Raw genomic sequence first — 43824 nt, 5'->3', positions numbered from 1 at the left:
ATGAATCCGCTTACACGTTTTAGGTGGAAATAAATTCCGCCAACAAATGCTTGACTCAAACATGACTTGAAGATCATTGGAGGTTGTCCAAGCCAGATGGTATGATAAAAGAGTAAACCTACTGATTGGAGTGTTTAGTTTGAAATGGAGTCCGCAGGATATTGATATGTATTTAAACGCAAAAGAGTACGTAGATACGGCTGTATTGCCGTTGCTGCCCGTATCATTTGATGAAGACATGAAGCAGGCAGCAGCGATGACAGAATTTATTACATTACTGGCGGTTCAAATTGAAAGGCAGTTCAAAGGGCGCCTCATCCTCCTCCCGGGGTTCGCTTATTTGAAAAGCTCAGAAGAAAGCCGCTTGCTCGCAAATATAAAAGAATGGGAACGGGAACTGAAAGCGAAAGGGTTTCCGCATATTATTTATGTTACATCAGACAGCGCCTGGAAAAGTCGCGAAAACGAAATGGAAGGTTCGTTAATTTGGCTGCCTACCCTTCCGCTCGAGCACATGGATGAATCTAATAAAATAACGATTATTGAGGACCAGGTCAAACAACTATTGCAGCTATTCATCCAAAAATGGCGGGAAAATAGTTAACTGCGATATAAGTCACACACTTGCCATCTTTTCGTAATAGTATTATATTGACCTAACTTTAAGATTGATATATCATGGTTATGTCCTAGTTTTATAATGTGTCTAAATATGTCCGCTGGACTTAACTTTTTCATAGAGGGGGGAAAAGCATGAGTAAGCACCAAGTTTCAAGACGTCAATTCCTGAGCTATACACTTACAGGTGTAGGCGGTTTCATGGCGGCAGGTATGTTAATGCCGATGGTACGCTTTGCAATAGACCCGGTACTAAAAGCGGGTGCAGGCGGAGATTTCATTCCAACAAAACAAAAAGTAGATGATTTAACAACTGAACCGGTTCGCGTCGATTTCCAATACACACAGAAGGATGCCTGGTATGAGTCTGAAGTGACGAATACTGCCTGGGTTTATCTGGATGAAGCGGGAGAAATCGTTGCCCTTTCACCTGTCTGTAAGCATTTAGGCTGTGTTGTTGACTGGAACACGGATGAAGCAAATCCAAACAAATTTTTCTGTCCATGCCATTACGGATTGTATACAAAGGATGGAATGAACGTAGCGGGTACTCCGCCGCTCGGACCGCTTGATCTATACGATTACAAGGTTAAGGACGGCTATTTGCATATCGGCCAAATTAAACCATGGGAGGCGTAATAATTGCTTAATAAAATTTATGATTGGGTCGATGAGCGTTTGGATATTACGCCGTTGTGGCGCGATATTGCCGACCACGAAGTACCGGAGCACGTCAACCCGGCACACCATTTTTCTGCGTTCGTGTATTGCTTTGGCGGTCTGACGTTTTTCATCACCGTGATCCAAATCCTTTCAGGTATGTTTTTAACCATGTATTATGTTCCTGATATTGAAAATGCTTGGAAGTCCGTTTACTATCTCCAAAATGAAGTGGCATTCGGCCAGATTGTCCGCGGGATGCACCATTGGGGCGCAAGTCTGGTTATTGTCATGATGTTTTTACATACGCTGCGCGTCTTCTTTCAGGGAGCCTATAAAAAACCGCGCGAACTGAACTGGGTTGTCGGAGTTCTAATTTTCTTCGTTATGCTCGGTTTAGGTTTTACAGGGTACTTGCTGCCTTGGGATATGAAAGCTTTATTTGCGACAAAGGTAGGTTTGCAGATTGCTGAATCAACGCCGTTAATCGGAACTTACGTTAAAGCTCTGCTTTCCGGGGATTCATCAATTGTCGGTGCGCAAACATTAACGCGTTTCTTTGCGATCCATGTCTTCTTCTTGCCTGGTGCATTGCTCGGCTTAATGGGTGCCCACTTCCTGATGATCCGCAAACAAGGTATTTCAGGGCCGTTGTAAACCGAACGAACTGTTTTTTAAATTGATTAACTTATGAATAAAAGGAGGGGGATTGCTCGATGCATCGTGGAAAAGGGATGAAATTCGTAGGTGACTCAAGGGTTCCTGCTGACAATCGCAAACCGAATATTCCGAAAGATTACTCGGAATACCCTGGGAAAACAGAAGCGTTTTGGCCTAACTTTTTATTAAGGGAATGGCTCGTCGGTGCCGTTTTCCTGATTGGCTATTTATGCTTGACTGCCGCTCACGCGTCTCCGCTTGAGAGAATGGCAGACCCGACCGATACAGCCTATATTCCGCTGCCGGACTGGTATTTCTTGTTTTTATACCAATTGCTAAAATACCGATTTGCTTCGGGACCAGCATATAATATAATTGGTGCATTTATCATTCCTGGCCTGGCATTCGGCGCTTTATTACTTGCGCCATTCATTGACCGCGGACCTGAGCGCCGCCCGTCAAAACGCCCGATTGCAACCGGCTTTATGCTTCTCGCTGTGGCAGCTGTTATCTTTTTGACATGGCAGTCTGCCAGTACTACAGACTGGAAAGCAAGAGCAAAAATGGGTGAAATCGTCGCGGAAGCTGATATCGATACTAAAGATCCTGGTTACGGAGTTTATGAAACGCAAGGCTGTATAAATTGCCATGGCGCTGAACTTACCGGTGGCGCAGGGGCACCGCCTTTAATTGATACAGGCTTAACCCCTGAAGAAATTGCCGACATTGCCAAAAATGGTACAGGTGATATGCCAGCGGGCATGTTTAAAGGAACAGACGAAGAGCTGCAGCAGCTTTCTGAGTTTATTTCTAAGCTTGAAAGTAAATAATATGTTAAAAAGCTGGCGTAAACATTGCGCCAGCTTTTTTAACGAACAGCGATGACTCTAGTAAAAGATTCCTTGCAGTTGTTTTTTCTTATAAACTATAGTTGGCAAAATGATGATGAAAGATTAGTTGAAAAGAGGAAAAAATAATGAAAATGATTTATCCTGTCCTTGCCAGCCGGGCGTTTCTATGGATGCTTCTAATTATAAATATTGCCGGAACGATTTACGGGTATGTCTGGTATCAATGGCAATTAGCGGACACACCACCGATTTTTCTGCCGTTTGTCCCCGACAGCCCGACAGCCAGCTTATTTTTTGTATTTGTGCTCATCGCTTTTTTGTTAAAAAAGAATTGGGGATTGCTTGAAGCGCTCGCGATCGTTACATTATTTAAGTACGGCATCTGGGCAGTCGTGATGAATTTGCTTGTCTACGTTGTAAACGGGCAAATCGATTTGGTCAGCCTAATGCTGATTTTTTCGCACCTTGGCATGGCGGTACAGGGACTGCTGTATGCCCCTTTTTACCGAATTAAACTATGGCATTTTGTCGTTACGGCGATCTGGGTTCTTCACAATGAAATCATCGATTATGTCTTTCTAATGATGCCCCGCTATCAGACATTAAATTTGTACATACAGGAAATCGGTTATTTTACTTTTTGGCTCAGTATTTTTTCACTGGAAATAGCGTATATTCTTTGTTTAAGGAAAGATCGCTTTATACTGAAAATAAAAACATAGAGGCGCTCCTCAGGTTTCTGGTCTAACCTTGTCCATCCCTTCATAACATTTTAATAGTAATTTGGAGGGGGGGACAACCATGAGAGCAAAATTTGTCATATTATTTTTGGCTGTTTTATTGCTTGCGCCGATTTCTACAGTATATTCGGAACAACCGTCGCCTTTAGATAAGCTGGATTTGTTATCTGATCAAGCATTGCAGATGATTAAATTGCAGAGATATGATGATGCAGGAAAATTGCTTGAATATTTTTCAGAGGAATTTCTCGCCTTTACCACTTCAGAGCGGATTTTCTCGATGGATGAACTAAGAATTATCACTGTCGCTCACGATGAAGCGGTCGAGGCTGCGGGAAACGGACAATTGAACCCTGAAGAAAGGTTAAACAGGGTAACAAAGTTTCGTCTTGTCGTTGACGCTGTCACATCCACCCATCAACCCCTGTGGACAGAGATGGAAGACCCGATTATGACGGTATTTCACGATGTGAAGGAAGCCGCCGGCAACGGTGATAACGAGAAGTTCCACCTGACTCTTAACTCTTTCTTATCCCTTTATGAGGTCATTTACCCGAGTATCAAGCTTGATGTTTCCCGGGAACGGGTGCAAAAATTGAATACCCGCGTCCAATACATTGACCACAACCGGCCTCAACTGCTGTCGGGAACGTCCAGCCAGGAGGAGCTAAATGCCCTGCAAACGGATTTAGAGAGCCTTTTTGATGAAATGACTGAGGATGATGCAGACCCATCGTTATGGTGGGTAATCATTTCTACAGGAAGCATCATAATTATCACATTATCTTACGTAGGCTGGAGAAAATATATGGGTGGCCAAAAACCTGAGAGAAACCGGTCAAGAGATCATAAAAATTGACACCTCTTTCAGGCATTTATACAATAAAGATAAAAGCATCACGAGCTGAAATGGAGGTATAATATGTTTTTAATCTATTTTGCGATTATTATTTTGATACCGCTTTGGGCCCAATTCAGGGTAAAGGGAACGTACAAAAAATACTCTAAAGTACCTTCTTCCTCACAAATGGTAGGAGCCGAAGTGGCGAGAAGAATTCTTGATGCGAACGGATTATATAATGTCGGGGTTGAGGAAACAAGGGGTTATTTAAGTGACCACTACGATCCACGCTCCAAGACCGTAAGACTGTCTTCGGCCAACTATCACGGCCATTCTGTTGCTGCTTCTGCGATCGCAGCCCATGAAGTTGGACATGCAATTCAAGACGCACAGGAATATGCCTTTCTCCGTTTTCGCCATGCATTAGTGCCAGTAGCAAGCCTTGGTTCCAATTTTTCATGGATCCTGGTTATGATCGGGATTATTGCCGGGCTAGCTGATTTGCTTCTTTTGGGGATTGTTTTTATGGCTGCAGCGGTCGTTTTCCAGCTCGTAACACTGCCAGTTGAATTCAATGCTTCAAGCAGGGCGATGGACGAAATAGTTTCGCACGGGATTATCCGCAATGATGAAGAACGTGAGACAAAGAGAGTCCTGAATGCTGCTGCGTTAACGTATGTTGCCGCCGCTGCTGTAGCCGTGATGGAACTTGCCCGCTTGGTACTGATTTACACAGGAATGGCAAGAAACGAATAAAAAACCAGCCCTAAATACGGCTGGTTTTTTTATGAGCTAAAATGAAAACATATCATTACTTCTCAAAAGTGGATAATCGATAATAAAGCGTTATTTGTAAGAAACTCACTTACCGCTCAAGTGGCTTCTTATTTTCGTCGAGAGTAAAGCCTTCACCGAGAACATCGTGGACGACACTGACAGATACAAATGCATGCGGATCAACGGAGGTAATCACACTTTTCAGCCTGACGATTTCGTTTCTGGCGACCACACAATAAAGCACATCCCTGTCTTTTTTCGAAAATGGGCCATGACCCCGTAAAATGGTAACACCCCGATCCATTTCCTTCATAATCCGCGCGGAAATTTGCTCATTAAAGTCGGAGATGATCATTGCCCCTCTGGCTGCATAGGCGCCTTCCTGCATAAAATCAATCACTCGTGCCCCGACAAACACAGCGACAAGCGTATACATCGCTTCCTGGTACGTTAAATAGAAGATGAGCGAGAGCGTGATCACCGCTACATCAAATATGAACATTGTTCGTCCCATGCTCCAGCCCACATATTTTTGAACAAGTCTGGCAATGATGTCGACGCCGCCGGTTGTTCCCCCGTAGCGGAAAATGATGCCGAGCCCGACGCCGATAAAAACACCGGCAAACAAAGCGGCTAACGTCAGGTCATCATTAAGCGGCATCTCAATTTGATAACGCTGAAAAATCCACAAAAAAACCGAAACTGCGATTGTCCCAATCACCGTATACAAAAAGACATTGCGGCCGAGCAGCTTCCAGCCAATTATAAAGAGTGGAATGTTGAGAATTAAGTTTGTATAGGAAGGATCCCAATTGAAGAGAAAGAACAGCAGTAAAGTAATTCCGGTAAAGCCGCCCTCGGAAAGGTTATTTTGCATATTAAAATGGACGATTCCAAACGCAAAGATAGCTGCACCAACCAAAATAAATAAGATATTTTTCAATTTAAGGCCGAAAAACATCGTCATTCCCCCTGTTTCATAAATACCGCTTTTAATTATATATAAGTACTATCATAAGAGCAATCGTTGCCCGACACCTTTACCTTCTCCTACAGAAAAACAATCAATTATATTTGTAAATAACCGCAGATTTAGCTAACATGAAAAGATGAAGGCAATGATACATATCGATAATTAGATTTTGGACAAATCGGGGTGAATGATGAGTACGAAGAAATCGTTACAGGACATTCAAGGTGAAGTCGACGGATACATAAGCCAGTTTAAAGAAGGCTACTTCAGTCCGCTTGCTTTAATGGCACGAATGACTGAAGAGCTCGGGGAATTGGCCCGGGAAGTTAACCACTATTACGGAGAAAAGCCGAAAAAAGCAACAGAAAAGGAACAAACCATTGAGGAAGAACTTGGGGATATGTTGTTTGTTCTCATTTGTTTTGCCAATTCGTTAAATATCGATTTGGAAACAGCACACAACACCGTGATGAATAAATTCAATACAAGGGACAAAGACCGATGGACAAGGCTTGAACAAACAGATGAGGAGAATTGAAAATGGAGCAAGTAAGAATCGTTATTGCTGGCCCACGCGGCAGAATGGGCAGGGAAGCTGTACATATGGTAATGAATACCGAGCGCTACACGCTGGCCGCTGTGTTAGACCATAAGTATGAAGGGATCATGCTGAGTGAGCTTGAAGGTTTTCAAGGCTATCAGGTGCCGGTTTATAGTGAAATAGAGAAATGTCTTTCGGAAGCAAACGCGGATGTATTAATTGATCTTACGACACCTGAAGTGGGGATGTACCATACAAAAACGGCTTTACAACACGGTGTCCGCCCGGTTGTCGGAACGACTGGTTTTTCAAAGGAAAACCTCGCAGAATTAGCGGCTATCTGTGAAGAAAAGGAGCTAGGCTGCATCATTGCTCCGAATTTCGCTGTCGGGGCCATTTTAATGATGAAATTTTCACAAATGGCAGCGAAATTTTTTAAGGATGTTGAAATTTTGGAGCTGCACCATGATCAGAAGCTTGATGCGCCGTCAGGGACCGCTGTAAAAACAGCCGAACTGATTGCGGAAGTACGGGAGACTAAGAAGCAGGGCCACCCTAACGAGAAAGAAACAATCCACGGAGCCAGAGGCGCCGACTATGAGGGGATGCATATTCATTCCGTCCGCCTGCCAGGCTTAATTGCCCACCAGCAGGTGATGTTCGGGGCAGACGGGCAGACGTTAACGATCAGGCATGATTCTTACAACAGAGCTTCGTTTATGTCCGGTGTCAAGCTGGCTGTAGATACAATTGTCAACATTGACTCGTTTGTATACGGCCTTGAAAACATTATTGAATAGACGGGGAGTGTTAAGGTGAATATTGCATTAATAGCCCATGATAAGAAAAAAGATGACCTTGTTGGGTTTGTGACCGCATATAAAGTGATTTTTTCGAAGCACAAACTGTTTGCAACTGGTACGACTGGCCTGCGAATTATCGAAGCAACAGGCCTTGAAATTACAAGATGCAAATCGGGGCCTCTCGGCGGCGACCAGGAGATTGGCGCGATGATTGCGAATAATAAAATGGATATCGTCTTCTTTTTCCGCGACCCGCTGACAGCCCAGCCCCACGAACCAGATGTGACGGCATTAGTCCGGTTATGCGATGTGTACTCGGTTCCGCTGGCTACGAATATGGGAACAGCTGAGGTTCTGATAAAAGGGTTGGAACGCGGCGACATCCAGTGGCGTGAGATTGTAAAAGAAACGCGGTGAATGGAATTGTCATTATTTGATATAGATATACTGGCATTTGGTGCCCATGCCGATGATGTTGAAATCGGCATGGGTGGAATAATAGCAAAATATGCTGCGGAAGGAAGAAGAATTGCTATTTGTGACCTGACGGAAGCAGAGCTGTCCTCAAATGGAACAGTCGAAACACGCAAACAGGAAGCAAGCATGGCCGCAGGTATATTGGGCGTGTCAACCAGGGAAACATTAGCATTCCCTGACCGGGGACTCCTTTTTTCGAATGAATACATAAAGAAGATCGTTGAAGTGATTCGCGCACATAAACCGCGCATTGTTTTTGCACCGTATTTTAAAGACCGCCACCCCGACCACGGGCATTGTGCCCGTTTAGTGGATGAAGCCGTTTTTTCGGCAGGGATAAAAAAGTATAAAACAGCGGGTGATTTGCCGCCCCATAAACCGGGCGAAGTTTACTATTACATGATCAATGGCTTCCATCAACCCGATTTTACAGTTGATACATCCCTCTATATGGAACAAAAAATACAAGCACTGAAAGCATATGAAAGCCAATTTTTTCTTCAGCGCGGCGGGGTTGAGACACCGCTCGTAACCGGCTATATTGAAACAGTTGAAGCGCGCGACCGGTTGTTTGGCAAAGAAGTTGGTGTGCAATACGCAGAGGGATTTAAAGTGAGAAGGCCACTACTAATCAATCATGATTTATTAGGGGATTTCCAATGACAAACTTAAAAATCGGCATCACCTGCTACCCGACAGTCGGCGGCTCCGGCGTCGTGGCGACCGAACTCGGCAAGCTCCTTGCAGAAAGAGGGCATGAGATCCACTTTATTTCTTCGAGCATGCCCTTCAGGCTTAAGAAAATGTACCACAACATTTATTACCATCAAGTCGAGGTCAGCCAGTATTCAGTTTTTCAATACCCGCCATACGATATCGCATTGGCCAGTAAAATGGCCGAAGTCGTCAACCGGGAAAATCTTGATATCCTGCACGTGCATTATGCGATTCCGCATGCGGTCTGTGCAATCCTCGCTAAGCAAATGACGAATAAGCAGGTGAAAATTGTCACCACCCTGCACGGAACCGATATTACAGTTCTTGGTTATGATCCGTCACTTGCCGGCGCCATCAAATTTGGGATAGAAAAGTCAGATGCGGTCACGGCTGTTTCCAATGCCCTAATCGAGCAGACTGATGAAGTGATCCAACCGGATAAACCTATCAAGGCAGTCTATAACTTTATCGACAGCCGTGTGTATAAGAAAATGGATGCAGGCCATCTCCGCCACGAGTACGGTATTAGAGACGATGAACAGGTGATTATCCATGTCTCCAATTTCCGACCGGTCAAGCGGGTCCATGATGTCGTCGAAACATTTAAGAATATTGCCGAACAAATTTCGGCTAAACTCCTTCTTGTCGGCGATGGCCCCGAGATAACCAGGATTTGCCAAATGGTTCACGATCTTGGCCTGCGCGACAAGGTTCTGTTCTTAGGGAAGCAGGATAATTTGGAAGAGCTGTATTCGATCAGTGATCTCATGCTATTATTATCGGAAAAAGAAAGCTTTGGGCTCGTAGCATTGGAAGCGATGGCTTGCGGCGTTCCCTGTATCGGTACAAATATCGGCGGAATCCCGGAAGTGATCAGCGATGGGGAAACGGGGTTTGTATGCGAATTGGGGAATATCAAGGAAATTACCGCAAAAGCTCTCGAACTCTTGACAAATCCAGGCTTGCATGAAAATTTTTCGGCAAAATCAGTTGAGCGAGTTAAACACCAGTTTGGCGCCGATTTGATCGTATCGCAATATGAGAACTTATATTTAGAGCTGTTAAACTGAAGGGGATCCTATATGATACAACCATTTGCGAAAGCCAAACAGCTGCTTTTAACAATTGAAAATGCAGGGTATGAGGCCTATTTTGTAGGTGGCTCTGTCCGTGATTTCCTGCTCGGGCGCCCGATTGAGGATGTTGACATTGCCACATCAGCGACCCCGGAAGAGATCAAAACGATCTTTCCTCGTACAGCCGATGTTGGGATCGAACACGGGACTGTGCTTGTTTTCTTCAATGGAGATTCTTATGAGATTACCACCTTTCGGGCCGAGGCCGAATATCGTGATTTTCGCCGGCCTTCTCACGTCGATTACATACGTTCTTTAAAAGAAGATCTCCAGCGCCGTGACTTTACGATGAACGCAATCGCGATGGATCGGCACGGAAAATTGATCGATCCATTTGATGGCAGATCGGCAATTAACCGAAAAAGAATCGAAACGGTCGGGAACGCCAGTGAAAGATTCTCCGAGGATGCCTTGCGGATGATGAGGGCGGTCAGATTCGTCAGCCAGCTTTCTTTTACATTGGCACCGGCAACAAAAGAAGCTTTGCATATATATGGCCATTTGCTCGAAAAAATTGCCACCGAACGAAAGACAGCAGAATTTGAAAAGCTGATTGCCGGACTAAATCGCCAGGAGGCAATCAGCCTAATCATTGATTCAGGGCTGTATCGATTTCTGCCGGGGCTGTCAGGATGCAAAAAAGCGCTTGAGAAAATGAATGAATATGACTATAGCAGCCTGTCTGGAAATGAACTATGGTGCCTGCTTCTGTACTGTTGCGACATTTCAGCAGAGGAGATTGATCCGTTTTTGAGAAAGTGGAAACTGCCTGTCAAAAAAATCAAGGAAATTGAGAAAATTTATCGCTTTCTCAAGTTTCGGCTCGAGCAGGAGTGGACTAGCTTGGCAGCTTATCAAGCCGGGATCGCTGTGATCATCTCAGCTGAAAGAATCTGGCTCACTTTAAAAGGAGTGCAAGATGATTCCAGGCTTGCACAACTGCGTTTGGAATATGAAAGGCTGCCAATTAAAAGCCGGACTGACATAAAAGCATCTGGCAATGATTTAATCGAATGGACAGGGAAACCAGGCGGCCCATGGGTGAAGGAAATATTCACAAAAATTGAAGCAGCAATCGTGGCCGGGGATCTTCATAACGATCAGGAAAATCTTAGAGAGTGGGTGGGCAAATGCAGTCGGAACTGAGAAAACAACTGCTTGATGCCTTTACAAATGCCGGCGGGGAATACCTATCAGGCCAGTCTTTAGCTGACTTGATTGGCTGTTCGCGCACGGCCGTGTGGAAGCATATTGAGGAGCTCAGAAAAGATGGCTTCGAGCTCGAAGCGGTCCGAAGAAAAGGCTACCGCATTATGAAAACGCCGGAAAAGGTTTCAGCGGATGAAGTAAGACTGGGCTTAAAGACCGCTTTTGCCGGCCAAAATATTCATTACGAGGAAACGGTACAATCGACGCAAAAAATTGCCCACAGCCTTGCATTTGACGGGGCTGAAGAAGGAACTGTCATCCTGGCCGAGGAGCAGCTTTCCGGCAGGGGGAGACTTGACCGGAAATGGTATTCTCCAAAATACACGGGTATATGGATGAGCGTTATTCTGCGCCCGAACATCCTGCCTTCGAAAGCTCCGCAGCTCACGCTGTTAACAGCGGTTGCTGTCGTTCAGGCAATTGAAGAAATGACCGGCTTATCCCCGCAAATTAAGTGGCCGAACGACATTTTAATAAATGGCAGGAAGGTGACCGGCATTTTAACCGAGCTGCAAGCTGATGCAGACCGGATTATCTCGATCATTATCGGGATTGGCATTAATGTAAACCAGCAGGAACAAGACTATCCCGAGGATATCCGGACAATCGCTACCTCGCTTTCGATTGAAAAAGGAGACAAGCTGTCTAGAGCTGCTCTGATCAGGATGGTTTTGACCAGGCTGGAAAAACTCTATCTTCTCTATTTGGAAAAAGGCTTTTACCCAATTAAGCTGCTCTGGGAAGGTTATGCCATCAGCATTGGCAAAGAAATTACTGCCCGGACGCTTACAGGCAATATTTCCGGACGCGCTTTAGGGATTACCGATGAAGGTGTTTTGATGATTGAAGACAGCGCCGGAAAAGTGCATCATATCTATTCAGCGGATATTGAGCTGGCTGAATAAAGACATATAGATATTTTTTTTCGCCAGATTGGCATAAATTTGCTATAATCGAGTTGGGCAGTATCATATTGAACTGCACCTGTTTACCGCAAGCAACTTTAATTTTATATCTGCCTAGATCCGACGAGCGGACCGGGACAGAGGGATGAAACGATTATGAAAGCGCCCAAAGAATCCTTCTGACGTAAAGCAGGATTCTTTTTTGCTTCCAAATAGAGTGTTTTATCTCCTCTTTCCAAACAAGGAGGAATGAAGATGAAGCAGACGACAGATTTTTTAAAAATGAAACGGGCAGGCGAGAAAATTGCGATGCTGACGGCCTATGATTTTTCTTCTGCAAAACACGCAGAGAAGGCCGGAGTCGACCTTATTCTCGTCGGTGATTCACTCGGGATGGTCGTACTCGGCTATGACTCAACGGTACCGGTAACGATGGATGATATGATCCATCATGCCAAGGCTGTGAAAAGAGGAGCGAACGACACCTTTATTACGGTTGACCTGCCATTTATGAGCTACCATTTATCCACTAAAGATACGCTGATAAATGGCGCGAGAATTGTTCAGGAAACAGGCGCAAATGCGGTTAAGCTCGAAGGTGCCGGCGATGTTATTGAAAAAATAGCTGCACTTACTGCTGCGGGTATACCGGTTATGGCTCATCTCGGTCTTACTCCGCAGACGGTGGGAGTCCTCGGCGGTTATAAAGTGCAGGGGAAAAACGCAGCGGCAGCAAGGCAGCTGATCGAGGATGCCTTGCGGTGCCAGGAAGCCGGGGCTTTTGCACTTGTTCTTGAATGCGTCCCAAAACAGCTTGGTGAAGAAGTTTCTGCAGCACTGGAGATTCCGACGATCGGAATCGGTGCCGGTGTCCATTGTGATGGCCAGGTTTTAGTTTATCATGACCTTTTAAGCTACGGTGTCGACCGCGTTGCCAAGTTTGTCAAAAAATATGCCAATGTTGATGAAGAGATCGAAGATGGCATCGAAGCGTATGTGTCAGATGTCAAAGCAGGCTTTTTTCCTGAAGAACAGCACAGCTTTACGATGAAAGAGGAAGAACTAAAGAGCCTGTATGGAGGAAAAGAATGAAAGTCATTACAGCCATTTCAAATATGCAAAAACAGATGCTGACCGACAAGGCGCAGTGCAAGTCGATCGGCTTTGTGCCAACAATGGGATTTTTGCATGACGGACATGCTTCCTTGCTTAGAAAAGCCAGGGCCGAGAATGACCTTGTCGTTTTAAGTATTTTTGTGAACCCGCTCCAGTTCGGCCCAAACGAAGACCTTGACGCCTATCCCCGCGATTTCGACAGGGATAATCAGCTCGCCGAACAATTAGGAACAGATTACATTTTTGCACCAAGTGCTGATGAGATGTATCCCGGGCCTCCTTCGGTTGTAGTCAAGACAACAGCCCGTACAGAGGTGCTGTGCGGCAAATCGCGGCCAGGCCATTTTGATGGTGTGGCAACGGTGTTAACCAAATTATTCAACATTGTCAGGCCGGACAGGGTTTATTTTGGGATGAAGGACGCCCAGCAGGTAGCGGTGGTCGAAGGACTGCTCGCTGATTTTCATTTTCCGATCGAGCTTGTTGCCGGTGAAACGGTTCGTGAACCGGACGGGCTGGCGAAAAGCTCAAGGAACGTCTACCTGCTTCCAAATGAAAGAAGTGAGGCCGCCTTTATCTATAAGGCGCTGAGACTCGCCGAACAGATGGCGGCTGCCGGGGAAAAAAGCGCTGCCAAGATTCAGGCGGCTGTAGAAACCGTCATACGGGAGAACACGACCGGTCAAATTGATTACCTCGAAATCCTAACCTATCCCGACTTGGAGCAAGTCGGAGAGTTAAAGGGGAAAATCATTGTTGCGGCTGCTGTGAGATTCCAGAAAGCCCGGTTGATCGACAATATCATTTTAACAATAGAGTAATTTCACAATGTATTAAGCTACACCGAAAAACGAATTAAATCGTCTTAATAAATCAGCATTAAACGAATAATCTGTGTTAATTTTTTGTTCGTTTTGCAAGTAAAAAGATGATTTATTAAATAAAGTAACTTGACAATAAGGAGGAGAAGACATGTTTCGCACCATGATGAATGCGAAAATCCATCGGGCCACTGTGACGGAGGCCAATTTGAACTATGTCGGCAGCATTACGATTGATGAGGATATAATCGATGCGGTCGGGATGCTTCCAAATGAAAAAGTGCAAATCGTCAACAACAATAACGGAGCCCGCTTTGAAACGTATATTATTCCCGGCCAGAGGGGATCAAAGGTCATTTGTGTGAATGGTGCAGCGGCCCGCCTCGTTCAAGAAGGTGACACAGTCATTATCATTTCATATGCATTAATTTCCGAGGAAAAAGTAAACACCCATCAGCCAAAAGTTGCGATTATGGGTGAGGGTAATGCAATAAAAGAATTGCTTCATGCTGAACCGGAAATGACGATTCTTTAAGTCCCGCCATGCGGGGCTTTTTGTATGAACGAAATATACGGTCTCCATATTTGGATCCCTTCATCAGCGCTTGCGCTGTTCTTTGCTTTTGTGATACCGTTTGATTGACGAATGTTTGAGGTGTAAGAAATGAGCAATAAATTTGTGGTCATTGACCTGGAAACAACCGGTAACACTCCAAAAAAAGGGGCTAAAATCATTCAATTTGCGGCTGTTGTCATCGAGGGAGATACAATTGTCGAACAATATTCTTCTTTTATCAATCCGGAGCAGCCAATTCCACCTTTTATCGAAGAATTGACAGGCATTGATGATCATATCGTAAAGGATGCGCCGTTGTTTGCAGAAATTGCTCCAAGGGTGTTGTCTTTGCTTGATGACGCATATTTTGTGGCGCATAATGTTCACTTCGATTTATCTTTTCTGCAAGAGGAATTAATCGAGGCGGGCTATCATGGCTTTTACGGCCCGGTCGTTGATACGGTGGAATTGTCAAGAATCCTTTTTCCTGCCGCGGACAGCTATAAATTATCAGAGCTATCTTCGCGTTTTTTCTTTAGCCATGATCGGCCTCATCAGGCGGACAGTGATGCGTATGTTACGGCGGAGCTTCTTTTGCTGCTTTTAAATAGGCTCGAATCGATTCCGACCAGAACATTAAAACAATTATCAAGGCTCGCGCCAGGCTTGAAAAGCGACATACATATATTGATGGATGAGCTAATCCGCGAAAAAGAAAAATCAATCGAGATTTTGCCTGATTTCATTGACATCTATAGGGGAATCGCCTTGAAACGACCCGATAAGAAAGCAAAAGACAGACCCGGGCTGATCGAAATCCGTTTTCCTCATAGTGATGAAGAGAAGGAGAATCTGATGAAAGGCGCTTTTCCTAATTACGAGAAAAGAACCGGGCAATTTAAAATGATGGATCTCGTATACCAATCATTTGCCGATGGACACCACTCGATGATTGAAGCGGGGACAGGCGTAGGAAAGTCGCTGGGTTATTTAATTCCTGCTGCGTTCTTTTCCATTCAGACTGCGAAAGCGGTTATTGTCAGCACCTATACAACCTTGCTGCAGGAGCAGCTTTTAACAAAAGATATCCCGCTGTTGAACCAAATGCTGCCCTTCCCGGTGAAAACGGTTTTACTAAAGGGCAGAAACCATTTCATCAGCCTGGCTAAATTCGAACAATCTTTAAAAGAAGAAGACGACAACTATGATACAACATTGACAAAAATGCAAATCCTGATATGGCTTCTCGAAACCGAGACTGGCGATGTCGATGAATTAAACCTCTCAAGCGGTGGCAGGCTTTACTGGCATAAAATTAAAAATGACAGCAGTGTGTTTCTGCATGATAAAGCTTGGCGGCATTATGATTTTTACCTGAACGCCCGGAAAAATGCTCAGGTCGCAGATATTGTTATTACCAACCATTCCTTGCTGCTTTCGGATCTAACTTCAGATCATTCTCTGCTTCCCGATTATGATTATGCGATCCTTGATGAGGCCCATCACTTCGAAAAAGCGGCCGGCAAATACTTTGGCTTTTCAATCGATTATTTATCGATCAGGCTGTTGCTCGGCCAGCTTGGATTGTATGAACAAAAACAGCTGTTTTTTAAACTTGAGAAATTACTGAACGAAATCGACCGGTATGATCAATTGGAGCATACGTTTGAAATTAATGCGTTGATCGGCGATCTTCAACTGGAGATGGATGAGTTTTTTAAAACAATCAGTTTGTTCGCCAATGAAAAACTGAAAGATCACCAGAGTGCTTATAAACGAATCCAATATCGGTTAACCGGACAGGAAACAGGTAAAACATGGAAAGTACTCGTCGCAATGGCGGAGCGTTTTTCTTTTCAAATTCATGATCTGGTCAAGCTGTTGGAAAAACGGCTTGATTTTATATTGAAAGCAGACCACGAACTATCAAATGAGGACAAAGCTTTTTTGGATGAACTGGCTTCTTTACTTGGAGATTTCCGTGAAGTGAGAGAGAATGTCAAAAGCCTGTTTTTGCATAGGCAGAACCGATATGTCACATGGATTGAAGTCGATTTGCGGGCCGCACAAAACGCCACCGCTGTCTACGGGCAACCTGTTGATATTTCTAATTATTTACAGGAATATTATTTCTCCGTTAAAAAAAGTGCTGTGCTAACGTCGGCGACCCTGACAGTAAAGCAATCCTTCGATTATATGATGAAGGAGCTTGGCCTGTATGGAACAAATTGCCGCAAGGAAGTGATTTCCTCACCGTTTCAATATAAGGAAAAGGTGAAAATGTTCGTCCCGAACGATTTACCGGAAATAAATGCTGTATCAATCGATGATTATACCGCGGCAATTAGTGAGCATATTATTTCAATTGCCGAAGCGACGAAAGGGCGCATGCTCATTCTGTTTACATCTTATGAAATGTTAAAGAAAACATATGAGCTATTGAAGGAAAGCGGTTTTCTCGAAGATTTTGCCTTAATTGCGCAGGGAATTTCCGGAGGAAGCCGGACAAGGTTAACGAGAAGCTTTCAACGCTTCGACAAATCGATTCTCTTTGGCACAAGCAGCTTTTGGGAGGGAATCGATATCCCCGGGGAGGATTTATCATGTCTTGTGATTGTCAGGCTGCCGTTCTCTCCGCCGGATGAACCGGTCACAGAAGCGAAATGTGAAATAATTGAAGAGAAGAACGGGAATCCATTTTATGATTATTCATTGCCAGAGGCTGTACTCCGCTTTAAGCAGGGGGTTGGACGCCTGATCAGGACAGAGAATGATCGCGGACTTATCGTTGTTTTTGACAGGAGAATTATTTCAACTAAATATGGAAAAGCATTTTTGCAGTCTATTCCAGCGATACCATTGCAAAAAGTCAATATCGACGAAATTGTCGAGCAAATTTATGATTGGCTGTAATTAACTAAAGGATTCTGGCCGCCCGATAAAAAGCAGCGCTATTATTTGCAGCCTATCACCGCTGTGAACTAGAAAGAATTTTGCTTGAAAATGTTATCCTAAACGGTTGACACCTGATATAATGAGTGTTAATCATAAAACGATGTGTCATTATATTATCGGTCCAGCTCCGAACCAATAAATAACAATAATCACCTGAAAAGGAGGAGAAAACGCGGTATGGAAAGCAAAATCGAAATATTGTCGACCGTTAAAGTGCAGCAGAGCCCTGACTTATATAAGATTGTCGATGCCTTAAACCGCACCCTGAAACGAGAAAATTTAATGTTCGGACTGGCCCTCGACCCGGAAGAGCGGGAAAAAGCAGTTTTTACTATATATCGTACATAAAGAAGTGATCTGATATGAAAAAATGGATAATCATTATCTCAATTGCTGTTGTTATTTTAATAGGTCTGGCGGCGAATGTGTATTTAAATGCGCTCAAGCCCGTCAAAGCGGCTGAGCAAAAGGCGGCGGCTATAGCAAATGCAAAAACCGACTTGCAAAGCATAAAGGATTTCAGCATATTCAATGGCGATGAAACCTACTATGTCGTTAAAGGGACGAACAGTAAAAATGAAAAAACGATTGTTTGGATCCCTGAAAAGGGAGGCAAAATTCTTGAACGGAAAGAAGCTGAGGGCATTTCCAGGGAAGAGGCAATCAATAAAGTAAGAGAAGAAAAAAACCCGGAGAAAATTCTGTCGGTCCGGCTCGGAATGGTCGACAATCAACCTGCCTGGGAAATATACTCGCAATCCGAGAGCGGGTTAATAAATTATTATTATCTTGATTTTGATACAGGTGAAGAATGGCTCACCGTAATTGAGAATTTATAGGATAACGGAGGCAGAGGAATGGAAACGTTACTGGCTAAAAGAGTAAAAGCACTAACCCCATCATCAACATTGGCAATTACCGCAAAAGCAAAGGAATTAAAGGCTCAGGGCAAAAATGTGATCGGGCTCGGTGCCGGTGAACCGGACTACAATACCCCGCAAAATATTATTGATGCAGCTGTTGACTCAATGAATCAAGGACATACGAAATATACACCGTCTGCAGGATTGCCGGCCCTAAAAAAAGAGATTGCCGCGAAGTTACAACGCGATCAAGGGCTCAGCTACGACAGCAGCGAAATCATTGTGACAAATGGAGCCAAGCATGGACTGTACACGCTGTTTCAGGTAATTTTAGACGAAGGTGACCAGGTTGTTATCCCGATTCCGTATTGGGTAAGCTATCCGGAGCAAGTGAAATTGGCCGGTGGTGTTCCCGTCTATGTGGAAGGCGAAGAGCGCAATCAATTTAAAATCACTCCTGAGCAGCTGGAGAATTCGTTTTCAGACCGTACAAAAGCGGTTATTATCAATTCCCCAAGCAATCCGACAGGCATTCTTTATACAGAAGAGGAATTGCGAAAACTGGGCGAAGTTTGCCTGGAACACAACGTTTTGATCATCTCCGATGAAATTTACGAGAAGCTCGTCTACGGAGGGTATAAGCATGTCTCTGTTGCTGAATTATCACCGCAGCTAAAAGAGCAAACGATCATCATCAATGGCGTTTCGAAGTCGCATTCAATGACAGGCTGGAGAATTGGCTATGCTGCAGGGAATAAGCAAATTATCAAGGCCATGACCAACCTGGCGAGCCATAGTACATCAAACCCAACCACAACCGCTCAATACGGCGCAATCGCAGCTTATGCCGGATCCCAACAACCGGTTGAAGAAATGCGGCAGGCTTTTGAACAACGTCTTAAAATCATATTTGCCAAGCTTGTCGACATTCCCGGCTTTACATGCGTAAAACCACAAGGTGCTTTCTATCTGTTTCCAAATGCGAAGAAAGCAGCGGAATTAACTGGCTTTAACAATGTTGATGAATTTGCGGAAGCGTTACTTGAAGAAGCAATGGTTGCGGTTATTCCCGGATCCGGTTTCGGTGCCCCGGACAATATCCGGCTGTCCTATGCCGCATCACTGGAACTTTTAGAAGAAGCGATCGACAGAATTCACCGTTTTGTCGAAAGCAAGCTAAAATAAGCTTTTTTATGAACGAACGCAGGTAGCCTGCATAGCCGCCATAGTTGATCTTGAATCTTGCACATGGCGCAGTTTTCCGGGCATGAGGGAGTAATATTGCTTGTCATTCATGCTAACGGTATAATAAACAGCATATATGGCAACCGTTTTTGTTAGGTTTTTTGGAGGGAAATGACAGTGAATAAAACAACAATAGCAGAAGTATACAAATATGTAGACCAGGAAGTGAAGATTGGCGCATGGCTTGCCAATAAACGCTCAAGCGGTAAAATTGCCTTTTTGCAGCTTCGTGATGGAACAGGATTTATCCAGGGAGTCGTTGTCAAGAGTGAGGTTCCCGACGAAGTGTTTCAAACTGCCAAATCGGCGACACAGGAATCCTCTTTATACGTGACCGGAGTAGTCCAAAAAGATGAGCGCTCCCCGTTCGGATACGAATTGTTGGTAAACGGCATCGAAGTGATCCAGCAAGCGGTGGACTATCCGATCACCCCTAAAGAGCACGGCACCGAGTTTTTAATGGATAACCGTCATCTATGGCTTCGCTCGCGGCGCCAGCACGCGGTCATGAAAATCCGCAACGAAATCATCAGGGCGACATACGAGTTTTTTAATGAACAAGGGTTTGTCAAAGTGGACCCGCCGATCCTGACAGGCAGTGCACCCGAAGGGACAAGCGAACTGTTTGCGACAAAGTACTTTGATGAAGATGCCTACCTGTCACAAAGCGGACAGCTTTATATGGAAGCAGCAGCGATGGCACTTGGCAAAGTTTTTTCCTTTGGCCCAACGTTCCGGGCAGAAAAGTCAAAAACACGACGGCATTTAATTGAGTTTTGGATGATTGAGCCGGAAATGGCCTTTTATGAATTTGAAGACAATCTTAAGGTGCAGGAAGAATATGTTTCCCATATCATTCAAGCTGTATTGAAAAATTGCAAGCTTGAATTGCACACGCTTGGAAGGGATACAAGCAAACTCGAACAAATTAAAGCACCATTCCCAAGAATCTCATATGACGATGCCATAAAATTCTTGCATGAAAAAGGCTTTAATGATATCGAATGGGGTGACGACTTTGGCGCGCCGCACGAAACAGCGATTGCAGAAGCATATGATAAGCCTGTATTTATTACTCATTACCCGACAGCAATTAAACCATTTTATATGCAGCCTGCCAAGGATCGGGAAGAGGTTGTCTTATGTGCGGACATGATTGCTCCAGAGGGCTATGGTGAAATTATCGGAGGTTCCCAGCGTATTCATGATCATGGCCTGTTGAAACAGCGCCTTGAAGAACATGGATTAAGCAATGACGCTTACAAATGGTATCTAGAGCTCCGCCAATACGGCTCTGTTCCCCATTCAGGATTTGGCCTTGGATTGGAACGAACAGTAGCCTGGATCAGCGGAGTGGAGCATGTTCGTGAAACAATCCCGTTTCCACGCCTGCTCAACCGCCTCTATCCTTAAGGCTGGCCGATCTATCCGACAGTATCAAACAGTCCGCACCTGCGGACTTTTCTTTACGCAATTTTCGACAAGTATTTATTGCCAGTGGCTATGTTCATCTTACCCCGAAACACGGGTTCATGTTATACTTAAGGGGAGGTGTCACAATGAAAGCAAATATATTATCCTGGCTGGAAGAAGGATCAGTGTCGATTCCCGGCGTATTATTAACACATTATAAGAAGCTGAATATGAATGAACAAGAGCTTGCAACCCTATTGCATATTATCTCTTTCTCAACGAAGGGCAATGAATTTCCTACTCCGGCTGAGCTTGCCGCACGTATGACAATAACAGCTATGGAATGTACTGGCATGCTTCGAAGACTTATTCAAAAAGGCTTTCTCAGTATTAAGGACGCACACTCCCCAGAAGGGATTATCCATGAAAAATATTCATTGCAGCCATTATGGGAAAAGCTTGTTGATCAATTCCTCCTCGATACTAAAGGTAAGCAAGCAGATCAGCATCAAAACGATGAAATGGACTTGTACACATGTTTCGAAAGAGAGTTTGGACGGCCGTTGTCGCCGTTCGAGTGCGAATCATTGGCAATGTGGATGGACGATGATCTGCATGATCCAATCATCATAAAGGCCGCATTGAGAGAAGCTGTCATTTCCGGGAAGCTAAATTTTCGTTACATAGACCGAATTTTATTCGAATGGAAGAAAAACGGTATCCGAACTATTGAACAGGCCAGAAGTCATAGTCGGAAATTCAGGCAGCACCAGAATCACCAGCGGGAAAATCAAGGTGATCTCCCTGAAAACGCAAAAACGATTCCTTTTTATAATTGGCTTGAACAATAGGCGGGATAACGAGAGAAGGTGCTTCTCTCGTTTTTGCCATTTTCTATCATGAAAATAAGGTGGGAACGATGTTAAATAAAAATGAAATTAGATACTGTCTCGACCACATGGGGGAAATGTTCCCGGATGCTCATTGCGAGCTGAACCACAGCAATCCGTTTGAACTGGTTATTGCCGTTGCCTTGTCGGCACAGTGTACAGATGCACTTGTCAATAAAGTTACTAGAAATCTGTTTACGAAATATAAAACTCCGGAAGATTATTTGCGTGTGCCACTGGAAGAGCTCGAGAACGATATCCGTTCGATCGGTTTATTCCGGAATAAAGCGAAAAATATCCAAAAACTGTCGAGAATGCTGATTGATGATTACGGGGGAATTGTCCCGCGCGACCGCGATGAACTAACGAAGCTGCCCGGCGTTGGGCGGAAAACGGCAAATGTAGTTGTATCGGTTGCTTTCGGTGTTCCGGCGATAGCAGTCGATACCCACGTCGAAAGAGTCAGCAAACGGCTCGGTTTTTGCCGCTGGAAGGATTCAGTACTCGAAGTGGAGCAGACGTTAATGAAAAAAGTACCAAAAGACGAGTGGTCGGTTACCCACCATCGGATGATCTTTTTTGGACGATATCATTGCAAAGCGCAAAATCCCCAATGTCAAATTTGCCCGCTTCTCGACATATGCCGGGAAGGGAAAAAGCGCATGAAGAGGAAAACTGGTAATGGACAGTAAACGGGGAGTTCCTGAAGAATTAAACCATCCATTCTTTTTGACAAATGAGGCAGGAATATGGGAAAAACAAAACGGCAAGGAAATGCAAATTTTTCCGCTTTTTTATTATGAGTGGGCTTTTTACTCAAATATTGAGGCGCTCAAGCCGTGGGAAGATCCGGTGAATTATGTTCCTTTATTGTTCGATGAATGGAAAAGTCTGAAGGACAGTCTGGCTCAATTATTCCAAAACCGGAATCAGCGCAGGACTGAAACGCCGATGAAAAAGGGGGTTGGCTTGTTTGTTGAGTGCCTTTTTTGGACAAACGCCGTGCCTGTGGTCCTGTCAAACCTGGATCATGCCGAAAAACTGATGATTAAGCCTGTAAATATGAGGGAGAGGCTCCAGTTTATTATGAATAGGCCGACGCTGTACCATTCCTTTATTCAATTATCCGTGCTTATGACTGAGCTGGAAAAAGCGTTTATGAAACATCTGGCGCTAAGGAAAAAACACTGATTTGAGTAAAAGGTGCTAAGCCCAAAAACGAATTAAATTGTCTTAATAAACCAAGAGGATCCAGTATGAACGAATAACATTGTCTTGATTTCAAAAAATTGTTTGGTTTTCAATTAAAGAAATGCTTTAAGAAATTTATTCATTTAATGAAAAAAGGGGCTGTCTAAAAAGTCCATTTTAGAGTAAAATGCACTCAAATTAAAAACCCAAGAATGTTGATTTAACAGCATTCCTGGGTTTTACTGTTTTAAGGTTTCGGCTGAAATAGCACTTATGGGACAGCCCCTTTTTCATTACAAAATTATGGACTTGGAGGAGTGCCCGGTGGGTTTGGAATTGGCTGGCCGGGTGGCTGTGTTCCTGGATCACCAGGGTTACCGTTACCATTACCATTGCCGTTGCCATTGCCAGGGTTATCTCCTTCGCCCTCGTCTGACTGATCTCCATCGTCATCTTCTTCATGTTCTTCTTCACGATTGCGGCCTTGTTCATCTTCGCCTTCTTCAAACTCTTCTTCTTCAGTGACCGGAGCAGGAACTGACACTGAGACACTTGCCGGCTCACTGCTTTGCTCGCCTTTTATTGCTGTAATGGTAAAGGTGTATGTTCCACCGGCCACAACATTTGCTACTCTCATGGACTTTTCGCCTGTAACGGTAAGCTGCTGCGCAGCACCGCCATTGATTGAGGCGTTTACTTGGAACTGCACGCCATCAGCTTTGCCGTTATAATCCCACGACAGGACGATTTCATTGCTCGCTTGCTCGTATGAAGCATTCGCGTTGGACGGGCTGTCAAGTCGATCATACCGGTCAGACACTTGGTTTGGACGATTGCCTTTGACCGCATATTCATAAATAACCTGGTCCTCAGGAGTAAATTCACTGGCAAGCTTGGCCGGAATGGTGCCCTTTTCAATCGCTACCTTTTCAACCGTTTTCGGTACAGTAAAGTCTGCAGTTTCCTTGCCTTTTGAAACATGGGTCATTAAATTTTTAAAGAGCTGCTGGGCAATTTTTTGGTCCTTGGAATTAATATAATTTTTCTTCTGGTTCTCATAACCGGTCCAGACTGCAGCCGTATAGTTTGTCGTATAGCCTGCAAACCAGGCATCAGGAACAGCGCCATTAGGAATGCCATTTGCCTTCTTCACGTCGGACGAGTAGTTCGTCGTACCGGTTTTGCCTGCAACATGCAGGTTTGGAATGTTGGCTGCCTGGCCGGTTCCATTTGATAAGACGCTTTTCAACATATCGGTAATCATAAAAGCTGTATAGTCCTTCATGACGACCTGCGATTCAGGAGCGGTATCCAGTTTTGTACCATCACGCAGCTCAATCATTTTCACTGTGTGAGGTTTTGTATAAAAACCGTTATTTCCAAACGCACTGTATGCTCCGGCCATCTCAAGCGGCGAGACGCCTTTATCAAGTCCGCCAATTGCATACGACTCATGGATTTCCTCAAGTGGAATTCCGAGCTTGACAGCGAAATCTTTCGCTTTGTTTAAACCAACTGCCTGTAATGCCTGGAGGGCAGGGACGTTGCGTGATTTTGCAAGTGCTTCCCGCATCGACATCGGTCCCATATGTTTATTGTCCCAGTTGTTGATAGGGGTCTTTTTCGGATCGGAATAAGTGTATGGTTTATCATCCAATGTATGATATGTTCCCCATTGTAGATACTCGATCGCCGGGCCATAATCCAATATCGGCTTGATCGTCGATCCCGGCTGCCGTTGTGTATCGACTGCATAGTTAAAACCGCGCTTCGCTTGCTGGTTTCGCCCGCCTCCGAGTGCGCGCACTTCACCTGTCTTCGTATCTAAAAGCGTAATCCCGGCCTGGAATTCATCGTCCGGGAACTGGACGACTTCATTTGAGTTTAGCATGTGCTCTACATGTGTTTGGGCATCCTGGTCTAAAGTGGTATAAATATGGAGCCCGTCAGAGAAAATATCAAAATCGCCTTGTGCCTGGACTTCTTCAATTACGGCATCGACGAAAGCATCGTACTGATCTTCACCTGTTTCGCGATTTTCTGCCTTTACAAGCGATGATTCAACAGGAATCGCCTGTGCTGCTTGCATCTCGTCCTTAGTAATAAAGCCATGCTGATTCATTAACGAAAGCACGATGTTCCTGCGCTTCTCGGCATTGTCCGGATGTTTAAAAGGATTATAATTTTCCGGACTTTGCGGCATGCCGGCAAGCAATGCTGCTTCATGGAGCTGTAATTCGGAAAGTTCTTTATCAAAATAAATCTTTGAAGCAGTTAAAATACCGTGACTTTTTTCGGACATATAAATTTTATTGACATACATCTCAAAGATTTCTTGCTTCGTATATTTGCGCTCCAGCTGGAAGGCAAGCCATGCTTCCTGTGCTTTTCGGCTTAATGTTTTATCAAACTCAAGGAAAGAGTTTTTCACGACCTGCTGGGTAATCGTACTCGCACCTTCAGAGCCAAAGCCGTCCGTAATATTGGCAATGACCGCGCCGCCAAGACGGATTACATCAATCCCGTTGTGGTCATAGAAACGAACATCCTCGGTAGCAAGGATTGCACTTTCGACAAGCTCGGGGATATCTTCATAAGCTACATAATCGCGATTCACTGAGCCAACTTCGGCAAACTCTTTTCCATTTATATCATAAAGCTTTGAAGAAATAGGGTCCCTTAGCTGAGCTTCGTCCAATTTTGGAGTATCTTTTACCATAAATGCAAAAGTGGCAACACCGGTAAGCATTCCGATAATTCCAAGTGCAATAAGAACGAGAAAGATCTTTTTAAATGTCCCGCGCGGACTTTTCTTTCCCTTGCCCTTTTTTGGTTTTTTAGCGGCAAGCTGTTTGCGGCGCTCCTCTCGCGATTGATATTGATCTGCCATATATGTGTGTCATTCCTTTCTATGCAAACGAACGATATTTACAGCGTTACTGAAGCTGTATTCCTTTTTCCCCTGTAAGGTTATAAAGATAATCTATTACTTTAATATAGTCAATTCTGGGCCGGAAACCTAGCTTAATGGGATGGGAGCATTCTGCAATCTCTTGCTTTGTAATCGATTTTCTCCCTCCGCTGTTCATTCGGTTCCAAAAAGCAATCAAATGATTGGCTGGCAGAAGATACACTTCTTCTGTAGCGGAAAACCGGATGATAATAAAACATATGCCGCCATGGAGCAGAACCGTTTCCATATGGTGAATCTGGTGTTCGTGAAAATTTTTTAACGGGAACGAAGTTTTATGCCTCGTTTCCTTTGCTTCAAAATCAATATATTTCCCTTTATAGACACCATTATAATCGGTTGTCGAAGCTTGTTTAAAATAGGCTTCCCTGATTACGGCAGCACTCCGTTTTGGATAATCGACCTGGACAATTTGGACAGGAGTTGGTTTTTTATGGATAACGGCCAGCTTCTGTTCTAAATAAAACAGGTTTGTTTCGTTTAAATCATCCTCAAGCGTCATCCCCCGGTTGCTGTACGACAGTTGTTTGTCAGCCTTCGTCGGCAAGCCCTTGGACTGTTTAGGAATGTAGCGGCGCCCGTTTGGATAATGAAAATTCATTGTAACCACCTCACAAACTACAACTATCATACCAAATCTGCACAGCTTTTGGTTGAATAAAAAGCACCATTCTGTTAAACGCTAAATTTAACACTTGCTGTAAGGGGTACTTTTATGGAAAAAAGTCTGCTGCCTATGGCACGATATGAAAACACAGAGGATCATTCACTGCTCAGGCAATGGATCTCAACCGAAACAAAATTACAAAACAAAGATAATATCTCGCGGACAAATGCTTATTTTCATTATTTTAAGACCCATCCGGAAATCGAATGGGCATTTCTTGCGAGCATGGTTTCCAGGAATGCCGGCTGGAATATGTGTGACCTCGAAGGCCCCATGCTTCCGCATATCATTCCAAAGCAAATAAGGAAACGGCTTTTTCTTGCCTATGAACGGGCAAACTGGCTGATTTTTCATGATGCATTTCCCCAACTGCTCCTCTACCATTATTCGACGAAAATAAACAGTCCAATGTTTCATCTTTTAGCATTTTTTCGTGTTTCTGCTTTTATGGAACAAGAATGGTGCATGTTTTGGCGGGAACGGGATCAAACGAGATTGCTGATCGCGATGATTATTAATGAACAAAATGTCATCCAGCAACCAGTGCTTCTTAGTCCGTTATATCAAAATAAGGTATTTCATTCACTCTTATTCTCTTTCCAGGATTCGTTTCATTTCAGTTCTGTTTTGTTTCCAGATAGAAAGGGTCATTTGTATGGGGCAAGCGTGAATGGGTTTAGATCAGTATCGAAGCGGATCGATCTTGGGAAGCGGCTCAGCAGTATTCTTTTCAGGGATGACTTATTCCCGGCCTTTTATGAGTTTGCCGAAACGACTCCGCATACAGGTTCACGGTCAGACTATGAACAGTATTTTGTAAATGACCGGAAACGGAAAGCGGGGCCGCGTCTGAGAAGGGCCTATCCTCCGATTCATCATCATATTGACTGCGACTATCCTGACTGGTGCAAGAGAACAAAAGTGAAGGAAAAATGGCTTTCACCACATGTCCATCACCTTCATCCACTTCTGATTACAAAATGGTATTTACAAAAGCAACAGCAGCTTTCCACTATCATTTCTGTGTCGAAAACATGCAGGAACATATGCAGAAATCTTCTTTCTTTGCCGAAAATCTTCTAGTTTTGTCAGCCTGGCAGGAAGGGCTGACCGGGTATGGAATTACAAAGGAGAAAGAAATGCAAAGGAGGCATTAAAATGAATGAACAAAGCTTGGAAAAAGAAAAGCTGTTAACGATGTTAACGGAAATATATGATCAGCTTGAAGAATTGGAATCAGGATTGCACAGTTCATTGGCAGATCTCCGTGATGATTGGAATGAAAAACAGGCGGCACGGTTGACAGGCTGCGGAAACCGGCTCTCCGCGTTAGAAATAAAAATGAAGCTTATTAATGAAAATGGAGAGTTGGATAAAAACCAGGGCTTGAAGCTTGAATTGGGCTTTTAAGATACACTAAAATAGATTTAATTCATTAGTAGCTTTGATAACGTCAATGCTACTTTTTATTTTTATGAATTTTTCTGTTCGGAGAGAATGGATTTATGGAGGCAGCAAATGAAAACACAAACCCTATACGAGCTTACGAAGCAGCTCCTTGCTTATGTGGAAGAGTCGTCAGTACGTTTCGAAGAAATAAAGAGCTCTAAAATCGAAGCCGATTTTTACAGTGAAGTCAAGCCGTTTGCTGATAAGGTGAAGGAGCTAAATGATAGGTGGAAAAACGAAGCTATTTTATGGCTGATAGAGACAGCACCAAAAAACCTTCACCGTAATCAAATCGAAACAACCTCTGACCATATCGAAATCATTTCAATTCAAGCTTTTTTTCCGCAGACAAGCCGGAAAAGGTTTATCGACCAATTTCAGTCCGTTAAATACGTGTTGGAAAATATATTGGTTCACCTTGATATGAAGAAATGACAGACTTCTATATGTAAAAAACAACCGTTCAGAGGCAACGGTTGTTTTTATACATTAATTGAATGATTTTGATAAAGCCATTCTTCAATTGAAAAATTAACATAGGTTATTCGTTTCCTACCGCACGGTATACTCCTGTTGAAATAAACAAATTCATTCGTTTTTCGGTTTAGCTTATTACATTGTGAAATTACTCAATTATTAAGCGAGTGTTCTTTAATACTGTCAGCAACAACTGCACCTGAAGCCTCTAATTCACGAACAAGATTACGGTAGTCATTAATAGAAATTTCATTATGGATATATGCTTTTTTGGCAAAATCCAATAGTTCGTTTACATCTTCTGTACGATAATCCCTGATGCTTGAAAATTTCGTTTTAAGCTCCTGAATGTTCATGAATAATCCCCCTCGGCTTTTTTTATATCCTATCATGAAAAAGAAGAAATCCTTATTTTTAAAAAATTTTAACTTCCGACACAGTTAGACATAACAGGAAGGCTTTTCCTTTCGATTCACCTTGGTGGGCCTTTTGCATAATGTGTAATAAGGGAAGCGTTGCTCGGGTCTATGTTAATTTCCATTAATCATACAACAACCAAGAAGTTCATTTATCAGGAGAAAATAAGGAGGATGCTAACATGTTCGGCAATAGAAGATACATGAATCATGACCTATACTTACAGCGGAGAAACGAGGCAAGGATGAAGCCTGTCAATCCAGGCTGGAACCGGCAACAATTTATGCAGCACCCCTATTTTCAGCAAGCGAATATCAATCCGTATTTACAGTACAGTGGGCCGCAAATACCCCCGATGAATGCAAGCGGAAACGGCTATACACCTTATCAAGCGCCATACACCCAAAGCTTCTACCAGGGAAATGGCGGAACCACATACGTCCCGCATCAGCCAAGCTTTTCGCAAATGGTTTTTCAAAACCCGTTGCATCCAATTGAAGAAATGTATACTGCCAATACAAATTACGTTCAGCAACAAAATCCATATCCCGGTGTAAATCCTTATCCTAAAAATATGTTCATGGCGAAGCAGTCTTCCGGGATGAAATCGATTCTGAATTCGTTCAAGGGCCAGGACGGCAGCCTCGATATTAACAAAATGGTGAATACGGCCGGACAGATGATGAACGCTGTAAGTCAGGTTTCATCTATGATAAAAGGGATAGGGGGAACCCTTAAAGTATAGGGTTTCCAATACTTTTATTATGCTTGGCTTATTTAGGGAGGATTTTAGAGAATGGACGAGAAGGGGGGAACAACGAAAAAGGCTATCCCATCGTGGAGACAGCCTTACCCTTTTGTGCCAATTTGCACGCTTTTTCCTTTTAATTTAGGGATGCGAATTTCCAAAAGCCCATTTTCATAGGATGCTTTGACCTTTTTTTCGTTAATTGGATGGGACAGAATAATCGTGCGGCTAGACCGTTGGAAGGTTTGTTTTTTTCGGTAATAGTGATTTTTTTCATCTTCCTCAGTCATTACCTCGCTATTTTTTACCTCGATCGTAATTTGGTTGCCAAGAATATCAATGTGAATTTCCTCTTTTTTAACGCCAGGAAGCTCGGCAGTAATGACATGCTCCTTATCTGTCTCATATACTTCAACGGGAAAAGAGCCATGCGGAAAAGGGTTATTAAAAAATTGATCTACTGTTTGTAAAAATCCTCGTACGGGCTTTTCATGAAAAAAATCATTCATAGATTTCATTATATCAGCGAAAGCTTCCTGTTTATTGTTTTTTGAATCGCGGTGAGGGTTGGATGACATTTTGCTATCTCCTTTCATACACTATTCTCGTCTGAATTCAAATCTGTTTTTTGATATATTATGCAGGAAAACCGCAAAAGTGAGTGTACGAAATATGGTGTGATCACTGTAAGCTGATGGGCCTTTTCAATGGATTGTTATAGTAGTCAGCATTCCCCCAGACAGAAGGAAACGTAAGTAGGGGCTGGCAAATTTATGAACGATTTCTGACAGATCAACTCTTTGTGATTTACATCACTCATTTCAGGTGATTTCGGTAGTATGCTGAGACAGACAAAAAGTTGAAAGAAGGGATCAGCACGATGTTTTGTTACCAATGTGAGCAAACTCCAGCCGGGGGTTGTAATATTATCGGTGTTTGCGGTAAAGATGAAACGATTGCCAGCCTCCAGGATACGATTATTTTTGGGCTGAAAGGAATTGCCGCCTATCGAACCCATGCCAACCAGCTCGGCTACACCGATTCATTTGTTGATGCTACAACACATGAAGCACTCTATATGACGCTGACAAACTCCAATTTTAATGTTCAAGAGCATATTGATATGGCCATGAAAGTCGGCCAGTCGGCAGTCAGGATCATGGAAGTGCTTGACCACGCACATACAGAACGGCTTGGAATCCCTGAGCCCATCCGCGTCTCACAAAATAAAATTGAGGGAAAATCGATTGTCGTTACCGGACATAATTTATTTGCCCTCGAGGAATTACTGCGCCAAACGGAAGGAAAAGGGATCAATATTTATACACATTCAGAAATGCTCCCTGCCCATGGCTATCCAGCTTTGAAAAAGTATTCCCATTTAAAAGGGAATATCGGGAAGGCCTGGTACGATCAGCGCCGCTTATTTGAGAAATTTCCGGGTGCGATTCTCGCTACGACAAACTGTGTGATGCCGATTAAAGGTACATATGCAGACCGGATGTTTACGTATGAAGTCGCAGGGCTCGAGAACGTTGAAAAAATTATCAACGACGATTTCTCGCCATTAATCAACAGGGCGCTCGAATTGCCTGCTGCAAATATTGATTCCGAGGAAACGTTGTTGACCGGGTTTCACCATGAAACGGTGCTAGGATTGGCACCCGAAGTAATCGCGGCTGTCAAGGAAGGGAAAATCAAACGCTTTTTCGTGATTGCCGGCTGTGACGCACCGGGAAAAGGCGGCGAATATTATCGCGAATTAGCGACTTCACTGCCGCCGGAGACGGTGATATTGACAACATCATGCGGGAAGTTCCGCTTTAATGATGTCGACTACGGGACTGTTCCGGGCACGGACATCCCGCGCTACATTGACCTTGGCCAATGCAACAACTCAGGTTCAACGGTTAAAATCGCCAAAGCACTAGCAGATGCGTTTGGATGCCCGATCAACGAGCTGCCTGTCAGCATTGTCCTCTCATGGTTTGAGCAAAAGGCTGTGGCGATCCTGTTAGGTTTATTCAGCCTCGGAATTAAGGACATCCGTATCGGTCCAAAGCCGCCTGAATTTATTTCCGAAGGCGTCATGAACGTTCTCCAGGAAACATTTAATTTGAAATTGATCGGAACAGCACAGGAAGATATCGCTGATATGCTCCAGCTTTCAATCCAATCAAAATAGAAAAAGCGCCGCTGCCTTTTGAAAGGAGCGGCGTTATTTTCGGAAAACAGTTTTTGATCAAAAAAATTCCTCAAGCAGCTTGTCGGGTGCCAGAATGAAATCGCCGTGGCGGTCGACTTCGATTAATCCGTCCTTTTTCATTTTAGTGAGCGTTCTGCTGACGGTTTCCCTTGTCGTTCCAATCATATTCGCAAGGTCTTTATTGGTGAATTCCCCTTTCAGGAGGATGGTGCCATCACTCCGCTCCTGACCATGGTTTTCGCCAAGGCGGACAAGCAGCTTAACTATTTGTTCATATGTATTATTCAATATTTGTTCTTCAAGGCGGTTTTGCAGATCAACAATTTTTTCACCTAGAACTCTGAACACCTTGATTGACAGCTCGGGGTTTTCAATTAATACCTTTTCAAACTGGGTGATCGGCACGACAACCAAAATTGATTTTTCCAGAGCCTCCGCATATGCGGGATAATCGCCCTTGCGAAAGAAGCCTACGTGCGGAAACATTTCTCCTTTCTTTAAAATTGCCACGATTTGCTCTTTTCCGTTTATGTCACTCTTATAAATCTTTATTTTTCCTGCATTAATAAAATATACATTGTCGAGCGGATCACCCTGCATAAATATATGGCTATGTTTTTTCCACTCCCTGGAAATCGAAATATCAGCGATTTTCGCTATTTCCTGTCTGCTCATTTCACGAAAAAGGCCAAATTCGGAAAGTATTGTTATTATTTCCTCTCTGTACATCGCCTTCACCTCATTTTCACGTGCTTACTTAATATTTTAACAAAAAAGCCCTTCGCTCACAGCTTTAATATAAGTATGATTAGTGGAGAAAAGCAGGCTTGTATAAGAAAAGTGGGGTGTCAAGTGTGGAAATGAAATCGAAACATCATTAAATCCTTTTTTTGTTAAAATCTATCTGTAGCCATGCAAACAAATATTCGCTAAACTATATCGTATAAAGAGGTGTAGCGAATGAGAAAGAAAACACTGGCAGAACTGATCGATGAATTAAGGAAAAACGAAAATATCGTAAACTGGCACGAAATCGAACCGCAGGAAGCTCGGACGAAGCCAATACCCGATGCTGTTCACGAAAGAATTAAAGCGGCCTTGTCCAAACGGGGTATCGACGAACTGTACAGCCATCAGTTTACCGCTTTTCAGGCTTTGCAAAAAGGCGAAAATATTGTCGCAGTGACCCCTACTGCTTCGGGTAAAACGCTTTGCTATAACTTGCCAGTACTGCAAGCTATCGCGGAAGACGAAACAAACCGTGCGCTTTATTTATTTCCGACAAAAGCATTGGCGCAGGATCAGAAAAGCGAGCTAAATGAAATCATAAATGAAATGGGCATGGATATAAAAAGCTATACATACGATGGTGATACTTCACCGGCGATAAGGCAGACCGTAAGAAAGGCCGGGCATATCGTGATCACGAATCCGGACATGCTCCATAGCGCTATCCTTCCCCATCATACGAAATGGGTCAGCCTGTTCGAAAATCTTAAGTATATCGTTATTGATGAACTGCACACATACAGGGGCGTGTTTGGCAGTCATGTGGCGAATGTGATAAGGCGCTTAAAAAGAATCTGCAAATTTTACGGAAGCAGCCCAATTTTTATTTGTACATCGGCGACGATTGCGAATCCAAAGGAACTCGCGGAACAGCTTACAGGAAACCCAATGCGCTTAATTGACGACAACGGGGCACCAAGAGGCAGGAAGCACTTTGTTTTCTATAACCCTCCTCTTGTGAATAAGCCTTTGAATATCAGGAAAAGCGCTACGGTAGAAGTACATAGTCTCGCCAAACAATTTTTAAAAAATAGAATACAGACGATCGTCTTTGCAAGAAGCAGGGTGAGGGTTGAAATTATCTTAAGCCATATACAGGAACTGGTTAAAAAAGAAATCGGGATGAAATCGATCAGAGGATACAGGGGCGGTTACTTACCAAAGCAGCGGCGCGAGATAGAAAAGGGCCTTCGGGACGGAGAAATTCTCGGGGTTGTCAGTACGAATGCCTTAGAATTAGGAGTGGATATTGGCCAGCTGCAGGTCTGCGTTATGACAGGATATCCCGGAAGCGTCGCCAGTACATGGCAGCAGGCCGGACGGGCAGGAAGAAGGCATGGGGAAGCCCTGATTTTAATGGTCGCAAGCAGTACGCCCATTGACCAGTATATAGTCCAGAATCCCGGCTATTTTTTCGATAGGTCCCCCGAAGCTGCGAGGATCAATCCGGAAAACCTGATCATTTTAGTCGATCATTTAAAATGCGCCGCCTATGAACTGCCTTTTAAAAAAGGCGAAGAATTTGGCCCATTGGATATAACGGAGATACTGGAATACCTGACGGAAGAACAAGTGTTACACCAGAATGGGGATAAATTTTACTGGGCCAATCAATCCTTTCCGGCATCGAATATCAGCCTGCGGTCCGCTTCACAGGAAAACGTCGTGATTATCGACCAATCGTCGACCGCAGATGTGAAAATCATCGGGGAAATGGATCGCTTTAGCGCAATGACCCTTTTGCACGACGAAGCGATATACTTGCATGAAGGTATACAATACCAGGTTGAAAAACTGGACTGGGATCATAAAAAAGCCTATGTAAGGGAAGTTGATGTAGATTATTATACCGATGCAAACCTTGCCGTTCAGCTTAAGGTGTTAGAAATAGACAGGACGTCAAACAGAAAGGCAACGGCGATTAACTTTGGCGATGTTTCAATCAATATCCTTCCAAGCATATTTAAAAAAATCAAGCTGACAACGTTTGAAAATGTTGGATATGGCCAGATCCATTTGCCAGAAGAAGAATTGCATACGAGCGCTGCCTGGCTTGAGCTGAAAGAACTTGATCTTCAGCTAGGTGAAAAGGCGCTGGAACAGCTGCTGATGGGAATAGCAAACGTCTTTAAGCATATTGTCCCGATCCACGTCATGTGCGATCGAAACGATGTCCATGTAGTATCACAAATAAAAGCAGCCCATACACAATTGCCGACGATCTTTTTATACGATCATTACCCGGGAGGGATCGGTCTGGCAGAAGACGTCTATAAACGCTTTGATGAAATCAAGGCGGCCGCGAAAAATTTAATAGCAAAATGCCTATGCGACGACGGCTGTCCTTCCTGTATAGGAACAGAAATAGAAGGCATTAAAGCGAAGGAAAAAAGCTTGCAACTTCTTGACCAGTTTTAACAAAGGGCAAGCTGTCTTGTCCGGGAATCTCGAGGAAGTGATAGAAATGACGTTGAAAAATAAGCTAAATAGATTGAAGCCGCATTTAGCGTCTTCGGGTGAATCGGCGATGAAACGGGTGCCAATCATTGATTCTTCCAGCCAGTCAGAAATACCCTTCCTGACTGACTGGGTAAAAGAAAATACATCCCCATATTACTTTGATAACAGCTATTGCTTGATAAGGGAAGTCCGCTACCCATTATCACACCGGCATGGCAAATATGTATTTGCCGATTTTTTGGAAGCGGTCGAGCTCTGGAATCACACAAATATTGTCCACCCTCTTTCTGCAGCAGGCTGTAACGCTCAGGACTTGTTCTTTTTTGATACAGAAACGACCGGGCTGGGCGGGGGGACAGGCAATACGATTTTTTTGCTTGGACATGCAAGCTTTAGCGATGATCACATAGTCGTAAAACAGCATATTTTACCCCATCCGGGGGCAGAAATTCCCCTCTATCAAAGCTTTTTGGAAAATGTAAACTATCAGACGCTTGTTACTTACAATGGCAAGTCATTTGATTGGCCGCAGGTCAAAACGAGACACACCTTGATCAGAGAACATGTCCCAAAGCTTCCGCTTTTTGGCCATTTTGATTTATACCATGCGTCGCGAAGGCTCTGGAAGCATAAGCTGGAGCGTTTAAAGCTTTCGATCGTTGAAAAGGAAATTTTGCAGGTCGAGAGGATCGATGATATTCCCGGTTTTCTGGCACCAATCATTTATTTCGATTTTGTTGAAAGAAAAAATCCAGAAGGAATGTTTGGGATCATCAAGCATAATGAAATCGATATCCTATCGCTGATTACCCTCTATACACATCTCTCCTTCCAGCTGCTGCGTAAAGATACACAGCAAACAACGAAGGAAACGTTCGAGGTTGGCAGATGGTATGCATCGGTTGGAAACAACGAGGAAGCCGCCAACAGCTTTTTAGGAATAATTGACGGCACCGGAACGGCTGCGGTTGCAGCAAAGCTGGCGATGGCTTATCAATATAAACAGCAGCACGATTGGAGCCTGGCTCGCAAATTATTCATAGAAATAGCTGCAGAAGGAAATGAACATCAGCAAATTGAAGCATTGGTGGAAGCAGCGAAAATTGTCGAGCATCGCGATAAAAATTATCGAGAGGCGCTGGGGTTTACCGATCGGGCGCTGGAATTTTATGAAAAACAAACGGAAAACGAAAAAAATCTTGGCCGCCTGCTCCATCGCAAAGCGAGGCTGATGCGAAAGATCGCCTTGAAACAGAACGAATCATGAGTTGATAGTTGTACCAAAATTTTAATAAATTCTTATGGGAAACCACTAATTTCCTTGTTGTCTGTTCATGTCGAAACCTGTAAAATAGGTAGTTGGATGGAATGTTCCAGCTAAAAAAACTATGGGGCTGATTACATGTATAAGGCAGTTTTGTTTATGTTCTTTGTGGTTATTTGTCTTACGGTATTTATTTTCACAGCTTTAAAGGACAGTTTTTATACTTTCCTATAAGAGTTTTACAACCATGGCTTTCTATGAAAAATAGGTATTTTCCTTAGTACAAGAACCTTCCTTGCTTCATAGGCTGATAATGTAACCAGACTATTTAGGAAAGGGGATATTTCTATGCATTGCAGACCGAATCATGTTTTGCCGGCAATTGTTCACCCGACAAAGTGCTGTGTGAAACATAATTTTATGAACAATGTAGTACCTCATATTCATCCGACCCATACTACAACAGTCAATCACTTAAACTATCAGCACCAGCACTACTTCCCGCAGACACAATCTTTTGTAAACGACGTTTCGAACCAGCAGTTTTATCATCCACCAGGATCGGTTCCACCTTTCGGTCCAGGAGCGGTAGCAGGAGCTGGCATCGGTCCAGGCCCTATGCCGGGCTTCGGTCCGGGCCCGGGCCCAGGAGCGGTGGCCGGGGCTGAATACATGCCAGGCCAGGCGCAAGTTCCTCCAAACTGGCGAAGACGAAGATAATTTCAACATCACAAGGGCCGTCACAGGTCCTTGTGCTTTTACATAAAATTTTCACGTTCACACATGTTTTGGGATAACCTTCAATATAATAGGGTGTACAGGCGGATATTGCAGAAAAGGGGCATTTGAATTTGGTGAAAGTAGCAGCGATATCTGGCTATAAACCATTTGAGTTAGGAATATTCGAGCAAAACAATCCTGCAGTAGCTTACATAAAAACGGCAATCAAAAAGCAGCTATACCCACTTGTCGAAGCAGGGCTGGAATGGGTGATTATCAGCGGACAGCTCGGGGTTGAATTGTGGGCAGCGGAAGCTGTTTATGAACTTCAGCTTGATTTTCCCGAGCTTAAGCTTGGTGTGATTACACCGTTTCTTAACCAGGAAGCCAAATGGAACGAAAAGAATAAAGAATGGTATGAATCTGTCGTTTCACAAGCTGATTTTGTTGATTCGATTACAAAAAAAAATTATGAGAATCAGTGGCAATTCCGCTTAAAAAATCAGTTTTTTGTGGAAAAGAGTGAGCTGCTTCTGCTTCTCTATGATCACGAAAAGGAAGGAAGTCCAAAATTTTTGTATGAAACGGCTCTTTCCTACCGTGAAAAGCATCCATATGAGATCCGTCTGATTACTTTCTATGATCTTCAACTGGTTGTCGAGCAAGAAGAAGAAGAAAAACGGCAATTTTAGCGAGATCTTTGAAAGAAAAATTGACAAAAGCAGCTATTTTTGAAAAAATATAATGTAATGATTGGCGATACTTGAGGTGAATACGATGTTATCCGATAAAGTGAAGTTAACTGCAAAAGACATTTTAGAAAAAGAGTTCAAATCCGGAATGCGCGGATACAAGCAAGAGGATGTCGACAAGTTTTTAGATTTAATCATAAAAGATTATGAAACGTTCCACCAGGAGATTGAAGACCTTCAGCAAGAAAATTTGCGCCTGAGAAAGCAGCTTGATGAGTCAACAAGGCGCCAGCCTGCTCCAGCGGCGACTGCCGGAACGACGAATTTTGATATTTTAAAGCGTCTTTCCAATCTGGAAAAGCATGTATTTGGCAGCAAATTGTACGATTGACACATTTTTACTCATTTTCATGATGAATGCCATTGATTTTGATCGTCGTCTTGCTTATAATAAGGAATGTAATCCTTTAGTAGCGTTCGGGTAATCGCTGCAGTTGAACAATAGTGACACTGTAGAGGAAAGTCCATGCTCGCACGGGCTGCGATGCCCGTAGTGTTCGTGCCTAGCCAATTCATAAGCTAGGGCAGCTTGAACGAGATTTAAGCTGACGGCCGGAAAAACGCCTAAGTCCTCATGGATAAGGCGTGAATACCTGTAAAAGTGCCACAGTGACGTAGCCTTTTTAGAAATAAAAAGGGTGGAACGAGGTAAACCCCACGAGCGAGAAACCCAAATAATGGTAGGGGCACTTTCTCTTAGGAATTGAACGAGGAGAAGGACAAATTGGCTTGTCAATTTGTAGATAGATGATTACCGCCCTCGTACGAGACAACTGTCGTTTGCAGTACAGGGGCACAGAACATGGCTTACAGAACGTTATTGTTGGGATGCATAACTTATAAAACTAAAAGCTCTCCTCTTATCAGGAGAGCTTTTCTTATCTATTAGCCTCATTTAACGGCTAAATTACCGGCATAAAGGCGATATTAATCATGACATACATAATCGGGACTTCATGTGTTGGATTACGGAAAAAAGGGTGAGAAAATGGCAAAGTTTAATTTAATTGCAACCGCTGCAATGGGACTCGAGGCATTAGTTGCAAAAGAAGTCCGCGCACTGGGCTATGAATGTGAAGTTGAAAACGGCAGGATCAGCTTTGAAGGAGATGAGCTGGCGATTGCCCGTACAAACCTATGGCTGCGCACGGCAGATCGAATCAAAATAAAAGTGGGAGAATTTAAAGCAGAGAGCTTTGATGAGTTATTTGAGAATACGAAAGCTCTTCCATGGGAAATGTATTTGCCGGAGGATGCCGAATTTCCCGTGAGCGGAAAGTCGGTCAAATCGAAGCTTTTTAGCGTTTCAGACTGCCAGGCAATCGTAAAAAAAGCGATTGTCGACCGGCTGCAGCGCCATTACAAAAGAAATACCTGGTTTGAAGAAACTGGTTCGCTCTTCCGCATCGAGGTCGCCCTGCAAAAGGATGTTGCCACCTTGACGATTGACGCGAGCGGTTACGGGCTCCACCGCCGTGGTTACCGGGTAGACCAGGGGGAAGCGCCATTAAAGGAAACATTGGCTGCAGCGCTCGTTATGCTAACCAACTGGACGCCGGACCGGCCTTTTATCGATCCTTTTTGCGGTTCAGGCACAATTCCAATCGAAGCTGCCCTGCTCGGCCAGAACATCGCTCCAGGGTTTAACCGGGAATTTGTCTCGGAAAAGTGGGACTGGATCCCTGAGGCCATTTGGGGGAACGCCAGAACCGAAGCAGAAGATGTTGCAAAATATGAGCAGCCGCTCGATATTCTCGGCACGGATATTGACCATCGGATGGTGAAAATTGCCGAAGAGAACGCCTTTGAAGCAGGACTTGGTGATTTGGTTTCATTTAAACAAAGGCAAGTAAGCGACTTTACGGCGACAAGTGAATACGGCGTGATTGTCGCAAATCCGCCATATGGCGAAAGGCTTGGGGAAAGAGTGGAGGTCGAACAAATGTACCGGGAAATGGGCAAGGCCTTTTCCAGGCACGAGACATGGTCAGTTTATATCCTCACTTCCCATCCTGATTTTGAAAGTTTGTACGGCAAGCCGGCAACGAAAAAAAGAAAGCTGTTCAACGGTTTTATCCGGACTGATTTCTATCAATATTGGGGGAAAAGACCTCCAAAACTATAATTAAAAAAACAGCCGAGCCAGGCTGTTTTTTTAATTTCAAGATAAAAGTAAATTGTTAACAAATTTGTCGAATACAATAAACAATTTTGTGAATACATTCACAAAATTAATGACAGATAAACATGTTTGCGCAATAATAAAGTTGCTTTTCTAATTCTCCAAAGAGGTGAACGAGATGTGTGAAACATGTCATGACACAAAAATGAAAGCAGCAGTAGTTCATGAATTCAGAAAGGATTTAACAGTCGAAAATGTTCCCATTCCAGCTGTTGGGGAAACAGATGTACTTGTGAAAATCCACGCCTGTGGAGTCTGCCACACTGATTTGCATGCAGCGCATGGAGACTGGCCTGTAAAACCAAAATTGCCTTTAATTCCGGGACATGAAGGTGTAGGCGAAGTAATTAAAGTAGGAAACGGCATTAAACATTTAAAACCGGGTGACCGTGTCGGAATCCCATGGTTATATTCCGCTTGCGGCTATTGTGAATACTGTCTCTCCGGCAGGGAAACATTATGCCTTAATCAGCATAATGCCGGCTATTCTATCGACGGGGCATATGCTGAATATTGCGTGGCAGATGGCAGATATACCGTGAAAATTCCTGATAATTTAAGCTATGTTGAAGCAGCGCCGCTCTTTTGTGCCGGTGTAACCACATACAAAGCCTTAAAAGTAGGTGAAGCTAAGCCTGGAGAATGGGTAGCTATCTATGGAATAGGTGGATTAGGCCATGTTGCCGTCCAATATGCGAAAGCGATGGGGAATAAAGTAGTCGCGGTTGATACTTTTGATGATAAATTAGCGCTTGCAAAGGAATTGGGAGCTGATTTGGTTATCAATCCTAAAACAGAAGACTCTGCGGTCTTCATTCAGCGTGAAATTGGCGGAGTCCAGGCTTCTATCTGTACAGCCGTTTCAAAACGCGCATTTGATGAAGCATATCGTGCCGTGAAGCGAGGCGGAAAATGCGTTGCGGTAGGCCTTCCTCCTGAAATGATTGAAGTGCCGATTTTTGACACAGTTCTAAACGGTGTCAGCATTACCGGTTCTATCGTCGGAACACGAAAGGACCTTGAGGAAGCACTGCAATTTGCTGCAGACGGCAAGGTAAAAACGACAATCACAACAGCCAAACTAGAGGACATTAATGAAGTGTTTAAAGACCTTGAAGAAGGTAAAGTTAACGGAAGAATGGTCTTAACTTTCTAAATTTCAAAAGATAATCAATGAGGGAAAACCGGTATAAAACATCTCCTGGCCGAATAAAATATCAGTATCTTTTTGGCCAGGAGGAATACCATGTACGATTCAACCATTGACTTTAATAAAATTTCAAAAGCCCTTGCGGCTACGATTGAAACCATTAAGCAGGAGCATAAACCTGCTGACGGTGCCCTAATGAACCTGGAAGCTGCGAGAGAACAATTGCAGCAAGCATTGTCGTTTTCATTGTCTTCCATTCATAAATAAGCAATCCGGGAGAAACGTCTCTTACAGGGCGTTTCTTTTTCGTATTCTCTACATATAACCAGAAATTTCTTCAGCGATGATTCTTGACTAAGCGGCTCTTTACGATACAATGGTTGTTAGCGTCTCGTTTAAAAGGCACTGATAATTGTAATAATGAGGAGAGCCAAATCTTAAATATAAAGGCTGGCTCCATTTAAGGTGCAAGCGCCCTGCATTAGGGCGCTTGCGTTTTTCATGGCGCTATCGTGCCGGTTCGGAGGGGTATTATGCAAGGGCGCCTGCCATTTGCCATTTCTAAAACAGATTCTTTTTTTAATGTCTTTAATGATTGGATTGGAGACGTTTTTTACGATATTTTGCCTGAAGCAGGTTTCGAGCTTAGGGATGAACAAATCTTTATGGCGTTTCAGCTTGAAAAAGCGTTTAAAGAAAAACAGGTCATGTTCGCGGAAGCCGGCGTCGGGACAGGGAAAACAATCGTCTACCTTTTGTATGCCATTTGTTACGCGCGCTACCAAAATAAGCCGGCAATTATTGCCTGCGCCGATGAAACATTGATTGAACAGCTGGTCAAAAAAGAAGGCGATATTGCCAAGCTTGAAAAAGCTTTAAATTTAAATATCGATGTCCGCCTCGCAAAATCGCGGGATCAGTATTTATGCTTGAATAAGCTTGATGAGGTTATTTTAAGGAATGACAGCGGTCCCTACGGTGCGATTTTTGACGAGCTCCCGGACTTTGTCGGCACTGGATCATCAATGCAAAAGTTCCACAAATATGGTGACCGGAAGGACTATCCCGGTATTTCGGATGAGACTTGGAAACAAGTTGGCTGGGATTCTCTTCAGGATTGCTTCAGTTGCTCAAAACGGCATCGCTGCGGACAAACCCTTCATCGGGAATTCTATCGTGGCTCAAGTGATTTAATTATTTGTTCACATGATTTCTATATGGAGCACATTTGGACACAAGAGTCACGAAAAAGGGAGGGGCAGCTCCCGTTACTTCCGGAATCATCGGCAGTCATCTTTGATGAAGGGCATCTATTGGAATATGCTGCGCAAAAAGCGTTAACCTATCGCTTTGCTGAACAGACGCTGGACAAGCTCCTTACCAGACTTACAGCCAACGATGTCAGGGAAAATACCCTTTATTGCATCGAAGAATCTCTCGTCCAAAACGAACATTTTTTTGCAGTATTACAGGCTGCCTCACAAATAACTGACGGTTCAGAAAAGCAAATGGTTATAAAGACTCCGCTCCTTCTGGAGGAGGGTAAAAGATTGTTTAACCTGCTTATCCAGCTCCAGGAAGAGTTGGTGTTTGACAGTGAGATGTATGTCATTAATGATTATGATTTGAAAATTGTCGAGGAATATTTAGAACAAATAACCTATTCATTATCACTTTTCCTTAAAGAAACAAAAGGGATCAACTGGTTTGAAGAAAACAAGGGAGAAAGAACGCTCGTCATTATGCCGCGGATGGTTGAAGAAATTATGAGGGAAGAGGTTTTTGCACAGAAAAAGCCATTTATCTTCTCTTCGGCGACATTATCAGATAACAAATCATTTGATTATATTGCAACAAGCCTCGGGATTGATACATTTTTATCATTTTCTGTGGAATCGCCTTTTGATTACGGGAAAACATGAAAATCTACATCCCGGGCTTTGCAAAGGATGACCGCCAAAAACGGCTCGAATACACATTAAACCAGCTCCAACAATCGGATGGCAGGGGTCTTGTCCTGTTTACGAATGAAGACGATTTAAACCGTTTCCGGGAATATGCGGCCGAGAAAACGGGCTTTCCCATTTATTTTGAGGGGGATGCAGAGATCAGCGCACTTGTGTCCAAATTCCAAAATAATGAGCAATCCGTTTTATGCTCGGTCCATATGTGGGAGGGGCTTGACATACCGGGCCGCGCCCTCGAAAACGTGATCATATATTCGCTTCCATATCCACCTAATGACCCGGTTTTTTCGGCAAAACGTGAGGAGTCCAAAGATCCGTTTCATGACGTCGATCTGCCGTATATGCTATTAAGGCTAAGACAGGGGATCGGCCGGCTGATCAGGACGCACGAAGATAAAGGAAGTGTCCACATCCTGATCAACAAAGAAGAGCCTGCACACGTCACCGAGTTGATCAAAAACGCTTTGCCGACAAAAGTAACTCAGTGAGAAGGATATCAAAAACAGCGGTCGAATTGACCGCTGTTCAGACTGTAGACAAACTCGACTAATATCGAGTTTGCCTACAGTTTTTTTATTTTTGTCTAATTTTTAAAATGGGACTGTTGATTTCCGTTCCAACCGCTTCGCTTTCCGCGGGCGGCCCGG

The 43824-nt window shown here is 43.7% G+C and carries 44 protein-coding genes, 1 other RNA gene and 1 pseudogene; 40 read left to right on the top strand and 6 right to left on the bottom strand.

Annotated elements, in window-relative coordinates; genetic code table 11:
* The first annotated feature begins 139 nt into the window (after positions 1-139).
* The 7 genes from CU635_RS18215 (at position 140) to CU635_RS18185 (ending at position 5126) form a co-directional block, all read left to right on the top strand.
* The gene (locus tag CU635_RS18215) at positions 140-604 is read left to right on the top strand and encodes a YpiF family protein (RefSeq protein ID WP_101578804.1); all 465 of its coding nucleotides are present in this window, start codon (positions 140-142) and stop codon (positions 602-604) included.
* Positions 605-753: 149 nt separating this feature from the next.
* Complete coding sequence (locus tag CU635_RS18210; protein WP_142382806.1) at positions 754-1257, top strand: QcrA and Rieske domain-containing protein; 504 nt, start codon at positions 754-756, stop codon at positions 1255-1257.
* A gap of 3 nt (positions 1258-1260) precedes the next feature.
* Positions 1261-1935 (top strand): menaquinol-cytochrome c reductase cytochrome b subunit, encoded by a 675-nt coding sequence (gene qcrB, locus CU635_RS18205; protein WP_101578803.1) that lies wholly within the window; start codon positions 1261-1263, stop codon positions 1933-1935.
* Between the two features lie 59 nt (positions 1936-1994).
* Complete coding sequence (locus tag CU635_RS18200; RefSeq protein WP_101578802.1) at positions 1995-2768, top strand: menaquinol-cytochrome c reductase cytochrome b/c subunit; 774 nt, start codon at positions 1995-1997, stop codon at positions 2766-2768.
* 146 nt (positions 2769-2914) lie between these two features.
* Entirely contained in the window at positions 2915-3511 is a 597-nt protein-coding gene (gene lhaT / locus CU635_RS18195) for a lipoprotein heptaprenylglyceryl N-acetyltransferase LhaT (protein ID WP_101578801.1), read from the top strand.
* A gap of 79 nt (positions 3512-3590) precedes the next feature.
* Positions 3591-4388, top strand: a complete 798-nt coding sequence (ypjB, locus tag CU635_RS18190; RefSeq protein ID WP_101578800.1) for a sporulation protein YpjB — start codon at positions 3591-3593, stop codon at positions 4386-4388.
* A 63-nt stretch (positions 4389-4451) separates the two neighbouring features.
* A complete protein-coding gene (locus CU635_RS18185; RefSeq protein WP_101578799.1) occupies positions 4452-5126 on the top strand; it encodes a zinc metallopeptidase in 675 nt (224 codons plus the stop codon).
* A 109-nt stretch (positions 5127-5235) separates the two neighbouring features.
* On the opposite strand, the gene CU635_RS18180 is transcribed toward CU635_RS18185, so the two are convergent.
* Positions 5236-6108 carry a YitT family protein gene (locus tag CU635_RS18180; protein WP_101578798.1) on the bottom strand — a complete coding sequence of 291 codons (873 nt, stop codon included), beginning with the start codon at positions 6106-6108 and terminating at the stop codon, positions 5236-5238.
* A 202-nt stretch (positions 6109-6310) separates the two neighbouring features.
* Here CU635_RS18180 and CU635_RS18175 point away from each other — a divergent pair, with 202 nt between their 5' ends.
* The 18 genes from CU635_RS18175 (at position 6311) to CU635_RS18090 (ending at position 22958) form a co-directional block, all read left to right on the top strand.
* A complete protein-coding gene (locus CU635_RS18175) occupies positions 6311-6658 on the top strand; it encodes a nucleotide pyrophosphohydrolase (RefSeq protein ID WP_101578797.1) in 348 nt (115 codons plus the stop codon).
* 2 nt (positions 6659-6660) lie between these two features.
* Complete coding sequence (gene dapB / locus CU635_RS18170; RefSeq protein WP_101578796.1) at positions 6661-7461, top strand: 4-hydroxy-tetrahydrodipicolinate reductase; 801 nt, start codon at positions 6661-6663, stop codon at positions 7459-7461.
* 15 nt (positions 7462-7476) lie between these two features.
* Positions 7477-7881, top strand: coding sequence for a methylglyoxal synthase (gene mgsA / locus CU635_RS18165; RefSeq protein ID WP_101578795.1), 405 nt, complete (start codon positions 7477-7479; stop codon positions 7879-7881).
* Positions 7882-8604: a bacillithiol biosynthesis deacetylase BshB1 gene (bshB1, locus tag CU635_RS18160; RefSeq protein ID WP_180956474.1), complete on the top strand. Its 723-nt coding sequence runs from the start codon at positions 7882-7884 to the stop codon at positions 8602-8604.
* Positions 8601-9728 carry an N-acetyl-alpha-D-glucosaminyl L-malate synthase BshA gene (bshA, locus tag CU635_RS18155; RefSeq protein WP_101578794.1) on the top strand — a complete coding sequence of 376 codons (1128 nt, stop codon included), beginning with the start codon at positions 8601-8603 and terminating at the stop codon, positions 9726-9728. The genes bshB1 and bshA overlap by 4 nt, the downstream gene beginning before the upstream one ends.
* Positions 9729-9740: 12 nt before the next feature.
* Entirely contained in the window at positions 9741-10940 is a 1200-nt protein-coding gene (locus tag CU635_RS18150) for a CCA tRNA nucleotidyltransferase (protein ID WP_101578793.1), read from the top strand.
* Positions 10925-11908, top strand: a complete 984-nt coding sequence (locus tag CU635_RS18145; RefSeq protein WP_101578792.1) for a biotin--[acetyl-CoA-carboxylase] ligase — start codon at positions 10925-10927, stop codon at positions 11906-11908. The genes CU635_RS18150 and CU635_RS18145 overlap by 16 nt, the downstream gene beginning before the upstream one ends.
* A 255-nt stretch (positions 11909-12163) precedes the next feature.
* On the top strand, positions 12164-13000 hold the full coding sequence (gene panB / locus CU635_RS18140) for a 3-methyl-2-oxobutanoate hydroxymethyltransferase (protein ID WP_101578791.1): 837 nt from the start codon (positions 12164-12166) through the stop codon (positions 12998-13000).
* Positions 12997-13845: a pantoate--beta-alanine ligase gene (gene panC, locus CU635_RS18135; protein ID WP_101578790.1), complete on the top strand. Its 849-nt coding sequence runs from the start codon at positions 12997-12999 to the stop codon at positions 13843-13845. The genes panB and panC overlap by 4 nt, the downstream gene beginning before the upstream one ends.
* A 151-nt stretch (positions 13846-13996) precedes the next feature.
* On the top strand, positions 13997-14380 hold the full coding sequence (gene panD, locus CU635_RS18130; RefSeq protein WP_101578789.1) for an aspartate 1-decarboxylase: 384 nt from the start codon (positions 13997-13999) through the stop codon (positions 14378-14380).
* A gap of 129 nt (positions 14381-14509) precedes the next feature.
* The gene (gene dinG / locus CU635_RS18125; RefSeq protein WP_101578788.1) at positions 14510-17314 is read left to right on the top strand and encodes an ATP-dependent DNA helicase DinG; all 2805 of its coding nucleotides are present in this window, start codon (positions 14510-14512) and stop codon (positions 17312-17314) included.
* A 219-nt stretch (positions 17315-17533) separates the two neighbouring features.
* The gene (locus CU635_RS18120) at positions 17534-17704 is read left to right on the top strand and encodes a YpmA family protein (protein ID WP_101578787.1); all 171 of its coding nucleotides are present in this window, start codon (positions 17534-17536) and stop codon (positions 17702-17704) included.
* A 14-nt stretch (positions 17705-17718) separates the two neighbouring features.
* Positions 17719-18195: a cell wall elongation regulator TseB-like domain-containing protein gene (locus CU635_RS18115; RefSeq protein WP_101578786.1), complete on the top strand. Its 477-nt coding sequence runs from the start codon at positions 17719-17721 to the stop codon at positions 18193-18195.
* A gap of 18 nt (positions 18196-18213) precedes the next feature.
* A complete protein-coding gene (locus CU635_RS18110; protein WP_101578785.1) occupies positions 18214-19404 on the top strand; it encodes a pyridoxal phosphate-dependent aminotransferase in 1191 nt (396 codons plus the stop codon).
* Between the two features lie 177 nt (positions 19405-19581).
* Positions 19582-20877, top strand: coding sequence for an asparagine--tRNA ligase (gene asnS / locus CU635_RS18105; RefSeq protein ID WP_245917523.1), 1296 nt, complete (start codon positions 19582-19584; stop codon positions 20875-20877).
* Between the two features lie 146 nt (positions 20878-21023).
* The gene (locus CU635_RS18100; RefSeq protein WP_101578783.1) at positions 21024-21728 is read left to right on the top strand and encodes a DnaD domain-containing protein; all 705 of its coding nucleotides are present in this window, start codon (positions 21024-21026) and stop codon (positions 21726-21728) included.
* Positions 21729-21796: 68 nt separating this feature from the next.
* Positions 21797-22459: an endonuclease III gene (gene nth, locus CU635_RS18095; RefSeq protein WP_101578782.1), complete on the top strand. Its 663-nt coding sequence runs from the start codon at positions 21797-21799 to the stop codon at positions 22457-22459.
* Complete coding sequence (locus CU635_RS18090; protein WP_101578781.1) at positions 22449-22958, top strand: YpoC family protein; 510 nt, start codon at positions 22449-22451, stop codon at positions 22956-22958. The genes nth and CU635_RS18090 overlap by 11 nt, the downstream gene beginning before the upstream one ends.
* A 301-nt stretch (positions 22959-23259) precedes the next feature.
* On the opposite strand, the gene CU635_RS18085 is transcribed toward CU635_RS18090, so the two are convergent.
* Both CU635_RS18085 and recU read right to left on the bottom strand, forming a co-directional pair.
* On the bottom strand, positions 23260-25848 hold the full coding sequence (locus CU635_RS18085; protein WP_101578780.1) for a PBP1A family penicillin-binding protein: 2589 nt from the start codon (positions 25846-25848) through the stop codon (positions 23260-23262).
* Positions 25849-25894: 46 nt separating this feature from the next.
* Positions 25895-26530 (bottom strand): Holliday junction resolvase RecU, encoded by a 636-nt coding sequence (gene recU / locus CU635_RS18080; protein WP_101578779.1) that lies wholly within the window; start codon positions 26528-26530, stop codon positions 25895-25897.
* Between the two features lie 114 nt (positions 26531-26644).
* Here recU and CU635_RS18075 point away from each other — a divergent pair, with 114 nt between their 5' ends.
* The 3 genes from CU635_RS18075 (at position 26645) to CU635_RS18065 (ending at position 28480) form a co-directional block, all read left to right on the top strand.
* Positions 26645-27679, top strand: a complete 1035-nt coding sequence (locus CU635_RS18075) for a DUF2515 family protein (RefSeq protein WP_245917522.1) — start codon at positions 26645-26647, stop codon at positions 27677-27679.
* Between the two features lie 75 nt (positions 27680-27754).
* Entirely contained in the window at positions 27755-28006 is a 252-nt protein-coding gene (locus tag CU635_RS18070; RefSeq protein ID WP_101578778.1) for a hypothetical protein, read from the top strand.
* A 108-nt stretch (positions 28007-28114) separates the two neighbouring features.
* Complete coding sequence (locus CU635_RS18065) at positions 28115-28480, top strand: YppE family protein (protein WP_101578777.1); 366 nt, start codon at positions 28115-28117, stop codon at positions 28478-28480.
* A gap of 194 nt (positions 28481-28674) precedes the next feature.
* Here the strand turns inward: CU635_RS18065 and CU635_RS18060 are convergent, their stop codons facing one another.
* Positions 28675-28878 carry a YppF family protein gene (locus tag CU635_RS18060; protein WP_101578776.1) on the bottom strand — a complete coding sequence of 68 codons (204 nt, stop codon included), beginning with the start codon at positions 28876-28878 and terminating at the stop codon, positions 28675-28677.
* Between the two features lie 242 nt (positions 28879-29120).
* On the opposite strand from CU635_RS18060, the gene CU635_RS18055 reads away from it, so the two are divergent.
* Positions 29121-29684 carry a YppG family protein gene (locus CU635_RS18055; protein ID WP_245917521.1) on the top strand — a complete coding sequence of 188 codons (564 nt, stop codon included), beginning with the start codon at positions 29121-29123 and terminating at the stop codon, positions 29682-29684.
* A 104-nt stretch (positions 29685-29788) separates the two neighbouring features.
* On the opposite strand, the gene CU635_RS18050 is transcribed toward CU635_RS18055, so the two are convergent.
* On the bottom strand, positions 29789-30265 hold the full coding sequence (locus CU635_RS18050; RefSeq protein WP_101578775.1) for an Hsp20/alpha crystallin family protein: 477 nt from the start codon (positions 30263-30265) through the stop codon (positions 29789-29791).
* A gap of 302 nt (positions 30266-30567) precedes the next feature.
* On the opposite strand from CU635_RS18050, the gene hcp reads away from it, so the two are divergent.
* Entirely contained in the window at positions 30568-31872 is a 1305-nt protein-coding gene (gene hcp, locus CU635_RS18045) for a hydroxylamine reductase (protein WP_101578774.1), read from the top strand.
* Between the two features lie 57 nt (positions 31873-31929).
* Here the strand turns inward: hcp and CU635_RS18040 are convergent, their stop codons facing one another.
* Positions 31930-32622, bottom strand: a complete 693-nt coding sequence (locus CU635_RS18040; protein ID WP_101578773.1) for a Crp/Fnr family transcriptional regulator — start codon at positions 32620-32622, stop codon at positions 31930-31932.
* Positions 32623-32853: 231 nt separating this feature from the next.
* On the opposite strand from CU635_RS18040, the gene CU635_RS18035 reads away from it, so the two are divergent.
* From CU635_RS18035 to CU635_RS17995, 10 genes and pseudogenes are all read left to right on the top strand, one after another.
* Positions 32854-35100, top strand: a complete 2247-nt coding sequence (locus tag CU635_RS18035) for a DEAD/DEAH box helicase (RefSeq protein WP_101578772.1) — start codon at positions 32854-32856, stop codon at positions 35098-35100.
* Positions 35101-35146: 46 nt separating this feature from the next.
* On the top strand, positions 35147-36409 hold the full coding sequence (locus CU635_RS18030) for a ribonuclease H-like domain-containing protein (protein WP_101578771.1): 1263 nt from the start codon (positions 35147-35149) through the stop codon (positions 36407-36409).
* Between the two features lie 345 nt (positions 36410-36754).
* A complete protein-coding gene (locus tag CU635_RS18025) occupies positions 36755-37126 on the top strand; it encodes a CotD family spore coat protein (protein WP_101578770.1) in 372 nt (123 codons plus the stop codon).
* Between the two features lie 131 nt (positions 37127-37257).
* Entirely contained in the window at positions 37258-37818 is a 561-nt protein-coding gene (locus CU635_RS18020; protein WP_101578769.1) for an SLOG family protein, read from the top strand.
* Positions 37819-37903: 85 nt separating this feature from the next.
* Positions 37904-38209: a cell division regulator GpsB gene (gene gpsB / locus CU635_RS18015; RefSeq protein ID WP_101578768.1), complete on the top strand. Its 306-nt coding sequence runs from the start codon at positions 37904-37906 to the stop codon at positions 38207-38209.
* 82 nt (positions 38210-38291) lie between these two features.
* Positions 38292-38693, top strand: an RNA gene (rnpB, locus tag CU635_RS18010) — RNase P RNA component class B.
* A 173-nt stretch (positions 38694-38866) separates the two neighbouring features.
* Complete coding sequence (locus tag CU635_RS18005) at positions 38867-40003, top strand: THUMP domain-containing class I SAM-dependent RNA methyltransferase (RefSeq protein WP_101578767.1); 1137 nt, start codon at positions 38867-38869, stop codon at positions 40001-40003.
* A gap of 202 nt (positions 40004-40205) precedes the next feature.
* A complete protein-coding gene (gene adhP / locus CU635_RS18000; RefSeq protein ID WP_101578805.1) occupies positions 40206-41216 on the top strand; it encodes an alcohol dehydrogenase AdhP in 1011 nt (336 codons plus the stop codon).
* A 90-nt stretch (positions 41217-41306) separates the two neighbouring features.
* On the top strand, positions 41307-41477 hold the full coding sequence (locus CU635_RS23485) for a hypothetical protein (RefSeq protein ID WP_180955684.1): 171 nt from the start codon (positions 41307-41309) through the stop codon (positions 41475-41477).
* 266 nt (positions 41478-41743) lie between these two features.
* Positions 41744-43665, top strand: a pseudogene (locus CU635_RS17995) (ATP-dependent DNA helicase).
* Positions 43666-43824: the final 159 nt, after the last annotated feature.

It is taken from the genome of Bacillus canaveralius (genome assembly GCF_002860125.1).
Classification (GTDB): Bacteria; Bacillota; Bacilli; order Bacillales; family Cytobacillaceae; genus Bacillus_BJ; species Bacillus_BJ canaveralius.
Note: the sequence above shows the minus strand (reverse complement) of the source record. Positions and strands in the feature narration are given on the sequence as shown.

What these genes read in the sequence shown, in the direction of transcription:
- CU635_RS18210 (WP_142382806.1), top strand. Translation starts at nt 754, where the DNA reads ATGAGTAAGCACCAAGTTTCAAGACGTCAATTCCTGAGCTATACACTT.
- CU635_RS18200 (WP_101578802.1), top strand. Translation starts at nt 1,995, where the DNA reads ATGCATCGTGGAAAAGGGATGAAATTCGTAGGTGACTCAAGGGTTCCT.
- lhaT (WP_101578801.1), top strand. Translation starts at nt 2,915, where the DNA reads ATGAAAATGATTTATCCTGTCCTTGCCAGCCGGGCGTTTCTATGGATG.
- ypjB (WP_101578800.1), top strand. Translation starts at nt 3,591, where the DNA reads ATGAGAGCAAAATTTGTCATATTATTTTTGGCTGTTTTATTGCTTGCG.
- CU635_RS18185 (WP_101578799.1), top strand. Translation starts at nt 4,452, where the DNA reads ATGTTTTTAATCTATTTTGCGATTATTATTTTGATACCGCTTTGGGCC.
- CU635_RS18180 (WP_101578798.1), bottom strand. Translation starts at nt 6,108, where the DNA reads ATGTTTTTCGGCCTTAAATTGAAAAATATCTTATTTATTTTGGTTGGT.
- CU635_RS18175 (WP_101578797.1), top strand. Translation starts at nt 6,311, where the DNA reads ATGAGTACGAAGAAATCGTTACAGGACATTCAAGGTGAAGTCGACGGA.
- dapB (WP_101578796.1), top strand. Translation starts at nt 6,661, where the DNA reads ATGGAGCAAGTAAGAATCGTTATTGCTGGCCCACGCGGCAGAATGGGC.
- bshB1 (WP_180956474.1), top strand. Translation starts at nt 7,882, where the DNA reads ATGGAATTGTCATTATTTGATATAGATATACTGGCATTTGGTGCCCAT.
- bshA (WP_101578794.1), top strand. Translation starts at nt 8,601, where the DNA reads ATGACAAACTTAAAAATCGGCATCACCTGCTACCCGACAGTCGGCGGC.
- CU635_RS18150 (WP_101578793.1), top strand. Translation starts at nt 9,741, where the DNA reads ATGATACAACCATTTGCGAAAGCCAAACAGCTGCTTTTAACAATTGAA.
- CU635_RS18145 (WP_101578792.1), top strand. Translation starts at nt 10,925, where the DNA reads ATGCAGTCGGAACTGAGAAAACAACTGCTTGATGCCTTTACAAATGCC.
- panB (WP_101578791.1), top strand. Translation starts at nt 12,164, where the DNA reads ATGAAGCAGACGACAGATTTTTTAAAAATGAAACGGGCAGGCGAGAAA.
- panC (WP_101578790.1), top strand. Translation starts at nt 12,997, where the DNA reads ATGAAAGTCATTACAGCCATTTCAAATATGCAAAAACAGATGCTGACC.
- panD (WP_101578789.1), top strand. Translation starts at nt 13,997, where the DNA reads ATGTTTCGCACCATGATGAATGCGAAAATCCATCGGGCCACTGTGACG.
- dinG (WP_101578788.1), top strand. Translation starts at nt 14,510, where the DNA reads ATGAGCAATAAATTTGTGGTCATTGACCTGGAAACAACCGGTAACACT.
- CU635_RS18120 (WP_101578787.1), top strand. Translation starts at nt 17,534, where the DNA reads ATGGAAAGCAAAATCGAAATATTGTCGACCGTTAAAGTGCAGCAGAGC.
- CU635_RS18115 (WP_101578786.1), top strand. Translation starts at nt 17,719, where the DNA reads ATGAAAAAATGGATAATCATTATCTCAATTGCTGTTGTTATTTTAATA.
- CU635_RS18110 (WP_101578785.1), top strand. Translation starts at nt 18,214, where the DNA reads ATGGAAACGTTACTGGCTAAAAGAGTAAAAGCACTAACCCCATCATCA.
- CU635_RS18100 (WP_101578783.1), top strand. Translation starts at nt 21,024, where the DNA reads ATGAAAGCAAATATATTATCCTGGCTGGAAGAAGGATCAGTGTCGATT.
- nth (WP_101578782.1), top strand. Translation starts at nt 21,797, where the DNA reads ATGTTAAATAAAAATGAAATTAGATACTGTCTCGACCACATGGGGGAA.
- CU635_RS18090 (WP_101578781.1), top strand. Translation starts at nt 22,449, where the DNA reads ATGGACAGTAAACGGGGAGTTCCTGAAGAATTAAACCATCCATTCTTT.
- CU635_RS18085 (WP_101578780.1), bottom strand. Translation starts at nt 25,848, where the DNA reads ATGGCAGATCAATATCAATCGCGAGAGGAGCGCCGCAAACAGCTTGCC.
- recU (WP_101578779.1), bottom strand. Translation starts at nt 26,530, where the DNA reads ATGAATTTTCATTATCCAAACGGGCGCCGCTACATTCCTAAACAGTCC.
- CU635_RS18075 (WP_245917522.1), top strand. Translation starts at nt 26,645, where the DNA reads ATGGAAAAAAGTCTGCTGCCTATGGCACGATATGAAAACACAGAGGAT.
- CU635_RS18070 (WP_101578778.1), top strand. Translation starts at nt 27,755, where the DNA reads ATGAATGAACAAAGCTTGGAAAAAGAAAAGCTGTTAACGATGTTAACG.
- CU635_RS18065 (WP_101578777.1), top strand. Translation starts at nt 28,115, where the DNA reads ATGAAAACACAAACCCTATACGAGCTTACGAAGCAGCTCCTTGCTTAT.
- CU635_RS18060 (WP_101578776.1), bottom strand. Translation starts at nt 28,878, where the DNA reads ATGAACATTCAGGAGCTTAAAACGAAATTTTCAAGCATCAGGGATTAT.
- CU635_RS18055 (WP_245917521.1), top strand. Translation starts at nt 29,121, where the DNA reads ATGTTCGGCAATAGAAGATACATGAATCATGACCTATACTTACAGCGG.
- CU635_RS18050 (WP_101578775.1), bottom strand. Translation starts at nt 30,265, where the DNA reads ATGTCATCCAACCCTCACCGCGATTCAAAAAACAATAAACAGGAAGCT.
- hcp (WP_101578774.1), top strand. Translation starts at nt 30,568, where the DNA reads ATGTTTTGTTACCAATGTGAGCAAACTCCAGCCGGGGGTTGTAATATT.
- CU635_RS18040 (WP_101578773.1), bottom strand. Translation starts at nt 32,622, where the DNA reads ATGTACAGAGAGGAAATAATAACAATACTTTCCGAATTTGGCCTTTTT.
- CU635_RS18035 (WP_101578772.1), top strand. Translation starts at nt 32,854, where the DNA reads ATGAGAAAGAAAACACTGGCAGAACTGATCGATGAATTAAGGAAAAAC.
- CU635_RS18030 (WP_101578771.1), top strand. Translation starts at nt 35,147, where the DNA reads ATGACGTTGAAAAATAAGCTAAATAGATTGAAGCCGCATTTAGCGTCT.
- CU635_RS18025 (WP_101578770.1), top strand. Translation starts at nt 36,755, where the DNA reads ATGCATTGCAGACCGAATCATGTTTTGCCGGCAATTGTTCACCCGACA.
- gpsB (WP_101578768.1), top strand. Translation starts at nt 37,904, where the DNA reads ATGTTATCCGATAAAGTGAAGTTAACTGCAAAAGACATTTTAGAAAAA.
- CU635_RS18005 (WP_101578767.1), top strand. Translation starts at nt 38,867, where the DNA reads ATGGCAAAGTTTAATTTAATTGCAACCGCTGCAATGGGACTCGAGGCA.
- adhP (WP_101578805.1), top strand. Translation starts at nt 40,206, where the DNA reads ATGAAAGCAGCAGTAGTTCATGAATTCAGAAAGGATTTAACAGTCGAA.
- CU635_RS23485 (WP_180955684.1), top strand. Translation starts at nt 41,307, where the DNA reads ATGTACGATTCAACCATTGACTTTAATAAAATTTCAAAAGCCCTTGCG.